Source organism: uncultured Agrobacterium sp. (assembly GCA_913777615.1).
GTDB lineage: Bacteria > Pseudomonadota > Alphaproteobacteria > Rhizobiales > Rhizobiaceae > Agrobacterium.
The window spans coordinates 1-57,671 of record CAJYTK010000002.1; the positions used below are offsets into that span (position 1 = coordinate 1).

At 56.8% G+C, this 57,671-nt stretch carries 49 protein-coding genes, 1 tRNA gene, 2 pseudogenes and 1 riboswitch (1 of these 53 running past the window's edge); of the genes and pseudogenes, 22 read left to right on the forward strand and 30 right to left on the reverse strand.

Annotated features, from left to right (window positions below):
- The first annotated feature begins 434 nt into the window (after positions 1-434).
- On the forward strand, positions 435-2,375 hold the full coding sequence (locus tag QZ862_RS01105) for a M23 family metallopeptidase (RefSeq protein ID WP_296096922.1): 1,941 nt from the start codon (positions 435-437) through the stop codon (positions 2,373-2,375).
- A 43-nt stretch (positions 2,376-2,418) separates the two neighbouring features.
- Here the strand turns inward: QZ862_RS01105 and QZ862_RS01110 are convergent, their stop codons facing one another.
- The 5 genes from QZ862_RS01110 to QZ862_RS01130 all read right to left on the reverse strand — a co-directional run bounded on the left by QZ862_RS01110 (position 2,419) and on the right by QZ862_RS01130 (position 7,492).
- Positions 2,419-3,459 carry a sulfate/molybdate ABC transporter ATP-binding protein gene (locus tag QZ862_RS01110; protein ID WP_296096923.1) on the reverse strand — a complete coding sequence of 347 codons (1,041 nt, stop codon included), beginning with the start codon at positions 3,457-3,459 and terminating at the stop codon, positions 2,419-2,421.
- A complete protein-coding gene (gene cysW, locus QZ862_RS01115; protein WP_296096926.1) occupies positions 3,456-4,349 on the reverse strand; it encodes a sulfate ABC transporter permease subunit CysW in 894 nt (297 codons plus the stop codon). The genes QZ862_RS01110 and cysW overlap by 4 nt, the downstream gene beginning before the upstream one ends.
- A 3-nt stretch (positions 4,350-4,352) precedes the next feature.
- Entirely contained in the window at positions 4,353-5,174 is an 822-nt protein-coding gene (gene cysT, locus QZ862_RS01120; RefSeq protein WP_296017779.1) for a sulfate ABC transporter permease subunit CysT, read from the reverse strand.
- Positions 5,175-5,292: 118 nt separating this feature from the next.
- A complete protein-coding gene (gene cysP / locus QZ862_RS01125; RefSeq protein WP_296083542.1) occupies positions 5,293-6,279 on the reverse strand; it encodes a thiosulfate ABC transporter substrate-binding protein CysP in 987 nt (328 codons plus the stop codon).
- Positions 6,280-6,421: 142 nt separating this feature from the next.
- Positions 6,422-7,492: an enoyl-CoA hydratase/isomerase family protein gene (locus QZ862_RS01130; protein WP_296096929.1), complete on the reverse strand. Its 1,071-nt coding sequence runs from the start codon at positions 7,490-7,492 to the stop codon at positions 6,422-6,424.
- Between the two features lie 276 nt (positions 7,493-7,768).
- Here QZ862_RS01130 and QZ862_RS01135 point away from each other — a divergent pair, with 276 nt between their 5' ends.
- Positions 7,769-8,011, forward strand: a complete 243-nt coding sequence (locus QZ862_RS01135; protein ID WP_296096932.1) for a DUF2934 domain-containing protein — start codon at positions 7,769-7,771, stop codon at positions 8,009-8,011.
- Positions 8,012-8,086: 75 nt separating this feature from the next.
- On the opposite strand, the gene QZ862_RS01140 is transcribed toward QZ862_RS01135, so the two are convergent.
- Together QZ862_RS01140 and nspC are read right to left on the reverse strand one after the other, a co-directional pair.
- Complete coding sequence (locus QZ862_RS01140) at positions 8,087-9,325, reverse strand: saccharopine dehydrogenase family protein (RefSeq protein WP_296096935.1); 1,239 nt, start codon at positions 9,323-9,325, stop codon at positions 8,087-8,089.
- A gap of 77 nt (positions 9,326-9,402) precedes the next feature.
- On the reverse strand, positions 9,403-10,500 hold the full coding sequence (gene nspC / locus QZ862_RS01145) for a carboxynorspermidine decarboxylase (protein WP_296096937.1): 1,098 nt from the start codon (positions 10,498-10,500) through the stop codon (positions 9,403-9,405).
- Between the two features lie 198 nt (positions 10,501-10,698).
- Between nspC and QZ862_RS01150 the strand changes: the two genes are divergently transcribed.
- From QZ862_RS01150 to galE, 3 genes are all read left to right on the forward strand, one after another.
- Positions 10,699-11,040, forward strand: a complete 342-nt coding sequence (locus tag QZ862_RS01150) for a DUF883 domain-containing protein (protein ID WP_296017792.1) — start codon at positions 10,699-10,701, stop codon at positions 11,038-11,040.
- A 9-nt stretch (positions 11,041-11,049) separates the two neighbouring features.
- The gene (locus tag QZ862_RS01155) at positions 11,050-11,466 is read left to right on the forward strand and encodes a hypothetical protein (protein ID WP_296017796.1); all 417 of its coding nucleotides are present in this window, start codon (positions 11,050-11,052) and stop codon (positions 11,464-11,466) included.
- 143 nt (positions 11,467-11,609) lie between these two features.
- Positions 11,610-12,593 (forward strand): UDP-glucose 4-epimerase GalE, encoded by a 984-nt coding sequence (gene galE / locus QZ862_RS01160; protein ID WP_296096942.1) that lies wholly within the window; start codon positions 11,610-11,612, stop codon positions 12,591-12,593.
- 186 nt (positions 12,594-12,779) lie between these two features.
- Here galE and QZ862_RS01165 read toward each other — a convergent pair whose 3' ends face one another.
- A complete protein-coding gene (locus QZ862_RS01165; RefSeq protein ID WP_296017802.1) occupies positions 12,780-13,343 on the reverse strand; it encodes a PRC-barrel domain-containing protein in 564 nt (187 codons plus the stop codon).
- Between the two features lie 321 nt (positions 13,344-13,664).
- On the opposite strand from QZ862_RS01165, the gene QZ862_RS01170 reads away from it, so the two are divergent.
- Positions 13,665-15,257: a sensor histidine kinase gene (locus QZ862_RS01170; RefSeq protein WP_296017804.1), complete on the forward strand. Its 1,593-nt coding sequence runs from the start codon at positions 13,665-13,667 to the stop codon at positions 15,255-15,257.
- Between the two features lie 391 nt (positions 15,258-15,648).
- Here the strand turns inward: QZ862_RS01170 and QZ862_RS01175 are convergent, their stop codons facing one another.
- Together QZ862_RS01175 and QZ862_RS01180 are read right to left on the reverse strand one after the other, a co-directional pair.
- Positions 15,649-16,641, reverse strand: a complete 993-nt coding sequence (locus tag QZ862_RS01175; protein WP_296096944.1) for a sensor histidine kinase — start codon at positions 16,639-16,641, stop codon at positions 15,649-15,651.
- 114 nt (positions 16,642-16,755) lie between these two features.
- Positions 16,756-17,550 (reverse strand): response regulator, encoded by a 795-nt coding sequence (locus QZ862_RS01180; protein ID WP_296096947.1) that lies wholly within the window; start codon positions 17,548-17,550, stop codon positions 16,756-16,758.
- 137 nt (positions 17,551-17,687) lie between these two features.
- On the opposite strand from QZ862_RS01180, the gene QZ862_RS01185 reads away from it, so the two are divergent.
- Together QZ862_RS01185 and QZ862_RS01190 are read left to right on the forward strand one after the other, a co-directional pair.
- Entirely contained in the window at positions 17,688-17,888 is a 201-nt protein-coding gene (locus QZ862_RS01185; RefSeq protein WP_296017809.1) for a NepR family anti-sigma factor, read from the forward strand.
- A complete protein-coding gene (locus QZ862_RS01190; protein WP_296017811.1) occupies positions 17,885-18,454 on the forward strand; it encodes a sigma-70 family RNA polymerase sigma factor in 570 nt (189 codons plus the stop codon). The genes QZ862_RS01185 and QZ862_RS01190 overlap by 4 nt, the downstream gene beginning before the upstream one ends.
- A 40-nt stretch (positions 18,455-18,494) precedes the next feature.
- Here QZ862_RS01190 and QZ862_RS01195 read toward each other — a convergent pair whose 3' ends face one another.
- A complete protein-coding gene (locus QZ862_RS01195; RefSeq protein WP_296035800.1) occupies positions 18,495-18,956 on the reverse strand; it encodes an Lrp/AsnC ligand binding domain-containing protein in 462 nt (153 codons plus the stop codon).
- 171 nt (positions 18,957-19,127) lie between these two features.
- On the opposite strand from QZ862_RS01195, the gene putA reads away from it, so the two are divergent.
- A complete protein-coding gene (gene putA / locus QZ862_RS01200; protein WP_296096949.1) occupies positions 19,128-22,808 on the forward strand; it encodes a trifunctional transcriptional regulator/proline dehydrogenase/L-glutamate gamma-semialdehyde dehydrogenase in 3,681 nt (1,226 codons plus the stop codon).
- Positions 22,809-22,872: 64 nt separating this feature from the next.
- On the opposite strand, the gene QZ862_RS01205 is transcribed toward putA, so the two are convergent.
- Positions 22,873-24,399 carry an aldehyde dehydrogenase family protein gene (locus QZ862_RS01205; RefSeq protein WP_296084601.1) on the reverse strand — a complete coding sequence of 509 codons (1,527 nt, stop codon included), beginning with the start codon at positions 24,397-24,399 and terminating at the stop codon, positions 22,873-22,875.
- Positions 24,400-24,568: 169 nt separating this feature from the next.
- Here QZ862_RS01205 and QZ862_RS01210 point away from each other — a divergent pair, with 169 nt between their 5' ends.
- Positions 24,569-25,471: a LysR family transcriptional regulator gene (locus tag QZ862_RS01210; protein ID WP_296017816.1), complete on the forward strand. Its 903-nt coding sequence runs from the start codon at positions 24,569-24,571 to the stop codon at positions 25,469-25,471.
- Between the two features lie 27 nt (positions 25,472-25,498).
- On the opposite strand, the gene QZ862_RS01215 is transcribed toward QZ862_RS01210, so the two are convergent.
- Both QZ862_RS01215 and QZ862_RS01220 read right to left on the reverse strand, forming a co-directional pair.
- Positions 25,499-26,386: a DMT family transporter gene (locus QZ862_RS01215; RefSeq protein ID WP_296096951.1), complete on the reverse strand. Its 888-nt coding sequence runs from the start codon at positions 26,384-26,386 to the stop codon at positions 25,499-25,501.
- Positions 26,387-26,576: 190 nt separating this feature from the next.
- Positions 26,577-27,791 (reverse strand): adenylate/guanylate cyclase domain-containing protein, encoded by a 1,215-nt coding sequence (locus QZ862_RS01220; RefSeq protein WP_296096953.1) that lies wholly within the window; start codon positions 27,789-27,791, stop codon positions 26,577-26,579.
- A 219-nt stretch (positions 27,792-28,010) separates the two neighbouring features.
- On the opposite strand from QZ862_RS01220, the gene QZ862_RS01225 reads away from it, so the two are divergent.
- Positions 28,011-29,321 (forward strand): UDP-glucose/GDP-mannose dehydrogenase family protein, encoded by a 1,311-nt coding sequence (locus QZ862_RS01225; protein ID WP_296096954.1) that lies wholly within the window; start codon positions 28,011-28,013, stop codon positions 29,319-29,321.
- Positions 29,322-29,340: 19 nt separating this feature from the next.
- The gene (locus QZ862_RS01230; RefSeq protein WP_296096956.1) at positions 29,341-30,357 is read left to right on the forward strand and encodes an NAD-dependent epimerase; all 1,017 of its coding nucleotides are present in this window, start codon (positions 29,341-29,343) and stop codon (positions 30,355-30,357) included.
- Here the strand turns inward: QZ862_RS01230 and QZ862_RS01235 are convergent.
- The 7 genes from QZ862_RS01235 to QZ862_RS01265 form a co-directional block, all read right to left on the reverse strand.
- Positions 30,354-30,665 carry a hypothetical protein gene (locus QZ862_RS01235; RefSeq protein ID WP_296096958.1) on the reverse strand — a complete coding sequence of 104 codons (312 nt, stop codon included), beginning with the start codon at positions 30,663-30,665 and terminating at the stop codon, positions 30,354-30,356. The genes QZ862_RS01230 and QZ862_RS01235 overlap by 4 nt on opposite strands.
- Before the next feature lie 154 nt (positions 30,666-30,819).
- Entirely contained in the window at positions 30,820-31,596 is a 777-nt protein-coding gene (locus QZ862_RS01240) for an ABC transporter ATP-binding protein (RefSeq protein ID WP_296097113.1), read from the reverse strand.
- Positions 31,593-32,612, reverse strand: coding sequence for an iron ABC transporter permease (locus QZ862_RS01245; protein ID WP_296017829.1), 1,020 nt, complete (start codon positions 32,610-32,612; stop codon positions 31,593-31,595). The genes QZ862_RS01240 and QZ862_RS01245 overlap by 4 nt, the downstream gene beginning before the upstream one ends.
- A 4-nt stretch (positions 32,613-32,616) precedes the next feature.
- Positions 32,617-33,585, reverse strand: a complete 969-nt coding sequence (locus tag QZ862_RS01250; protein ID WP_363315098.1) for an ABC transporter substrate-binding protein — start codon at positions 33,583-33,585, stop codon at positions 32,617-32,619.
- A 243-nt stretch (positions 33,586-33,828) separates the two neighbouring features.
- Positions 33,829-34,051: riboswitch (cobalamin riboswitch) on the reverse strand.
- Between the two features lie 135 nt (positions 34,052-34,186).
- The gene (locus tag QZ862_RS01255) at positions 34,187-36,526 is read right to left on the reverse strand and encodes a glucose/quinate/shikimate family membrane-bound PQQ-dependent dehydrogenase (protein WP_296096960.1); all 2,340 of its coding nucleotides are present in this window, start codon (positions 36,524-36,526) and stop codon (positions 34,187-34,189) included.
- Positions 36,527-36,628: 102 nt separating this feature from the next.
- A complete protein-coding gene (locus QZ862_RS01260) occupies positions 36,629-37,591 on the reverse strand; it encodes an asparaginase domain-containing protein (RefSeq protein WP_296096963.1) in 963 nt (320 codons plus the stop codon).
- The gene (locus tag QZ862_RS01265; RefSeq protein WP_296096966.1) at positions 37,588-39,090 is read right to left on the reverse strand and encodes an amino acid permease; all 1,503 of its coding nucleotides are present in this window, start codon (positions 39,088-39,090) and stop codon (positions 37,588-37,590) included. Before QZ862_RS01265 ends, QZ862_RS01260 begins: the two co-directional genes overlap by 4 nt.
- 231 nt (positions 39,091-39,321) lie before the next feature.
- Here QZ862_RS01265 and QZ862_RS01270 point away from each other — a divergent pair, with 231 nt between their 5' ends.
- A complete protein-coding gene (locus QZ862_RS01270) occupies positions 39,322-40,740 on the forward strand; it encodes an aspartate ammonia-lyase (RefSeq protein ID WP_296096968.1) in 1,419 nt (472 codons plus the stop codon).
- Positions 40,741-40,882: 142 nt separating this feature from the next.
- On the opposite strand, the gene QZ862_RS01275 is transcribed toward QZ862_RS01270, so the two are convergent.
- Positions 40,883-41,590: a FadR/GntR family transcriptional regulator gene (locus QZ862_RS01275; RefSeq protein ID WP_296096969.1), complete on the reverse strand. Its 708-nt coding sequence runs from the start codon at positions 41,588-41,590 to the stop codon at positions 40,883-40,885.
- 155 nt (positions 41,591-41,745) lie between these two features.
- Here QZ862_RS01275 and QZ862_RS01280 point away from each other — a divergent pair.
- Positions 41,746-42,087, forward strand: a pseudogene (locus QZ862_RS01280) (two-component system response regulator); the annotation flags it as partial.
- A 376-nt stretch (positions 42,088-42,463) separates the two neighbouring features.
- On the opposite strand, the gene QZ862_RS01285 reads toward QZ862_RS01280, so the two are convergent.
- Positions 42,464-43,213, reverse strand: a complete 750-nt coding sequence (locus QZ862_RS01285; protein ID WP_296096971.1) for an SDR family oxidoreductase — start codon at positions 43,211-43,213, stop codon at positions 42,464-42,466.
- A 27-nt stretch (positions 43,214-43,240) separates the two neighbouring features.
- The gene (locus QZ862_RS01290; RefSeq protein ID WP_296096973.1) at positions 43,241-43,810 is read right to left on the reverse strand and encodes a nucleoside 2-deoxyribosyltransferase; all 570 of its coding nucleotides are present in this window, start codon (positions 43,808-43,810) and stop codon (positions 43,241-43,243) included.
- Positions 43,811-44,061: 251 nt separating this feature from the next.
- Here QZ862_RS01290 and QZ862_RS01295 point away from each other — a divergent pair, with 251 nt between their 5' ends.
- Both QZ862_RS01295 and QZ862_RS01300 read left to right on the forward strand, forming a co-directional pair.
- On the forward strand, positions 44,062-44,688 hold the full coding sequence (locus tag QZ862_RS01295) for a ribonuclease D (protein ID WP_296035771.1): 627 nt from the start codon (positions 44,062-44,064) through the stop codon (positions 44,686-44,688).
- Positions 44,689-44,916: 228 nt separating this feature from the next.
- On the forward strand, positions 44,917-46,512 hold the full coding sequence (locus QZ862_RS01300) for a hypothetical protein (protein WP_296096974.1): 1,596 nt from the start codon (positions 44,917-44,919) through the stop codon (positions 46,510-46,512).
- A 118-nt stretch (positions 46,513-46,630) separates the two neighbouring features.
- Here QZ862_RS01300 and rpsA read toward each other — a convergent pair whose 3' ends face one another.
- The gene (gene rpsA / locus QZ862_RS01305; protein WP_296017851.1) at positions 46,631-48,331 is read right to left on the reverse strand and encodes a 30S ribosomal protein S1; all 1,701 of its coding nucleotides are present in this window, start codon (positions 48,329-48,331) and stop codon (positions 46,631-46,633) included.
- Between the two features lie 167 nt (positions 48,332-48,498).
- Positions 48,499-49,131 (reverse strand): (d)CMP kinase, encoded by a 633-nt coding sequence (gene cmk, locus QZ862_RS01310; protein ID WP_296096976.1) that lies wholly within the window; start codon positions 49,129-49,131, stop codon positions 48,499-48,501.
- 226 nt (positions 49,132-49,357) lie between these two features.
- Between cmk and QZ862_RS01315 the strand changes: the two genes are divergently transcribed.
- The 5 genes from QZ862_RS01315 (at position 49,358) to QZ862_RS01335 (ending at position 53,441) form a co-directional block, all read left to right on the forward strand.
- Positions 49,358-49,744 carry a TIGR02300 family protein gene (locus QZ862_RS01315; protein WP_296035780.1) on the forward strand — a complete coding sequence of 129 codons (387 nt, stop codon included), beginning with the start codon at positions 49,358-49,360 and terminating at the stop codon, positions 49,742-49,744.
- A gap of 152 nt (positions 49,745-49,896) precedes the next feature.
- Positions 49,897-49,972, forward strand: a tRNA-Ala gene (locus tag QZ862_RS01320).
- 383 nt (positions 49,973-50,355) lie between these two features.
- Positions 50,356-51,525 carry an SH3 domain-containing protein gene (locus QZ862_RS01325; protein ID WP_296096978.1) on the forward strand — a complete coding sequence of 390 codons (1,170 nt, stop codon included), beginning with the start codon at positions 50,356-50,358 and terminating at the stop codon, positions 51,523-51,525.
- Between the two features lie 447 nt (positions 51,526-51,972).
- On the forward strand, positions 51,973-52,833 hold the full coding sequence (locus QZ862_RS01330; RefSeq protein ID WP_296096980.1) for a hypothetical protein: 861 nt from the start codon (positions 51,973-51,975) through the stop codon (positions 52,831-52,833).
- A 203-nt stretch (positions 52,834-53,036) separates the two neighbouring features.
- Entirely contained in the window at positions 53,037-53,441 is a 405-nt protein-coding gene (locus tag QZ862_RS01335; RefSeq protein WP_296096982.1) for a hypothetical protein, read from the forward strand.
- 160 nt (positions 53,442-53,601) lie between these two features.
- Here the strand turns inward: QZ862_RS01335 and QZ862_RS01340 are convergent, their stop codons facing one another.
- Entirely contained in the window at positions 53,602-54,399 is a 798-nt protein-coding gene (locus QZ862_RS01340; RefSeq protein WP_296096985.1) for a hypothetical protein, read from the reverse strand.
- Between the two features lie 163 nt (positions 54,400-54,562).
- On the opposite strand from QZ862_RS01340, the gene QZ862_RS01345 reads away from it, so the two are divergent.
- Positions 54,563-55,198 carry a recombinase family protein gene (locus tag QZ862_RS01345; protein ID WP_296096987.1) on the forward strand — a complete coding sequence of 212 codons (636 nt, stop codon included), beginning with the start codon at positions 54,563-54,565 and terminating at the stop codon, positions 55,196-55,198.
- A gap of 34 nt (positions 55,199-55,232) precedes the next feature.
- Here QZ862_RS01345 and QZ862_RS01350 read toward each other — a convergent pair whose 3' ends face one another.
- The 3 genes and pseudogenes from QZ862_RS01350 to QZ862_RS01355 form a co-directional block, all read right to left on the reverse strand.
- Positions 55,233-56,156 (reverse strand): hypothetical protein, encoded by a 924-nt coding sequence (locus QZ862_RS01350; protein ID WP_296096989.1) that lies wholly within the window; start codon positions 56,154-56,156, stop codon positions 55,233-55,235.
- Positions 56,157-56,255: 99 nt separating this feature from the next.
- Positions 56,256-56,369, reverse strand: a pseudogene (locus QZ862_RS21290) (hypothetical protein); the annotation flags it as partial.
- Positions 56,370-56,418: 49 nt separating this feature from the next.
- Positions 56,419-57,671: the 3' portion of a DUF6538 domain-containing protein gene (locus QZ862_RS01355; protein WP_363315892.1), read on the reverse strand. The gene runs 127 nt beyond the window's last position; the window shows 1,253 of its 1,380 coding nt (coding positions 128-1,380); its start codon lies off the right edge, out of view; it ends in the stop codon at positions 56,419-56,421.

Genomic DNA, 57,671 nt, shown 5'->3' on the forward strand with positions numbered 1-57,671 from the left:
CTCATCTTTTCCGATTTTCTCTAGAACAAAGGACTTCGTCGCCAGCAGCGCCGCCGCCCTCGTCAGTGAGCGGACTTATAAGAGAACACCCCCAAACAAGTCAACAGACGTTTTTCAACAATTTCCAATTTCCTCGTAACATATTGGTTTTAAACGATAGTTTTGTAGAACCTGTCAGACAGGTATCAGAAACATATCAATGACGTGACGTTTCCCGCGATATTCCACCAAAAACAGTGAGAAGTCCGGCTGGCATCCCTTACGCCACGTTTTTGCCGCGAGTTGCTCCTATCTGCAGTTCTTAACGAAGAGTTACATCGGATTGGGGAAGGCGCAGCCTGCGGCCGCGCATATGTTTGACTCCTCTGTCCGAAAGTTGCACATCTTCGTCACATGACTTCTGGAGATCAAATGCAGAAACGGTCGCGACAGGTATGACGGCGGATCGAGAACTGATCCGCACGCTCGGGACCGAACCGCCTATTCTGGCGGAAGGCCGGCGAGCACCCGACCGGCGCGAGATCTCCATCCGCTGGCTGAGCGGTACGTTCCTGACGGGCATTACCTCTTCCATATTGATGGGCGTTGCTCTTTTTGCAGCCCTAGACGGACGGCAGCAGCTTGCCATTCCAGCCGAAGCCTTTGCACGCGGCGATATGGAACACTCTCTGTCAGAAACGGTGCGCCGTGGCACCCGGCTTGTCGCTCCAAATATTGCGGCGCGTCCTTCCGATCGTTCCGTCATGGAAGTCTCCACCGTTATCCATGATGGTGACAAGGAAGTGGTGCGCAAAGTTCCATTTGCCCACGTGAAGATTTCACTCGCGGCCAACTACAATACGCAGGACGACTATCCTGCATTCGATCCGCTCAACATCTTTGCGACAGAGGACGAACCGGAGGCAGCGGGCGCGAGCAGGACCGGCACGATCTACGGCTCCGAAGTGGAGTCCGAAGTCAGTTTGAAGTCCATTCAGTTCCCGACCAAAAACAGCCCATACGCTTATGCTGGCGCTATGAGCTTCGATGAGGTGGAAGAGGCCGTCCGCTCCAACGGCTCTATCCTGACCGACGGTAATGAACAGCTGGCCGCTCTCTACTATATCGATCCGCGCCGTTTCGAAGCCGATGAGGATGTGGATATCACTGCCGGTCTCTCAGCCCGTGTCGTTGAGCAGAACATGTCCGTTTCCACCCCGCAGGCGCCAACGGTCAAACTGCCTGAATATGCCGATGACGTTATTCCTGTACGGCAAAATCAGACGATGGAAGCTGCTCTTTTCGGTGCTGGCTACTCTAAAGAGCAGGCGAAGCAGACCGCTTCTGTTCTGGCATCTGCCAATGGAACAGCCGATCTCGAGGCCGGAGACGTCCTGCGCATAGGCATTTTGCAAGATGACGAGAAAAGCGACATCGTTCGTGCCAGCCTTTATCGCAAGAACCGCCATGTCGTGACGGTGGCTGCCAACGACAGAAAGACATTCGTCCAGGCGAGCGAGCCGCCCAAGCTTGATGCCGTCGCGACTGCCTTTGATAGCGGCAACGCACCGATGACCGCAAATCGCGACCTGCCCCGGGTCTATGATGGTGTCTATCGCGCCGCGTTGGCCTACGGCATGAATCAGACCATGGTGTCGCAGCTGATCAAACTCCTGGCCAGCAGCGTCGATTTCCAAGCGCAGTTGAAGCCGACGGACTCTCTTGAGGCCTTCTTCTCGGTTGAAGGTCCAGACGGCAAGGCTACCGCACAGTCTGAATTGCTTTACGTCAATGCAAAGTTCGGCGACAACCAGACGCGCTTCTATCGCTTTCAAAATCCAGAGGATGGCAGCGTCGATTACTTTGACGGCGAAGGCAAAAGTATCCGTCAGTTTCTGTTGCGTAACCCTGTTCCGAACGGACGCATGACCTCCGGTTTCGGCATGCGCCGCCACCCCGTTTTGCGCTTCAGCCGCATGCATACCGGAACGGACTGGGCAGCACCGCGAGGCACACCGATCATTGCAACGGGCAACGGCGTCGTGGAGAAGGCTGGATGGGCTTCGGGCTACGGTAATCAGACCCTGATCCGCCATGCCAATGGCTACGTATCCTCCTACAATCACCAAAGCGCTATTGCGAAGGGCGTTGCAGAAGGTGCGCGTGTTACCCAGGGCCAGGTGATCGGTTACGTCGGTTCGACGGGTCTTTCCACCGGCGCGCACCTTCATTACGAGCTGATCGTAAACGGAACGAAGGTCGACGCGATGAAAGTGCGCCTTCCAGGCGGAAAGTCATTGTCCGGCCAGGCTCTGGCGCGATTCTCAGACGAGCGCCGTCGCATCGACACGCTGTTGAATATCGACGGCAAGGGCGAACAGGTCGCCAGCAGATAAGAAGATCGATAATCAAGACTGCTTATATAGAACCAGCGCTTGCTCAGCGTGAAGCGCGCTCGCTTGCGGGAAAAATCTTGGCGCGCCGAATGACAACGTGACCTTGATCTCCGGCCTCAACCGAGGATTCCGGCGGCACGTCGAACTCCAGAAGATCGCCCTGTCGCGTGGTGGCAATGACACGGCGCTCGCCTGCCCTGTCCAGAACACGCATTACCTGCGCGGGGATGCCGTCGTGCAAATCTTCCCACTCAAGATCAGCGGGACGGGCGTAAATCTCAACTGCGCCATCAGACTGCCCATAGGCAAACTGAACCTCGGTGTTCCCAACATAAACCTTACCGTTCTTCGCCACGCCCGAAACCTTGTTCGTATCACCGAGAAAGGTCATGACGAAGGCGGTATTTGGCTGGCGGCAGACCTCTTTCGGCGTACCTTGCTGTACGATTTCACCATGGTTGAGAATGACCACGCGATCCGCGAGATCGAGCGCTTCCTCCTGATCGTGAGTGACGAAAATAGTTGTGATGCCGAGTTCATCATGGATTTCGCGAAGCCACCGACGAAGATCGCGACGGACATTGGCATCGAGCGCACCGAAAGGCTCATCGAGGAGCAGTACTTTGGGATCGACTGAAAGCGCGCGTGCCAAGGCAACCCGTTGCCTTTGACCACCGGAAATCTGCGCGGGGAACCTGTCACCTAGCCCCTCGAGCCTGACCAGCCGGAGCAATTCCAGTACACGCGCCTCGATTTCAGCGCGGCTGCGTTTGACCTTGGAAACCTTCATTCCGAAAGCGATGTTCTCATTCAGCGTCATATGCGGGAAAAGTGCATAATGCTGGAAAACAAAACCAACACCGCGATCGCGGACCGGAATGTCGGTTGCATCCGTATCGCCGAAATAGATCTGCCCGCCATCGCTATATTCCAGCCCCGCAACCATGCGCAGGATGGTCGTTTTGCCGGAGCCCGAGGGGCCAAGAAGCGCCAGAAGTTCTCCGCTTTCAATATTAAGCGAAACATCGCGCACAGCGCGAAACGTGTCGAAGGTTTTGACGACATTTTGCAGGCGGATCTTCATGAATTCGTCTCCGTGGCGGCTGCACTGGCAACACTCACCTTTTTTCGGCCGCGACCTGCGCCACGCCGCTCCAATGCGACTTTGGCGATGATAGTGACAACGGCGAGCGCCGCCAGAATAGAGGCCGAGGCAAAGGCGCCGGCGGCCTGATAGTCATGATAGAGAAGCTCGATATGCAAAGGCAGCGTATTTGTCTGTCCGCGAATATTGCCGGACACGATGGAAACCGCGCCAAACTCTCCCATCACACGAGCATTGCACAGCACCACGCCGTAGAGGAGCGCCCATTTGATGTTGGGCAGCGTGACGGAAAAGAAAGTGCGCCAGCCGGATGCGCCAAGCGAGGTCGCGGCCTCCTCCAGATCGCGCCCCTGCGCCTGCATCAGCGGAATGAGTTCGCGTGCGACAAAAGGAGCGGTGACGAACATCGATGCAATGACGATGCCCGGTAAAGCAAAGAGAATTTTGATTTCGTAGGCGTCCAGCAACGGACCGAAAAGCCCCTGCAAGCCATAAACAAAAAGATAGGCGACACCGGCCACGATCGGCGAAATGGAGAATGGGATCTCCACGACGACCAGCAGAAAGCGCTTGCCCCAGAAGTCGAACTTGGTAATCGACCAGGCGGCGGCAACTCCGAACAGCGTATTGACCGGCACTGCGATGAGCGCGGTGATCACCGTCAGCATAATTGCGTGTCGCGTGTCGGGATGATTGATGGTCGCGCCATAGGCTTTCAGCCCCTGCGAGAAAGCTTCAAAAGCGATCACGAGCAACGGAGCGACGACGAGAAAAGCACCCGTTATCAGGACAAAGCCAATCAGACTGCGGCGCACCCAGGGAGTGTCGCCCACGCGTGGCGGCTTACGACGGGAGGCGATAGTGCTCATTTTCTAGCTCCTCACCGTATAGCGAAGTGCGCGCGACTGAAGATAATTGGTGAGCGCCAGCATGATGAAGGCGGTGATCAGGAGAACGGATGCGATAGCCGCTGCCGCCTGATAATCATATTCCTCCAGTCGGATGAAAATCAGCAGCGAAGTAATTTCGGTAGAAAACGGCTGATTGCCGGCAATGAAGATGATGGCGCCGAATTCGCCCAGGCTGCGGGCAAAGGAGAGCGACAGTCCGGCTAGAAGCGCAGGCGTCAAAAGTGGCAAGATGATCTTGCGGAAAATCGCCAGGTCGGACCCGCCTAGCGACTGGGCGGCCTCCTCCAGCGCAGGGTCAAGATCTTCAAGCACGGGCTGAACCGTGCGAACGATGAAGGGAAGACTGGTAAAGGCCATGGCGACGATGATGCCGAGCGGCGTATAGGCGACCTTCACTCCTATTTGCGCAAGTGCAGAGCCAAACCATCCGTTTCCGGCAAACAGCGCTGTCAGCGCAATCCCCGCAACGGCCGTCGGCAATGCGAAGGGCAGATCGACTATGGCATCGACCAGACGCCAGCCTGGAAAACGATAGCGCGTCAGCACCCATGCGAGAGCGAGGCCGAAGATGACGTTGAAGATCGTCGCGGCGAGTGCGCAAAGCACAGTGACGCGATAGCTCGCAACGGCGCGAGGAGACGATATGATGCTCCAGTACTCCGCCGGTCCGAGGCTCGCCGCCTTGAAGACCAGTGCTGCCAGAGGAAGAACGACGATGATTCCAACATAAAGCAGCGTGACGCCAAGAGACAATTTTAGCCCCGGCAAAACATTGCGTTTCAAATCTTCCCCCTTTGCATCTGCGAAGGTCGTATTTCTCGGCGAAACATTAAGATGCTCAAGATCAAAAACGACCCGGCGAGTGTCCCGCCGGGTCGATATCAATCGTGCCTTAGAACGGTTAGCGATTGCCGTAAAGCGTATCGAGTTTGCCGCCGGACCCGAAGTGCTCTTTCTGGATCTTGTCCCAGCCGCCAAAAACATCGTTCACATTAACAAGGCGAATGCTTGGAAACTGATCTTTGAACTCACCCGCCACCTTTTCATCATGAACGCGATGACCGAACTCGGCAGCAATTCTCTGACCTTCCTCGCTATACAGAAAATCGAGATAGTTTTTCGCCAGTTCGCGCGATCCACGCTTATCGACCACCTTGTCAACGATGGCGACCGGGAATTCGGATAAGAGACTGACAGACGGAACAACACCTTCAAACTTGTCAGTGCCATACTGCTTGGCGATGCCGCGCGTTTCGGCTTCGAACGTAATCAGCACGTCGCCGATTTCGCGCTCGACGAAGGTCGTCGTTGCGGCCCGGCCTCCGGTGTCGAAGACCGGCACGTTGGCAAAAATCTTCTTGATGAACTCGTCAACCTTTGCCTGATCGCCATTGAACTTCTCATTGGCGAAGGCAACGGCTGCCAGATAGGTGTAGCGAGCGTTACCGGAGGTCTTCGGGTTCGGGAAAACGATTTTCACGTCATCACGCACCAGATCGTCCCAATCCTTGATATTCTTCGGATTGCCCTTGCGCACCAAAAACGATGGGAAAGAGTAGAAGGGTGACGCGTCGTTCGGGAAATCCTTCTTCCAATCGGCGGAAACGAAGCCCTGCTTCACCAGGAAGTCGATGTCCGTCACCTGATTGAAGGTTACGACGTCCGCCGCGAGTCCCTCGACGATCGCTCGCGCCTGCTTGGAGGTGCCTGCATGGGATTGATCGATTGTCACGCCAGGATGGATCTTGATGAAAGCGGTATTTTCAGCCGCGAACAGCTCACGCGCCACATCGTAGGACGCGTTAAGAAGTGTCTTCGGCTCTTCGGCGTAGACGTTGGTAGAAATCAGCGCAACAAGTGCGGCACCGATAAGCGCAATCCGGTTCATGTAAGCCCCCGTTTATGTCGTAAGGGCGGAAGATAGAGAAGGGCGGGCAGATCGGCGAGAAACGACGAACTGCGACCTACACCATCCGGAGAATGTTCAACTCATCAAAGCTTCATTTTGATGTAAATTTTTCAGCCTCGCGTCAAAGCCAATGCGAAGGGAAAAGTAGCGGTTGACCTGTGGGCACCAGATAGCGATCAACATCGATATTGGATATCGCTTCAAGCGAAGCCGGGCTCCATTTCGGACAGCGATCCTTATCGACCAGCACCGACCTCACTCCCTCGTAGAAGTCATGTCCACGCAGGACGTGGCATCCAGCGACAAATTCCCGCTCAAGACATTCGATCAACCCAGCGCTATCGCGTCCCAGCCTTAGCAATTTCAGTGTCAGCTTCAGGCTGGTAGGAGATCGTGTCTTCATCACCGCCATGGTTTCCTCGCCAAAACGATCGTTCATCGTCTCTAGGCTGGCAACGATGTCTTCGATCGTACCACGCGAAAAGGCAGCGTCCATAACCGAACGCTTGTCCGGGAGAATACCTCTTACCGGTTTGGTAGCAAATCGCAGGATTGCCGCCTCCAGATCGCTTTCGTCGCACACGGCAGTGAGTGCCTTCGTCAATTCGGGCAACCGTTGCGAACCGACATGGTAGTCCGCAAGACCGGCATAGATTGCATCCGCAGCACCAATCTCACTTCCCGTCAGACCCAGCCATATTCCCGTTTCCCCAGGCGCTTTTGGCAATAGCCATGTGGCGCCGACATCTGGAAAATAACCGATGGCGGTCTCCGGCATCGCAAGGCGGGTGCGTTCGGTCACGATGCGGTGGCTTCCATGGGCGGAAATACCGACACCCCCGCCCATCACGATCCCATCCATGAAAGCGACGAAGGGTTTGGGATATTGGGAGATCAGATAATTCATCGGAAATTCGTCACGCCAAAACCGGGTGCGATCCGTCTCCGACGCATGACGGGCATCGTAGATCTGCCTGACATCACCGCCGGCACAAAGCCCGCGCTCCCCTTCGCCCGAAAGAATGACGCATTTGACCGCATCGTTTTCGGCGAATGCTGTCAGGGCGTTAGTTATGGCGCGGACCATGCCTCCCGTCAGGCTGTTGAGTGCCTTGGGTCTGTTGAGTCTGATGAACCCGGCGCGCCCATCCACATGAGTAAGCACATTGGTGTCGCCAGAATTATTTTCCAAAGGTCACCTCCCAAACGGTTTTTCGAGAGTTTGGACGTAACCAATCTATCACGCAACATTTGGCGAAGGGAGGTGAACAGGGCATCTTGGCGTGCTTCGAGCTAAATTAGATAAGTCGAACATATGTTTTATTGCGTCGCAGCAAATTGACTTGACCGGTTGCCGAATCGTGGCATCTACTACCGTCATAAAAGACCGCGGCTTATCCTGTCCAGCATTGCCGCCGGACCGTGCAGACTGCCCTTATGGGTGAAGGCGTTATTCCAGGAGATAGACATGCAGGTTTCAGAACAAGAGTGGATCAGCAAGCGGGCCTACACACTTTGGGAAAGCGAGGGCCGTCCCAATGGACGGGACGCCGAGCATTGGGACCAGGCAACAAAAGAGTTTACGCTGCTGCAGAACACCAAGGCAACCAAGCCGGCGCATCGTAAAAAAGGTGAGATCAAAGTTTCGTCTTTGGCCGAGGAAAATGCCAAGACTAAAATGCGCACGAAAAAAAAAGCAGCGGCCAAGTAACCGCTCCAGGAGCCAACCCCGCATAAAAAAAGTCCCGCGCGAAGCGGGACTTTGTCGTTTAGATCGCGAGAAAGCTCAGAAGGTCAGAGCGCGATCGCCGTTCTCGTCCTTGATACGGCTTGGAAGACCGATCTTGTTGAGGATATTTAGGAATGGCTGCGGTGGCAGCTCCTCGACATTTGCCATCTGTTTCACATCCCACTCGCCAGACGCGATCAGCATCGCGGCCGCAACGGGGGGAACGCCTGCCGTATAGGAAATACCCTGTGAGCCGACTTCCTCGTAAGCGTCCTTATGATCGGCCACGTTATAGATAAAGACTTCCCGCTCTTTGCCGTCCTTCGTTCCCTTGACGATATCTCCGATGCAGGTCTTGCCGACATAATCTGGAGCCAGTGAAGACGGATCGGGCAGCACGGCCTTGACGACCTTCAGCGGCACTACTTCCAAACCTTCGGCAGTCTTGACCGGCTTTTCGGAGAGAAGGCCGAGGTTTTTCAAGACGGTGAAGACGTTGATGTAATGGTCGCCAAAGCCCATCCAGAAACGAACGTCCGCGCCGTCCATGTTCTTGGAGAGCGAATGCACTTCATCGTGACCGGTCATGTAAGCTTTTTGCTTACCGACAACGGGCAGATCGAATTCATGGCCGACTTCAAACATCTGGTTTGTCTGCCACTGGCCATTCTGCCAGGAGTAAACGACGCCGGTGAATTCGCGGAAATTGATTTCCGGATCGAAGTTGGTGGAGAACCAACGACCGTGGCTTCCGGCATTGATATCGACAATATCGACCGACGTCACTTTGTCGAAATACTCATCCTTGGCCAGGCGCGCATAGGCGTTGACGACGCCTGGATCGAAGCCCACGCCCAGAATGGCAGTGACGCCCTTTTTCTTGCATTCCGCGGCGCGCTTCCATTCGTAGTTTCCGTACCACGGTGGCGTCTCGCAGATCTTTGTCGGATCCTCGTGGATCGCGGTATCCATATAGGCAACGCCTGTATCCATGCAGGCCTGAAGAACGGACATGTTGACGAATGCCGAACCGACGTTGATGACGATCTGGACACCGGTCTTTTCTATCAAGGCCTTCGTGGCCTCAATATCCATCGCGTCCAGCGCATGGGCTTCAAGTTTTACCTCGGTCTTGAGGCTCTTCTTTTCACGTACGGATTCGACAATCTTGCGGCACTTATCGACAGTGCGTGACGCAATATGAATGTCTCCCAATACATCGCTATTCTGGGCGCACTTATGCGCCACGACCTGTGCTACGCCACCGGCGCCGATGATGAGAACGTTCTTCTTCATTTCAGGTGATGCCTCCTTTTCCCCGCAGGGATGGCTTGTTGAGTAACGGTGCTACATGCGCCTCTCAGAGCGCGCTGTTACGACAGACTTTGCTGATAGTCGACAAAGTCGAATTCGCGGACGGTGCGAATGCTGCCGTCCAGTCCCTTGATGGCGATCGCCGGCATCTTTACGCCGTTGAACCAGTTCTTCTTGACCATGGTGTATCCCGCCGCATCCTGAAAGGAGACGCGATCACCGACCTTGAGTTCGTTTGCAAACTTGAACTCGCCGAAGACATCGCCTGCGAGGCAGGATTTGCCGCATACCATATAGGAATGCTCGCCCTCGTTGGGCGCAACCTTCGCGTTTTCGCGATAGATCAGGAGATCCAGCATATGGGCTTCGATAGAGCTGTCGACAATAGCCAGGTTCTTGCCATTGTAGAGCGTATCCAGAACCGACACTTCCAGCGTCGTGCTCTTGGTGATCGAGGCTTCGCCCGGTTCAAGATAGACTTGCACGTCGTATTTTTCGGAGAACTGCTTCAGGCGTTCACAGAACTGGTCGAGTGGGTAGTTCTCGCCGGTGAAGTGAATGCCGCCACCAAGGCTGACCCATTCTGCGCGCGACAAAAGTGAACCGAACTTCTCCTCGATCTGGCCAAGCATCTTATCGAAAAGACCGAAATCGTTGTTTTCACAGTTGTTGTGGATCATGAAGCCGGAGATGCGGTCCATGACCTTCTCGACCTTAGCTACATCCCATTCGCCCAAACGGCTAAACGGGCGCGCGGGGTCTGCCAGATCGAAGGTGGAAGAACTCACTTGCGGATTGAGGCGCAGACCACGAACGATACCGGACGCCTTGTCGGCAAAGCGTTCCAGTTGCCCTATGGAATTGAAGATGATCTTGTCGGCGTGAGAGACGACCTCGTCGATCTCGTAATCGGCGTAGGCGACCGAATAAGCGTGGGTCTCGCCGCCGAATTTCTCATGTCCCAGACGCACTTCGTAAAGCGATGATGACGTCGTGCCGTCCATGTACTGCGCCATGAAATCGAAGACCGACCATGTCGCGAAACACTTGAGTGCAAGAAGCGCCTTGGCGCCGGATTTTTCGCGCACATAGGCGATCTTCTCCATGTTGCGAAGAAGCTTGGTCTTGTCGATCAGGTAGTAAGGTGTCTGCAGCATCGGCCAGTCGCATCGTCCAATTGATAGAGATCATGAGATCATTTTTCCGGCCTTATATGATGCTTGTGACAGGAAAACAAACCTGTCGGTAACAATTGCGAAGATTCACAGAACGGATTTCGCAGACAGCGGGAACAAAAGTCCAAGCGCCACGTTTGGAAGTCAGGCGAAATTTGACACTTCAGAAAAGGATTGAACATGGCAAGCGTTCGCAACGTTGAAGACAAGGTACGCGAAACCCTCAACAGCGCTGAGGCTGAGGACGTCTCTGCACAGCTCTCCCAGCTGCGCGATGACCTGTCCAACCTCGCAAGAAGCGTCAAGGCACTTGGCGTCGGCGTTTCCCATGAGGTCAAGGCGCAGGCATCGCGCGTTGCAGACGACGCCATGGCGAAGTCCGAGCAGACGGTTCACGCGGTTAGAGACGAAATCCAGACCCTCAATGACAATCTAGTCTACCAGGTTCAGCGGAACCCCCTCCAGTCTCTCGGCATCGCCGTTGCGACCGGCTTCCTTCTCGCACTCGTCACGCGTAAATAAGGCGCAGACATGCTTCAAGCATTTTTGCTCTATCTAGGCGATACACAGCGTGAAGGCACCTTCGTGACGCGGCGCATCAAAAGCGCAATCGTGCTTAGGGTTCTTGCCGCCTTCTTTTTTCTGATCGCGGTTATCGCTGGCGGTATCGGCGGATCGATCTATCTCGCGAAGGAAATCGGAGCAGGACCAGCGGCACTTGTTATCGCGGGGATTGCCTTTCTTCTAGGGGTGATCATGCTTGTTGCGCTGGCAGTATCGCGCAGACCTCGTGCCTACCGCACACCCGTGGCGTCACCGCTTGTTGCCGCTCCTCTCGCAGTGGAAGCAGTGGCGGCCGGCGCGTTGGGCAAGCGCCCCTACACTGCTCTTTTGATCGCGATGGCGCTTGGCTTCATCACTACGCGGGTTACTGTCCGCAAAAAGTGAAGATTTCGACGCTTCATCTAAACCGAGCACATGGCACTTGAAGGTGGCATGTGCTTCTTGCATTTATTTCTAGGCTACCCCCTGCCCTTCTGTCGACAAAATGATAGGCAGTTTCCAACCGTCGTTTTACGGAAGGATCTTGGATGCGCCAGAAAGTTCTTGTTGTCGGTGGGGCTGGTTATATCGGGTCCCACACCTGCCTTCTCCTTGCGGAAAGGGGTTATGAACCCGTTGTCTTCGATAATCTTTCCAACGGTCATGAAGAGTTCGTCCGCTGGGGGCCTTTCGAACAGGGCGATATTCGCGACCGAGTACGACTGGATGAGGTCTTCGCCAGGCATAAGCCCGTGGCCGTTCTTCATTTTGCCGCTCTGATAGAGGTCGGAGAATCCGTCAAGAATCCCGTGGCATTCTACGACAACAACGTGGTGGGCGCTCTTACACTTTTGTCCGCCACGATGGAGGCTGGAGTAAAGGCCTTCGTCTTTTCATCGACCTGCGCAACCTATGGACTGCCAGAACGCGTGCCACTTGATGAAAGCCACCGTCAAGCACCGATCAATCCATACGGCAGGACGAAGTGGATCGTAGAACAGGCGTTGAAAGATTTCAGCACCTACAACGAGTTGAAGTCGGTCATGCTTCGCTATTTCAATGCGGCGGGCGCGGATTTCGAAGGGCGTATCGGTGAGTGGCACAAGCCGGAAACTCATGCGATACCTTTGGCCATTGAGGCGGCACTTGGCCGTCGACAAGGCTTTAAGGTGTTCGGCACAGATTACGACACGCGCGACGGCACTTGTGTACGCGACTACATACATATCCTGGATCTTGCCGATGCCCATGTCCGTGCCGTGGATTACTTGCTGGCAGGCGGTGACACCGTGGAGCTCAATCTCGGCACCGGTACTGGAACGACAGTGAAGGAGTTGCTGAATGCGATCTCCGAAGTGTCGGGCCGACCTTTCCCAGTCGATTTTGCTGACAGGCGGGAAGGCGATTCCACTACGCTCGTTGCCAATAACGACAAGGCTAGGGACGTACTCGGCTGGGAGCCGAAGTATTCGCTCAAAGATATTATTTCTTCCGCGTGGCGCTGGCATTCTACGCACAACGCCGAACTGTAAGTTTCAGGCATTCCCGGCGATTGCGCAATCACCGGGAATGCCCTGCATCTTTATGTCTCAATATCTTCTTGGCGCGTCATCAGTTCCGCTTCAGCGGGAAGTGCCTTAAACGTAAAAACACCGGCCGTTAGGCCGGTGTTCCGAGATGAAGCGTCATGCTCCAACTCTCTCCTCTCCCGTAAAGGATCAGGGTTTGGTCGCGCCTGTCTGCGTGGTATCTGTAGCAGCCGGTGTAGCGGTGCTCGCGTTAGCGTTCTTGTCCTTCAAGGTCATGAACTCCGGCGCAGACTTCAGCGATTCCGCAGTCTCCGTGGTCGTCAGACGAACGGTGCCATTGTTGGTGTCGCGAGTGACAGTAATCTTGTCCATTGGCACCGCGACGTCTTTCGCGCCGATTCCAAGGAAGCCGCCGACGCCAACTACAGCTGCGACGATGCCGCCGTTTTCTTCCAGGATGAGGTTGGTGACGTTACCAATGCTCTCGTCTGCGGAGGTATAGACGGAGTTGCCAATGTAATCATTTGCGCTGATCTGATTGGCAGCCTGTTCGGTCAGATAGGAGCCGGATGCAGCGCCTGAGTCAGCTGTCGTCGCGCCAGGGGTTGCTGGCATGGCAGGTGTTGCATTCGGGCTCGCAGGAGCTGTCGTACCGGCTGCTGGCGGATTTGCGTCTTGGGCGATGGCTAGCGGTGCGAACGCTGTAGAACCCATAAGGGCGGCCGTCGCGATCAGGGTCAGAGTCTTCTTCATATCGTACCTTCCTTTCATCGTCTCTAAAACCGGTTGGTGACAGTCTATCTGTCTGTTTGGTCAACCTGTTCGTCTGGCAAACGGCAGGACAGCGAAGATTGTTCCGAGATTTCTGCCCGATCAACAAAGGGTGAAAATCAAAAAATATGCGGCAGATAGCGGCACACAGGATCGCAAACAGCATTGTGTGCCAAAAATAGAGGCGTATTATCGGCAAAATTTCAGCAAGCATGCACTTCTAGGGGCGTTACGATTTCAAGGTTCAGAGCATTCCTTGCCAGACTGTCTCCCACTGCATCGATAGGCACCTACATCGTCATCATGACGACGCTGGTGACACTTCCGCTGATCGTGTTTGCTGGCTACCTCATGCTGCGCCTGGAGGCGGATGAGCGTGAGGATTTGCAGCGCGAGGCTGTCGATGACGCCCGTGCCATCAGCCGCAACGTTGAGCGGCGTCTGCAGGAAATGAGCACGACACTTAATCTTCTGGCGCAATTTCCAGAATTGGAAAATGGCGATCTCGCCAGCTTCCACCAACGCGTCAGCGAGAGCCTACGAAAGAGAGAAATCTACGTCGTCGTTGCGACACGCGATGGGATGGAGAAGGTCAATACCCGCCTGCCCTATGGGCAACCACTCGGCAAAGTTCCTGAAGCAGCCGGTGTCCAAGCCGCAATCGATGCCAAGCGCGTGACGCTTTCCAACATCTTTTATGCAGAGAACAGAAAGGAATGGGTCTTTACCGTTACGCTTCCCTTGCCTCGGCAACTTTCCGCCGCTGGCGATGTGTTGATGGTCACCCAATCGGCACGGGATCTGTCGAACCTCATTTCTACGGATGCGATACCTAACGGATGGTCTGCCGCCGTTCTGGACAATGATGGGCGGGTCGTGATCTCCAGCAATTTGCAGAAAACCGGGTCCGGCGCAGCCTACGAACCGGCAGAGTTGACCTCAAACATAGCGGCTTTCAGCGGAAGTTTCACAGACGCGCACAACAACATTTATGCCTATGCACAGCTTCCCGGCTGGCCATGGAAAGCCATCGTGTCGGGAGCGATCGACCGAAGTGATTCTGCCTTGCGCAGCACATGGCGACAAATGTTGATCGGCAGCTTGGCAATCGTTTTGGTTGCGGTACTTGGCACCTATCTCGTCGGCAGGCAACTGCGTAGATCGGTCGATCAACTCGTGACGGTTGCCGAACGGATAGGCGCCGGGGAGATCGTATCTCGCGTAGAAACCAACGTCGTGGAACTCAACCAGGTTGGAATCGCGCTTTCGAATGCCTCCTTCGATCGCAGTCAAGCCGAGGATCGCAACCAGCTCATTCTACATGAACTGGTTCACCGGTCGAAAAACATGCTGACCCTCGTTCAAGCGATGATGCGCCAACTGGCGCGGGAAAACACGACGGTTGCGGAACTGCAGAAGGAAGTCGATCACAGGCTTCGCGGCCTGGCCATGTCCATTTCTGCCCTTGCCGAGGTCCAGTGGGAAGGCTTGCCAATCCATCGGCTGATTAAGGGCCATCTCGACGTTTTCGGCAAGACGGCCCAACAGGTTGAGCTTTCTGGCGAGGACTTCCTTCTTTCTCCGGAGGCCGCACAAAATCTAGGCCTGGTCTTTCATGAGCTCAGCACCAACTCCATAAAATATGGTGCGCTCTCGGTGCCGGAAGGTCGGGTTCGTCTACAATGGTCTAAAGACCCATCCGACGATGCTAAGGTCAGAATGGAATGGATCGAAACCGGTGGACCAGCAGCAAGTCCGCCTTCGAGACGTGGATTCGGCACAACCATCATACAACGCCACGCGGAAAGCGCATTTTCTGGCATCGTGTCAGTTGATTATGCACCAAGCGGCTTTAGCTGGACGATGACGGCGCCTGTCAAACGCCTGTTCAAATGAAGCGCGGCAGGGTCGAAAATCGGCCTTAAAAAAAAGTGGAACAAAGAACCGTCAGCAACGTTTTTCAACCGAGCCAAGCCATTCCCCCGTCCCCGCCTAGAGGCTTGGCATCGCAGGTTTTGCCCCTGAAAACCTGCACCTGAATAGCACGGCTCTTCCCCTAGAGCCGTGCTTTTCTTTTCTAGCGCCAGCAACGAAACTTCACCGTTTTACCGCGATCTCATCCTCTGTCGGAACGTTGAGATTCTCTGGACGTCTTCAACGACTAGATTTTTCAATCGCAATCATACTCAGTTGAAATGGCATCCTTCGAATTCGACCAGCGCTCGAGGGTGTCGGGCCTCGGAGACGCTGCTCGAAGCAGAACCTGTCCACCTGGAAGTTAGACGCTTTACGAAGCCGCAGGCGCAGGAAACCGTAGGAGGTATCCAACTTCGTCCACCGACACGTTATAGTGCGCTTCCCCTGCAAGTGCTGCAGGCACGACTTTTTCGAGAACGACACTACCGAAATTGCTTCGACGATCGGCTTCCTCGGAGACTGGAATATCCGTCCGAGTTAGCGGTTCGCTCCAACGCACCTCGAATACATCATCATCACGCCGGCATTCCAGCGTGATGGGCAGATGAAGCGCGAGATTGGGGCTGTGGCTTACGGTGTTGACGACGAGTTCGTGAAACGCAAGGCCGACATAAAGTGCGCCATTGGGGTTCAGTAGAAGATTCTCGCCCTTGACCTGAACAAGGTGAGGATATTCTGGAAGATAGAGATCCGACTGTTGCTTCAGCAAATCAAAAATTTCCGCGCCTCGCCAATCCGAATCGGTAATCAGATCTTGAGACTGGGCAAGTGCGTGCAGCCGTCCTCTAAATTTCCTTAGGAAATCTTCTTTGGTGAAGCTGAAACGCGCAGTCTGGGCGGATAGGCTTTGAATGATCGCCAGCAGATTTTTGGATCGGTGGCTGACTTCACGCAGGAGAGACCGCAGTAACTGTTCCCGACGACGCTCGACGGTCACTTCACGGATCGTGGTCTTCAATACCCGCTGACCCGCCATATTGACGGTGGAATACACATGAAACTGGAAGATCCTGTCTTTTCCAGCCATGACTTCGAGCGTGCCGCGGGTACCCGCCGCATTCAGATCTTTCTTCAACTCCGACAAGCGCTGCGCCAGTTCCTTGCCGAAAATATTGCTGTCGGTCGGACCTTCGTCATTCTCGTTCGGAAGGTTCCAGACATCCGGCAGGTTGGCGATAAAGATATAGTCGCGATCACGGTCCTGCAGCATCACAGTCTCGCCGGAGTCGAGCAAAGCCAACACCAGCGAATCGTGCAATTCACCTTCGTTCCGGTCTCTATTGTGCCACGCGAGCCGATGCAATTTGATCTCCTAGCGGGAAACGACGTCGAGCGCATACGCGCTCACGCCGACCATTCGTGCGTCAAACGCCCGGCGAACACAAGAGTTGCGGGCTATGACCACTTTCAGCATGGATTACGCGGCAACACGTGAACTTTCGTTGAAGAATAGGGCCTGACTGATCAACGCTTTGACCATATCCGGATTGAATGGCTTGGTCACGAGGAAGGTTGGTTCTGGACGCTCTCCCGTCAGCAGACGCTCAGGGAAAGCGGTGATGAAGATCACCGGCAGCGTCGTCATTTGAAGAATGTCGTTCATGGCGTCGAGACCGGAGCTGCCATCGGCCAATTGAATATCGGCAAGGATCATCTTGGGGTGGGTGCGATGGAAAAGCTCAAGTGCTTCCTTGTGGGTACGGGCAATACCGGTAACGTTGTGGCCAAGATCTGTGACCATCTGCTCGATATCCATCGCGATCAGCGGTTCGTCCTCGATGATCATGATATCGGTCGCGACCTGGCGCGCGATCTCCGAGGCGGCCTCGTCGATGAGCTTGCCAATTTCGCTTTCCGGAACCTGAAGGACTTCGGCTGCTTCGGCCGGAGAGAACTCTTCAACCGTGGTCAACAGGAAGGCTTTTCTTGGCATGGCAGGAACTGCTGAAAGATTGGCAGAAGCCCGCTTCTCCCATCCGGTCAGATTTTCGTCCGTTTTGATGTTGATCGCCACGGAACTAAAGATGGATACGAACAATTGATAAAGTGAAACGCGATCGCTGCTCGTCTTCGGGAAGATGCTGACATCAGCGATCAGAGCCTCGAGGCTAGCCGCCACGTAGGCATCGCCCGTGGACTGAGAGCCGCAAACAGCACGCGCGAACCTGCGAAGATAAGGCAGATGCGGTGCGATGCGTGTAGAAACGGACATGTAATACTCCCCTGTTCATGCGGCCTGCAGCGCAAACCTGAGAAACAAATGCATGACTGCAAAAAAAGTTCCATGCCCTTGGAACGTTTTTTTTGCAGGCGCATTTGTAATGCATCACATAAGGAATACCCGAACTCATGAGTATGTTTCAATCGGATCAGGATTCGTCTGATAACGGAGCGGGGCCAACCGTGCCCGATTCCGGACGAGCGGTCATTACACGGAAACTGAGAGAGCTTTACGACGCCGTTCAAGAAGAAGGCATCCCGGACAAGTTTCTCGATCTCCTGGAAAAGCTTGACGAGGCTGAGCGCAAATCGAAAGCGTCGGGTGAATGATGACCAAAGACGCGGAAACGAACGGCCACAACTTCAAGCGCGAGATGCTGGCGGCTTTGCCAAACCTTCGCGCCTTTGCAATTTCTTTGATACGTTCGCGCGATCGCGCTGACGATCTCGTCCAGGACACGATCATGAAGGCCTGGGCAAAGCAGGAAAGCTATCAGCCCGGAACCAACATGCGCGCCTGGCTCGTCACGATCCTACGCAACGAGTTTTACAGCCAGATCCGCAAGTCCGGTCGAGAAGTGCAAGACACCGATGGCGCCTACACTTCGCGCCTCTCCGTGCCGCCCGAACAGCACGGATCGGTCGATCTGCATGATTTTCGCCAGGCACTCGAGAAACTGCCAGATGACCAGCGTGAAGCCATTCTCCTGATCGGAGCCTCCGGCTTTGCCTACGAGGAAGCTGCGGAGATTTGCGGTTGCCCTGTCGGAACAATCAAAAGCCGTGTCAGCCGTGCGCGTATGCGTCTTCAGGAACTGCTTGGGATCGAAAGCGAAAACGAGTTTGGCCCAGACGCTCAGACGACAGCGGTCACCGCTGCTGTATCCATGCGTTAATCGGCGTTTGAATCATGGGTGCCGCTCCTGGCGGCATCCACTACATGCCCGTATCCTTGACCGATTCCATCACCACGAATGTCGAGGTGTTGGCGACACAGGGCAGGCTTGAGATCTTCTCGCCCAGAACCCTCCGGTACTTGCGGATATCGGTCGTTCGAACCTTGAGCAGATAGTCGAACGCACCGGCAATCATGTGACACTCCTCGACTTCCTTTATTTTGCGCACGGCCGCATTGAACTCGTCCAATGCCTTCTCTCGCGTATCCGAGAGCTTGACCTCCGTGAACGCGATGTGGTCGAGTCCCAGCTTTGCCGGGTTGAGCGACGCTCGGAACCCCAAAATATAGCCTTCATCAACGAGACGCTTCAGCCTTGTTTGACAGGGCGTTTTCGAAAGCCCCACGCGACGCGACAATTCCAGAACGGACAGTCGACCTTCCTCGCTCAATGCCTCGATGATCTTCACATCGAAGTGATCCAAATCACCTGTTTCTGGCATTCTAACCATTCATTTTTCCCGAATTAATGAAAAACATAAGATCATATTTCCTTTCTTATCTCGAAAATAAGACCATATCAATTTTGTCGCCGGTGATATTCTGCGGGCAGGCATAGAGAAGGCTTGAAGGCAGCCACATCTCTTTTACGAGTCCAATCGAGGGACAATCAGATGGCAGGAACTGCATCTACCGTTTCACTGAGCGAAGCATCGCCACGCGGGATTTTTGACCGGTTTGCACCGGGGATCCGCGAGCATAATGCGCTGAGGCAAGCAATCACGGCTGCCTACCGCCGTCCCGAACCGGAATGCATGGCACCGCTGCTGGAGGCGGCGACGGTCAGCGACAGAGACGCGGAAACAATTCGCGCAACGGCTCGTAGACTGATTGAAGCGTTGCGGGCAAAAGCGAAGGGCACCGGTGTAGAAGGTTTGGTGCAGGAATATTCACTGTCGAGCCAGGAAGGCGTGGCGCTGATGTGTCTTGCGGAGGCGCTTTTGCGTATTCCCGACACCGCAACGCGCGATGCGCTGATCCGCGACAAGATCGCAACTGGTGACTGGAAATCACATCTGGGCGGCGGGCGCTCCCTCTTCGTCAATGCTGCGACCTGGGGTCTGGTCATCACCGGCAAGCTCACGTCGACCGTCAACGACAAGGGTTTGTCCGCCGCGCTGACGAAGCTCATCTCCCGCGCCGGCGAGCCTGTGATCCGTCGCGGCGTCGACATGGCAATGCGCATGATGGGCGAGCAATTCGTCACAGGCCAGACCATCGAGGAAGCCATCAGCCGCTCGCGGCCGCTTGAAGCCAAGGGCTTCCAGTACTCTTACGATATGCTGGGAGAAGCCGCGACGACCGCAAAGGATGCGGAACGCTACTACCGCGACTACGAGCAGGCGATCCACGCCATCGGCAAGGCATCGGCAGGCCGGGGCGTCTATGGCGGACCGGGGATTTCCATCAAGCTTTCTGCCCTCCACCCGCGCTATTCCCGCTCTCAAGGCGAGCGGGTGATGGCGGAACTTCTACCACGCGTGAAGGCCCTGATGCTGCTGGCAAAGCGCTATGATATTGGTCTGAATATCGATGCCGAAGAGGCCGATCGCCTTGAAATTTCGCTCGATCTGCTGGAATCCCTTGCACTCGATGCCGATCTTGGAAGCTGGGCGGGCCTCGGCTTCGTCGTGCAGGCCTATGGCCGCCGTTGCCCCTTCGTCCTCGACTACATCATCGATCTTGCTCGCCGCGCCAATCGCCGCATCATGGTGCGATTGGTCAAGGGCGCCTATTGGGATGCCGAGATCAAGCGGGCGCAGCTCGATGGCCTGGAAGACTTTCCGGTCTTTACCCGCAAAGTCCACACGGATGTCTCCTACATAGCTTGCGCGAGAAAACTGCTGGCTGCGCGTGACGTCATCTTCCCGCAATTTGCCACCCACAATGCGCAATCGATGGCCACGATCTACCATCTGGCGGGTGCTGACTTCAAAATCGGTGACTACGAGTTCCAGTGCCTGCATGGCATGGGCGAACCACTTTACAGCGAAGTCGTCGGCAAGCAGAATCTCGACCGTCCGTGCCGCTTCTACGCGCCGGTCGGCACGCATGAGACACTGCTGGCTTACCTCGTTCGCCGCCTGCTGGAGAATGGTGCGAACTCCTCCTTCGTCAACCGCATCGCCGACCCGAACGTGCCTGTCGATTCGCTCCTGGAAGATCCGGTTACCGTCGTCAAGGCGATGCCGGTTCCAGGCGCACAGCATGACAAGATCGCCAAGCCTGAAGCGCTTTATGGCGCGCGCATCAATTCCAGCGGCCTGGATCTTGCCAATGAGAATACGCTCCGCGAACTCGGTGAGGCGTTTTCAAGCAGCGTCACGATGGAGTGGAAGGCTGCCGCTCTCGACGCCTCGGGAAATACGCGCCCAGTCACCAATCCCGGCGACCACGACGACATTGTGGGCTACGTGATCGAGCCAACCCAAGAGGATGTTTCAAAGGCCCTGGCGGTTGCGGCAGCTTCTTCCTGGCCGCAGTCCAGCATCGAGACCCGTGCTTATTGCCTGGAAAAAGCGGCTGACCTCATGCAGGCACGAATGCCAATATTGCTTGGGCTCATCATGCGCGAGGCGGGGAAATCGGCGCCCAATGCCATTGCGGAAGTGCGCGAAGCCATTGACTTCCTGCGCTATTACGCGGCGGAAGCGCGCCACACATTCGGGCTCCTGCAACAGCCGCTCGGACCGATCGTCTGCATCAGCCCCTGGAACTTCCCGCTGGCGATCTTCATCGGCCAGGTCGCGGCGGCGCTCGTTGCCGGCAACCCGGTTCTGGCAAAACCCGCGGAAGAGACCCCGCTGATCGCGGCTGAAGGCGTTCGGCTTCTGCATGAAGCCGGCGTTCCTGCCGATGCCGTGCAGCTCCTGCCGGGTGCAGGCCAGACGGGCGCACAGCTGGTCGCAGCCCCGCAGACGGCTGGCGTCATGTTCACCGGCTCGACCGAAGTGGCTCGTCTGATCCAGAAGCAGCTTGCCGAGCGCGTCTCAAGCGAAGGCCGTACCATTCCGCTCATTGCCGAAACCGGCGGCCAGAACGCCATGATCGTCGATTCCTCGGCGCTTGCCGAACAGGTAGTGGCTGACGTCATCGCCTCGGCCTTCGACAGTGCCGGTCAGCGCTGTTCGGCGCTTCGCGTTCTATGCCTTCAGGACGATGTAGCGGATCGGACGCTGACGATGCTGAAAGGGGCGCTGCATGAGTTGCGCATTGGCAGAACCGACCAGCTCTCGGTCGATGTCGGTCCGGTGATCAGCGCCGAAGCCAAGGACAATATCGAGAAGCACATCGAATCCATGCGCAGCCTCGGCAACACGATCGAGCAAATTTCGCTCGTCGGTGACAACAGCAATGGCACTTTCGTGCCGCCGACCATCATCGAGTTGAAGTCGCTTGCCGATCTGAAGCGCGAAGTTTTCGGCCCGGTCTTGCACGTCATCCGCTTCAAGCGTGAAAAGCTTGATCAGCTGATCGACGATATCAACGCGACTGGCTATGGCCTCACCTTCGGCCTGCATACGCGTCTTGATGCCACCATTGCGCATGTTTTGTCACGGGTGAAGGCAGGCAACCTGTACGTTAACCGCAATATCATCGGCGCAGTCGTCGGTGTTCAACCTTTCGGCGGCCGCGGTCTGTCCGGCACCGGCCCCAAGGCAGGGGGCCCGCTTTACCTCGGTAGGCTCACACGTGCGGCCCCGGCGGTGGAACGCGCTACCCAGCACAAGGACCAGGCTGTCCTCGATCTGGCACAGTGGTTGGATACCAAGAACGAAACGCAGGCCGCGGAAGTCGCAAGGACATCTGCCCAATCGTCCGCACTCGGCTTCGAGACGGAGCTTGCTGGCCCAGTTGGCGAGCGTAACGTGTATGCGCTACATCCACGCGGCAAGGTTCTGCTCGCACCTGTTTCGACGCACGGTTTATATCGACAACTTGCGGCAGCACTTGCGACTGGCAACACCATCGTCGTCGATAAGGATAGCGGTCTGGAAGAGGCGCTGGCGGGCGCACCGGTCTCGGTCAGGAACCGGCTGTCCTGGAGCGCCGATTGGCAGAGGACAGGTCCCTTCGCAGGCGCCCTTGTCGAAGGGGATTCGGATCGAATTCGCGCCGTAAACAGCCGGATTGCCACGCTGGAAGGTCCGCTTGTACTGGTTCAGGCGGCATCAATGGATGAGGTGCAGGGCGTGAGCCAGCCCTACAATCTCAACTGGTTGCTGGAAGAAGTCTCCATCAGCGTCAACACCACGGCGGCGGGCGGCAATGCCAGCCTGATGTCAATCGGCTGAACGATAAAAGGCTGGCGGGACTTCTCCTGCCAGCCTTTCTACTTTTCGAATTGATCGAGTGGCCTTACTCGATATCGAACGATACGCCTTGGGCCAAGGGAAGCGCTTTGGAGTAGTTCACCGTATTGGTCGCACGGCGCATATACGCCTTCCACGAGTCGGAACCGGACTCACGGCCACCACCCGTTTCTTTCTCACCGCCGAATGCACCGCCAATTTCCGCACCGGACGTTCCGATGTTGACATTGGCAATACCGCAATCGGAGCCATCGGCAGCCAAAAAGCGTTCCGCCTCCTGAAGGTCCTTGGTGAAGATGGAGGAGGATAGACCTGCCGCAACGGCGTTGTGTTCTTCGATCGCAGAATCCAGATCGGAATACTTCATCACATAGAGGATAGGCGCGAAGGTTTCTTCAAGAACCGGACCAACCTGCTTCGGCATCTCAACAAGCGCGGGCTTGACGTAATACCCGTTTGCAGCACCGGTATCGACGCGCTCGCCACCGGCGACCACACCATCATGTGCCTTAGCCTCTGCAAGGGCCTTCTGCATTCCATCAAACGCAGCCTTATCGACCAACGGGCCGACGAGTGCGGAGGTTTCGAGCGGATTGCCGACGGATACGGAAGCGTACGCTTTCTTCAAACGTGGCACCAGTTGGTCGTAGACGCTCTCATGAACGAAAAGGCGGCGCAGCGTCGTGCAACGCTGCCCTGCCGTTCCCATGGCGCCGAAGGCAATAGCGCGCAACGCCATGTCGAGATCAGCCGAGGGGCAGACGATGCCGGCATTGTTGCCGCCAAGCTCGAGGATGGCGCGAGCAAAGCGCTTGGCCAGGCGCGGACCAACATCGCGGCCCATGCGGGTCGAACCGGTGGCAGAGACCAGCGGCACCTTCGGGTGATCGACCAGCGCTTCGCCCACGGCACGGTCGCCGATGATGATCTGGCTCAGCCCCTCTGGCGCATCGCCGAAGCGGGCCACGGCACGCTCGAAGATGCCCTGCACGGCCAGCGCTGTCAGCGGCGTCTTCTCCGAAGGCTTCCAAACGACCGAGTTGCCGCAGACGATGGCAAGCGCTGCATTCCAGGACCAAACAGCAACTGGGAAGTTGAAGGCCGAGATAACGCCGACCACACCGAGCGGATGCCAGGTTTCCATCATGCGGTGGCCGGGGCGTTCAGTCGCAATCGTCAGGCCGTAGAGCTGGCGCGACAGGCCGACGGCGAAATCGCAGATGTCGATCATTTCCTGCACTTCGCCCAGACCTTCTGACGGGATCTTGCCGGCTTCGAGCGAAACCAGGCGACCGAGATCGGTCTTGAAGGCGCGCAGTTCTTCGCCCAGCAGCCGGATCAGTTCACCGCGCCGGGGCGCCGGCACCAGACGCCAGGCGCGGAACGCAGCGTCTGCCTTTTCGACGATCCCCGCCACGTCGGAGGGGGAAACGGTCTTGAGGCTTGCCACTTGCTCGCCGGTCACCGGGCTGAAGGAGGCCATATCGCCACCCTGATAAAGTTCGGACGAAACGCCCATCTTCGAAAGAAGCGCGGCGGCTTCCTTGACGACATCGACTTTGGCTGCGGTCATATTCTGGCTCCCTTGAGGACTTCGCCACTTCGTCTCGCAGCATGCAAGCGGTGGCTCACGGCAATTGGCGCGGATGGCAGACCACCCATTTCATTCTCTTTCCAGATCATATACGTCTGGAAGCGCCCATTTCAAATGAGGAAAGCGGGTGTGTTGATGCGAGGCAGGAATGGATACGCGCAGACGGCTGGTGCCGGACATCGTTACGTTGCAGGCTTTTGAATGTGCAGCCAGGCACGGTAATTTCACGCGCGCGGCAGAAGAACTGAACCTGACGCAAAGTGCGGTCAGCCGTCAGATCAGCGATCTCGAAGCCCAGACGGGCATGCTGCTCTTCGAGCGTATCCGGCGCCGGGTCGTACTCTCGGATGCCGGGCGCAAGTTTCTGCCGGACGTCCAGAAGCTCTTGCATCAATCCGAACAGTTGATGGTGCGTGCGGTCACTGCTGGCACCTCCAGCACCTCGCTTTCCATCGCCACCCTGCCCACCTTTGGCAGCCGCTGGCTGACGCCGCGGCTCCATAAATTTATGGCACTCTATCCGGATACGGTTCTAACGGTGGGGTCGCGATCACAACCATTCGACTTCGATGAAGAGAGCTTCGATATCGCCATCCATTACGGGCAAGCCGTTTGGGCCCGTGGCACCTGTACCTTTCTCTGCAACGAGGTCATCGTTCCGGTCGCGAGCCGATCTATGCTCACCAAATACGCGCCGAAGACTTTTGCGGATCTTATTTCAAGCCCTCTGCTTCACGTGACAACGCGACCCAAGCTATGGACGGATTGGTTCGAGATGAACGGCATTTCATCCGATGACGCCTATAGAGGCGGCCGGTTCGATCAGTTTTCGATGTTGATCGAAGCGGCAGTTAGCGGCCTCGGCTTCGCGCTCCTGCCGAAATATCTGATCGAGCCGGAACTGGCGTCAGGTCAACTCTGCGTCGTTTTCGATGTGCCGCTCAAGACCGACAAGAGCTATCATATAGCGCTCCCGGAGGGACGGCAGGACAATGTGCTGGCGGCAGCCTTTCAGGCCTGGCTTCTCGAACAGGTTGGCAAACCGCTCTAAGTTCGAACAGGGTTCACACCGGCATCGTTACAGACGGTTGCGAAAAAATGGGTTCCAACGCACCGCCCCAAGTCTGATCTTTTCGCGCATCATTGTCAGAAGCCCAGCACTGGCAATGACGATGAGACCAAAGACCGCGAGGGTATCCGGATACTCTGCAAAAAAGAATGCGCCGATGCCGACTGCCCAGAGTATCTGGGAATAATGCGACGGCGCAATCTGGCTGGCGGGCGCGATCTTCGTCGCCGTGAGAAGCGTGATCTGGCCGACAGCGGTGCAGATGCCAATGACGATGAAGGCGCCGACCTGATGAAGGGTCGGCACGTGGAAGTGCGGAATGGCCAGAAGACCGTTGAAAGTCAGGCCGTAGACAAGCAACACCCCCATGATCGAGGTGCGTTTCTCCCGTCCGGCAAGCGAACGCAGGATGACAATGGTCATCGCTGCGAGAAAAGCGACACCGACTGCCGCCAGATGTCCCAACTCAAGCGCCTTGAAGCCCGGACGCACAACGAGAAAAACGCCGATGATGCCAGCGAACACCGCAGACCAGCGCCACAAGCCAATATCCTCCTTCAGCACCACCGCCGACAGGATCGTCACGAACAAGGGTGACAGAAAGATCAGTGCATAGGCTTCCGCGAGAGGTAGCGTCGTGAAGGCATAGATGCCGAGAATACCTGCAAGCAGACCGGATAATGCACGCCCATGGACAGCAAAGGGTCTGCTCATGCGCCAGAACTCCCGCCAGCGCTCTTCCCTTGGCTTGGTAAAGAAAATGATCGCGGCAGACGATAGTATGCTGAAGAACCCGATCTCGAAAACCGTGACTTGCGCGCCGAGCGACTTGATCGTTGCGTCTCCCCAGGAAAAGCTGGCATAGGCGAGCAGGCCGAGAAGAAAACCTTTTTGCATGACGATCAAATCCAAATTCGAGCGGTGCAGGAACGGCCGAGCCGTTTTGCGCAAGCGACGGAATGCGCCTCAAATCACGAATGCGGATCGCTCCCGGTAACAAGAGCTACGCCTCGTGCTCCCCGCTCACAAGGCAGAAACACATAAAAACGGTACCCTTTGCATTTCAGCAACGGTTGGTTGCTGTTCGTCACGCCAACTCGGGATCGATGGTGAACAGCTCATGTGCGCGCGCAAATCCGCGCAATGCATAGCGCCCGAGCGACACCATGAGCGCCTGCATCTCAACCGGAGAGGTCGAGACGAAGTCTCTCGACATGACAGTGTCGCGATCCACCGAAGCACAGAGGCCCCCAATGCGGCTGACCATATTGACCGCCGGGCCGACAACGGTGAAATCCAGCCTGCTGCGGCTGCCGATATTGCCGTAAAATACTTCGCCGACATGCAGCCCGAGATAGACATCCGTCGTCGGAAGATCGCTCGACTGACGCTGATGGTTGAGGACTGAGAGACGTGTTCTCATCGTCATTTCGGCGGCCAGTGCCGCCGCGCAATCATCCTGGCGATGGCCGGTCTGAAAGATTGCCAGAACCCCGTCTCCGATCAGTTTGAGCACACTGCCGCCATGGGCATGGATCGCATCGATGACGAGGCCAGCGTAGTCGTTGAGAAAGGGAATGATCTGATCGGGCTTTGCACGGTCTGAGATGCCGGTGAAATCTCGCAAGTCGGAAAACCACAGCACGGCTTCTATCCTCTCCACCTCCCCTCTGGCTATTGTTCCACTCATGACTTTGCGGCCTGCATCGTGGCCGAGATAAACATCTGTGATCGTGCCTATGATACGCATACAGCATACCGTCTTGACAGCCAGCGCCAAGGTCGGCAGCAGCATGCGAAGCGCCGACAGTTCGTCATCATGAAAGCCTTCAGGCTGACGGGTCAGCCAGCGAGAATAGAATGCACTCATTTCTCCGATACTGCCACGCTCGGTAAACCGGTGAATGGAGGCTATATAATCGGTGTGACCCGCGTTGCGCAGTTCGTCGAGCTTGTAGAAATTCGCTTCCTCATTGAGGAACAGCCGGCGCCTGACTTCCTCGGCATTCTCTTTCAGCAGATGAAAGAAGACGGAACTTTCCCAGTCCTCCCGGGCCGTACCCTCGTCGGTAAAATCGTACACGCTGGCGGAGTCGACATTATCGCGGCTGTCCCATTGGAAAGCGTGCCCTTCGAAATCCGGGTGCAAAGTGTCCATCAGGATCAGCGCCGAGGATATGGGGATGCCTGCGGCATTGCAGCGTTCGCAAAAGCCCGCCAGTAATTCTTCTTCCGGCGTTCCCTCATATCCCTGTCGAGACAGCCAAAACGCGATTTCCTGGAGAATGTGGTGTTCGGTCATGGCGGCCCCGCGGACAAAGTGTGATTGAAGCATCAACGCTTGAATGTCTTCAAGGGTCGTTCGATCTCGTTGATTGACAGAATTTTTTTGAAATTATCGTCGAAAACTCTGTGCGCGCTTGGAGATGCGGTCGAAGGCGGATAGATAGCATCTTCAGAAACGATATCGAAATTGCACAAGGGTCGATCGCCTCGCGTCTGCGCCCCGAAAGGTTTTTCAATGCGTATTGTGATGATCGGCTCTGGCTACGTCGGCTTGGTTTCCGGCGCCTGCTTTGCGGATTTCGGCCATGACGTGATCTGCGTCGACAAGATGCCGGAAAAAATCGAGGCGCTGAAGAACGGCCATATCCCGATTTTCGAGCCCGGTCTGGATGTGATCGTTGCCAACAATGCCAAGGCCGGTCGCCTGAGTTTCACCACCGAACTGAAAAGCGCCGTTGCCGATGCGGACGTGGTCTTCATCGCCGTCGGCACCCCGTCACGTCGTGGCGATGGCCATGCCGATCTCGGTTATGTCTATGCCGCAGCCCGTGAAATCGCCGCTGCCCTGAGCGGCTTTACCGTCATCGTTACCAAGTCCACCGTGCCGGTCGGCACCGGCGACGAAGTGGAGCGGATCATCCGCGAGGAAAACCCGTCTGCGGATTTCGCGGTGGTTTCCAATCCGGAATTCCTGCGCGAAGGTGCCGCAATCGACGACTTCAAGCGTCCCGATCGCATCGTCGTCGGTCTTTCCGATGAGCGCGCGCGTCCGGTCATGACGGAGGTCTACCGTCCGCTCTACCTCAACCAGTCGCCGCTTCTTTTTACCACGCGACGCACCTCCGAACTGATCAAATATGCTGCCAACGCGTTTCTTGCGATGAAGATTACCTTCATCAACGAGATGGCCGATCTGTGCGAAAAGGTCGGGGCGGATGTTCAGGACGTGTCTCGCGGCATCGGCCTCGATGGCCGGATCGGCTCCAAGTTCCTTCATGCGGGACCCGGCTATGGCGGCTCTTGCTTTCCAAAAGATACGTTGGCGCTGGCCAAGACCGCGCAGGATTACGATAGCCCTGTCCGTCTGATTGAGACGACGATCGCCATCAACGACAATCGCAAGCGCGCCATGGGCCGCAAGGTGATCGCAGCCGTTGGCGGCGATATCCGCGGCAAGAAGGTCGGCGTGCTCGGTTTGACTTTCAAGCCCAACACTGACGACATGCGCGACAGTCCCGCGATTGCCGTCATCCAGACGCTGCAGGATGCAGGCGCGAAAGTGACGGCCTACGACCCGGAAGGTATGGCGAACGCCAAGCCTCTGATCGACGGCATCGATTATGCGCAAGGCCCATACGAAGCGGCACAGGATGCCGAGGCATTGGTGATCGTCACCGAATGGAACCAGTTTCGCGCACTCGACATGGCGCGGTTAAAGAACATCATGAAAAGCCCGATCCTTATAGACCTGCGCAACATCTACCGCGCCGACGAAGTGATGGCGCACGGCTTTTCCTATTCGAGCATTGGACGCTCGCAAGCATAATGGAAGGTCCTACGTCAGCATGCGTTATCTGATCACCGGCACGGCCGGTTTCATCGGCTTTCATCTTGCAAAGAGATTGCTGGATGATGGGCATTTCGTCGTCGGCTTCGATGGCATGACGAAGTATTACGACGTGGCGCTCAAGGAAAAAAGGCACGCGATCCTCGCGCGCTCGAACGGCTTCAAGGCTTCCATCGGCATGTTGGAAGATACCGACGCGTTGAACCGTGCAGCCGATCTTGCCGAACCGGAAGTGATCATCCACCTCGCCGCGCAGGCAGGTGTGCGTTACAGCATCGACTGCCCCAAGGATTATGTAAACTCGAACCTTATCGGCTCCTGGAATATTCTGGAGCTGGCAAAAAATCTCCAGCCGAAGCATCTGATGCTCGCCTCCACCTCCTCCATCTACGGATCGAACGAGAAGGTGCCCTTTGCCGAGAGCGACAAAGCCGACGAGCCGATGACGATCTATGCTGCGACCAAAAAGTCCATGGAGTTGATGGCGCATAGCTACGCGCATCTACACAAGGTGCCGACAACGGCCTTCCGCTTTTTCACCGTCTACGGCCCCTTCGGTCGTCCGGACATGGCACTCTTCAAGTTCGTCGATGCGATCCTGAAAGGCCAGCCGATCGATATTTACGGCGAAGGCAAGATGAGCCGCGACTTCACCTTTATCGACGATCTGGTCGAAGGGATCATCCGCCTCAGCCACATTGCGCCTGCGGAAGATAACCGCGTTTCCGACGACGGCGTGACCGATACCTTGTCGAAACACGCACCCTTTCGTGTCGTCAACATCGGCGGTGGGCAACCTGTGGAACTGATGCGTTTCGTCGAAACTGTCGAGACGGTTCTTGGCCAAAAGGCCATCCGCAACATGCTGCCGATGCAGCAGGGTGATGTGCCGCGCACCTATGCGTCGCCCGACCTCCTGCGCGCGCTGACGGGCTATGCTCCGGAAACGCCCGTCGAAACGGGCGTCAAGCATTTTGTCGATTGGTATCGCGGTTTCCGCGTTGGAGCGGCTTAAGCCTCCGTCTCCTCACCATCGCGATCCTGCAAAAGACCGACGACAGCGGCGCAGTTCGTGTCGCTTGTGTCCAGCAACTGCACCGGTGATGTCCAGCCAAAGGTAAAGCCGACCACGGTGGCAACCGCCCAGGCCGGGTCTTCACCGGCCCGGTTCAGCAGTTTCGGGCCCTGGCTTGCAACACATTGCTGCGATTGCTGGATGATCTCGGTCGAGGCATTTGCGCGTTCGAGTTGTTCGCGCATCTCCGCTTGAAGCGGATCTACGACGAAAAGCGTAATGAACCATGCGGCGATATCGGAAAGCATAAGCAAGCCTCTGAAGCCTCGGCATCGTGTCGGAAACGGTCCGACATCGTGAAAGCGCCGAGACTTTCACCAGAGGGGCCCGGACCAGCGGGTTACCCAACATGTAGGATGACGCCATCCTCCTTCAAGAATAGCAGATCAAAAAAGCGTAGGTTTACGTCGCTAGAAGCGATGGCGCACGATACCGGATGTGACATCCATCCGCAGAATTAAGCTCGACATCGACCTGAACTCCGAAGACATCGAGGATGAGAGCCGGCGTCAGCACATGGCAGGGTTTTCCCATCGCGACAAGCGTCCCCGCCTTCAGCACTGCTACCCTGTCGCAGAACATCGCCGCGTGATTAAGATCATGCAAAGCGGCTGCAACCGTCAGCTTCTGTTTGCGAACGAGATGTAGGAGCGCGATCTGATGGCCGATGTCGAGGTGGTTTGTCGGCTCGTCCAAAAGCAGGATCTTCGGCTCCTGGGCCAAGGCTCGGGCGATATGCAGGCGTTGCCGCTCTCCCCCGGAAAGCGTGTGCCACATGCGCTTGCCAAAGCCCTCCATATCCACGTCGCGGAGCGCCCTATCGACGATCTCATCATCGTGACGAGACCATGGAGACAAAGCACCCTTGTGCGGAATGCGACCAAGCTCCACGGCCTGGCGGGCGTTGATGCGTTCCTGTGTTTCAGCCTGCTGCTCGACTAGAGCGATCCGGCGCGCCACATCTCGACGCTGGAGGAGGGCCATCGACATGCCATCCAGTAAGACGTCGCCGGAACGCGGTTTTCTCAGGCCAGAGAGCATCGCCATGAGGCTGGTCTTGCCCGAACCGTTTGGGCCGACAATGCCGAGGAACTCGCCGGCATGAAGATCAAGACTGATATCCTCGACGATCTCCACGCCGCCGATCGACCAGCTCAAATTACGCGCCGAAAGCATTATGCGAGCCTCCTGCGTTGAGAAAGGATCAGCGCAAAGGCTGGAGCGCCGAACAGGGCGGTGATTACGCCGATCGGCAGGACCTGTCCTGCAATGATGGTGCGCGAGACAATGTCGGCAGCGATCATGAAGATAGCACCGATCAACGCGGAAGCCGGAAGCAGACGACCGTGGCGAACACCGACGACCAGACGCGCCGCATGGGGTATGACAAGACCGATGAAGCCAATCGAGCCGACGATGCTGACCATTACGGCCGTCATCAAGGCAGACGTGCCTGTTAAGACGACATAGACGCGGCGCACGGGGATGCCGAGGGAGCCAGCCGATTCCGCTCCAAAGGTAAAGGCGTCCAATGCCCGCGCATGCCAGAGGCAGACGACAAGCCCGAAGATGGCGATGGGAAGAGCAAGCGAGACATCCGCCCAGCGAACGCCGGAAAGGTTGCCGAGCAGCCAGAACATGATTCCGCGAGCCTGTTCGGCATTCGCGGCCTTGGTGACGATGAAGGAGGTCAGCGCGTTGAAAAGTTGCGACCCGGCGACGCCGGCCAGGATGATTGCGCTGTTACCGCGCCCTGCCCTCAGCGCCAGGAGGCTCACAAGCGCGAATGCGACGAGCGCTCCGAGAAAGGCACCGAGCGGCATGGTGAGCAAGCCTGCACCAAAGCCGAGTATCGCAACACCGACGGCGCCTGTCGATGCCCCGGCGGAGATACCAAGAATGTATGGATCCGCCAGAGGATTGCGCAGGAGCGATTGCAGCACGACGCCCGAAACGGAAAGAGCTGCCCCACAACAGGCGGCGACCACGGCGCGGCTCAGGCGATAGTTCCAGATGATCCCTTCATCGATCGCATCCAATGGATAGCCAGCGTGCCAAATACGATTGGCCACCGCCTTGGCGACAACCTCCATCGGCATGGAGGTTTCGCCGATTGAGGCTCCGAGCCACAGCGCCACCAGAAGACACGCAGCTGCAATGATGGCAGCGCGGACATACAGCAAGGGACCGGGCATCCGTTTACTTCGCCAAGCCGAGTTGACCGATCTGGTCAGCCAGCACCTCAATCCCTTCGATCGTGCGGATCGTCGGGTTCATCGCCTGAGCGTCCATGACGACGATACGGTTATCCTTCACGGACGGCATGAGGCTCGTGACAGGATCTTGCTTCAGGAACTTCTCTTTTACGGCAATGTCGTCTGCCGGGTAGCGGCGGCGGTCCATGCTCGCGGCAACGATGATGGTCGGATTGGACTTGGCAATGGTCTCCCAGCCAACAGTTGGCCATTCTTCCTGGCTCTCGATGACATTTCTGATGCCAAGCGCCGACATGATATAGCCAGGCGCACCGTTCTTGCCCGCGACGTAGGGATCGATATCGCCTTCGGCGCTGGAGAACCAGAATACAGCAGATACATTTCCATTGGTGGAAACGATCTTCTTGCGCGCGGTCTCTTCGCGGCTTTTCAGCTCGGCAATCAGTGCGTCGCCGCGATCCTTAACGTTGAAGATCTGCGAAAGCTCTCCGATTTCCTGGTAGATCTGCTCCATGGTGAAGACCGAGTGCCTGACGCCATCTCCGCCGCCAGCATTATCCTTGCCCGTGCAATCTGCAGGCGAGACGTAGACCGGAATGCCCAGTTCTTCGAACTGTTCGGGCTTGCCGACAACGCCCTCGGGGCCGACATGCCATTGGAACTGCGCGGTAACGAGATCGGGCTTCTTGCCAAGAACGCTTTCGAAACTCGGATCGTTATCGGCCAGACGCTCCACCTTGTCATTTGCCTCCTCATAGCCCTTGATCACCGGGCCAACCCAGACGGCAGTGCCGACAACCTTGTCTGCCAGTCCCAGACGATAGAGTATCTCCGTCGAACTCTGCCCTAAAGACACGGTGCGCTTGGGAGCATGGGTGAAGGTGACGTCCCTGCCGCAATTTTTCAACGTCAGTGGATAGCTGGTTTCCGCAGCCTCCGTTGCATTCGGCAAAAGAGATACAGCGGCAAGAACTGCGCCAAGAAATGCGCCTGTGAAATGAAGTGTCATGGTCCGATGGTCCCCGAAATCGTTGACGCTGCCCACACGCAAACGCCGTTATTGAGTGAAACACTCATTCGCCAACCACAGCCGTGGGACGATCGGAAACCGGGAAATAGACAGACGGATGTAAGCGCTGTTTGGCGCAGATAACAATCATGGCGTTTCCTCTCCAGGGCATCCCCGCCCGTGACTTTGGAATGAACAGACGACGGCAGGTCTCCTGGCTCACGGATGATCGTCTTGCCTGCCTTCCCACGATGAGATCGCAGTGGCCTGACGCAGGTGAATGCGCCACGAGTGCTCGACAATCCGCTTACAGTTGCGGGGGCAGCCACGGCATTGGAGACATCTCCGCACCGCGTTCCCTATTATTCCTCGCAATCTCTCGCTTGGAACCGTCGCAGGCAGATAGAACTATTTCCAGATATCCGTCAAGCGAATGTATGTAATATTATTACGTTTTAGTGCGATGGGATTTTGTCCACTGGAAATACAAAATGGCCGGAAACGGGTTTCCGGCCATCGAAGCGCTTCAAGTGATTGTCGCTGTTTATGGCAGCGTATAGGCGATGACATAGTCGCCGGGCTTGGTACCAACCGACCCATGACCGCCGGCAACCATGACGACATATTGCTTGCCGTCCTCAAGAGCGTAGGTCATGGGCGTCGCTTGCCCACCTGCCGGCAGCCGTGCCTCCCAAAGCTGGTTGCCGCTGGTTAGATCATAGGCACGCAGATAATTGTCGACGGCCGCACCGAGGAAAGCAACGCCGCCCTTGGTGATCATCGGGCCGCCGATACCCGGCACGCCGACCTTGAATGGAAGCGGCAGCGGCGTCATGTCGTAGACGGTGCCGTTCTTGTGCTTGTAGGCGATCTTGCCGGTTCTGAGATCCGCTCCGGCGACGTAGCCCCATGGCGGAGCCTGACAGGGTATACCGATCGGGCTCAGGAATGGACCCATCAAGACCGCGTAGGGCGCGCCGTCATTGCGGTTCAGCCCCTGCTCGCTGCCTTTCTCATCCTGAGCCTTGGGCGGGACTTGATCGCGCGGAACGAGCTGTGAGGTGAAGGCTAGATAGGTCGGCATTCCGAACATGATCTGTCGCTCGGGATCGACAGCGACGCTACCCCAGTTAAAGGTACCAAAATTACCTGGATAGATCAGCGAGCCCTTCAGCGATGGCGGCGTGTAGCGACCTTCATAATTCAGCTCATGGAACTTGATGCGGCAGGCGAGCTGGTCGAACAGCGATACACCCCACATGTTCTTTTCTTGTAATGGCTCCGGCTTGAAAGAGAGCGCCGAAGTAGGCTGCGTCGGTGAGGAGAAATCTTCCGGGATCGCACCGCCAGGTGCCGGCTCTTCGGTCACCGGCAAGATCGGCTCGCCGGTGCGCCGGTCCAACACATAGATATCGCCCTGCTTCGTCGGTCCGACCAGCGCTGGGACGGACTGCCCATCGGGCTTTGTGATGTCGAGCAGGACTGGCTGCGCTGGCACATCCATGTCCCAGAGATCATGATGCACCGTCTGACGGACCCAGCGGTCCTGTCCAGTGTTCACATCGAGGGCCACGATAGAGGACGAGTACTTTTCTACACTCTCGCTCCGACCCATTCCGAGCTGGTCAGGAACCTGATTTCCCAGAGGGATGTAGACGAGCCCAAGCGCTTCATCGACGCTGAATACGGACCAGCTGTTGGGAGAGTTGGTCGTATAGGTCTGACCCGGCGGAAGCGGTTGGGTCTGGGTAGGGTTTCCGGAGTCCCAATTCCAAAGCAACTCGCCGCTGTTGACGTCGAACGCACGAATGACGCCGGACTGCTCTTTGGTCGAATAGTTATCGTTGACCGCACCACCGATGATGATCTTGTTCCCTGCAATAGCCGGCGGCGAAGTTGAATAGTAGTAGCCGGCCGGATCGTACTTCATGCCAGCTTCGAGATGTAGAACACCATTGTCGGCGAAGGACGTGCAGATCTTGCCGCTTTCGGCATCCAGCGCGATCAGACGCGCATCGGATGTCGGCAGATAAACGCGAGCAGAGCATTCGGCGCCTGCCTGCGCGGCAGTATCGGCATAATAGGTTACACCGCGGCAGGTCTGGTGTTGGCGATCAGGATTCAAGCCCACGTTCGGATCGTATTTCCACTTTTCCTTGCCGGTTGCCGCATCGATGGCGATAGCCCAATTGTGTGGCGTGCAAAGGAAAAGGGTCTTGCCGACCTTTAGGGGCGTGACCTGATAGGTCGTTTCACCAACGTCGTCCGGCAATTTAACGTCACCCGTCTGATACCGCCAGGCCTCCTTCAGATCGCCAACATTGGCAGTTGTGATCTGTGTCAGCGGCGAATAGCGTTGGCCGTATGATGTGCGGCCATACTGGTGCCACTCGTTGTCCGGAACCGTATTCCCATAGGAGGGCGCGCTGTTGACGACCTCGGTCGGCAGGTTGCCCTCCTGGTCGTGGGGATCCTGCGTCATCGATACGGCGGCGACACCCATGGAGATGATCACGGCGGCCAGCAGCGGTACGGCGTTGGCGCCATACCGGATGCCTGTCGGGCTTACAAAGCCGAGCGGCTTGCGGATCCAGGGCATGAGCAACCAGATGCCGATCACAATGATCAAACCGCCGCGCGGGCCAAGCTGCCACCAGTCGAGACCGACTTCCCATACTGCCCAACCGAGCGTCGCAAGTACAAAGAGCGCATAGAAGTGGAGCGCCGCCTTGTTTCGTTTGAAAAGAAGGATCGCCGTGATCACGAAGGAAAGTCCGGCGAGCGCGTAATAGACGCTGCCGCCAAGCATCACGAGTTGAGATCCAAAACCGAAGAGCGCCAGACCCATAAGAGTCAGAGCGACAGCAGTGACAGTAACCGCCATGAAAAGTCCCCTGTTAATCTCCCTGCATGCTTAACAGGGTGGGACAGGTTCGGTTCCACGCCGGACACATTTTTGCCACTTCTGTGTTACCCGGCGTGATTTTCAACCGCGAAAGTCGTTGAAAGCACGCACCATTTCCTCGCGGCTGGCCGATGATGCAAGCAGGCTGGCGAGCAGAATTCGCGCCTGACCGGGCCTTAAGGTAGTCGAATGAAGCGCCCCAACATTGCCCATGTCATGACCTCCACCGCCACCACCGTAACCTGCCAAAAGTTGTCCGACGGGCACGCGGCTGGACACCACGACCGGAACGTTTCTTTCGCTACAGCGTCGCACGGCCTCTACAATGCGGGGATTAGCGTTGCCCGAGCCAAGCGCGGATAGGACGATGCCTCTCGCGCCTGCATTGAGGCTAGCCTCGATATGGATTGCATCGCAACCGGGATGGATGGCGACGATATCGACGCGGATGGCATTGATGGGCACCGAGAGACGGGGACTTTGAGAATGGATCGCGGGCCCCGCAAGATCGAAAGCATCCGCATCGTCTGCCGAGCGCTTGTAAAGCCCCCACACGGGAAGAAGCTTTTTGCCGAAGGAGAGCAGCACACCCTTGTCGATATTGGAGGCGTCGGTAGCAGCAGCAATCGCAGCCCGCAGATTTGCTGGGCCGTCGGATTGCGGATGGTCGGCGGTAAATTGCGCACCGGTGAAAACAACCGGTTTGCTCAAGCTGTGCTGCAGATGCACCAGCAAAGAGGTTTCTTCCATGGCATCCGTGCCATGCAGCACCACGACGCCACTAACCGACGGGTCGGCAAGCTCTTTTGCCACAGCATCGCTGATGGCCTGCATATCGGAAATCGTAAGGCTGGACGAATCCTTCGCCATCAACTCAACGGGTTTTACAGCGACCGTATGGCCCGCAAGACCAGAGAGGAGATTTTCACCCGAGAGCGATGGCTTTGCAGCACCAGTCTCATCACGCTCGCTTGCGATGGTTCCGCCGGTGGCAATGACCGCCACCAGCCCATTACTATTATCGGCCGAAACGCCCACGCTCACCGCTGGCTCCGTGAGCCAGCATCACGCAACTGCTGTGCCTTCGACAATTCCTGAATACGGCCACGCATCAAATACCATCCCCCCACCAAGGTCGGTGCGATGACGATAAGAGAGCCGACGGTATATGTGCCCGCGGGGTAATCGAATGCCATCAGCACCAGAACGCCAAACAGGAAGACAAGCGTCAACATGCCCGTGTAAGGCGCGCCAAACATGCTGAAATCCGGACGCTGCATCTTCCCCTGCCGGGACAGATGCCACAGCTTGAGTTGGCATAACACGATGACACCCCAGGCGCAAATGATGCCAAGGGCTGCAAGATTGAGCGCGATTTCAAATGCTTCCGAAGGAACGATGGCGTTGAGAATGACGCCAAGCACGGTGACGACCGCTGTGACTGCGATCCCGCCATAGGGCACGCCTGCTTTGTTCATCTTTGCAAGTGCTGCCGGTGCTGAACCGGAAACTGCCATAGAATGCAGGATCCGGCCCGTCGAATACAAGCCGGCATTCAGCGACGACAGAACCGCTGTCAGAACCACCAGATTCATCACGATATCCGCACCTTCTACTCCGATTGAACCGAAGAAGGTTACGAAGGGGCTCTCGCCTGCCTTATAGGCCGTGTAGGGCAACAGAAGCGTGAGGAGCAGAACGGAACCAACATAAAAAACCAGCAGGCGGAAAACCACAGTGCGGATTGCCTTTGGCATCACCTTGCGCGGATCTTCCGTCTCACCAGCCGTCGTGCCGATGAGTTCGATCGAGGCATAGGCGAAAAGCACGCCCTGGATGATGACGAAGGCTGGCAGAATACCATTGGGGAAGAACCCGCCATTGTCGGTAATGAGACTGAAGCCCGTGACATGTCCCTCGATCGGCGTACCGAAGATAACGAAGTACACGCCGACGATGAGGAAGGTGAAAAGCGCCAGGACCTTAATGAGGCTGAACCAGAATTCGAGTTCGCCGAACACTTTGACCGATAGCATATTCATGCCGAGCACGATGATGAGCGCGCCGAGCGCAAAGACCCATTGGTCAATGCCCTGCATCCAAGGCACATATTGCTTGAAGAAATTCATGTAGAGGGCGACGGCGGTCACATCGGCAACCGAAGTCATCGCCCAGTTCATCCAGTACATCCAGCCCACCGCAAAGGCCATCTTCTCGCCGTAGAACTCCCGCGCATAGGAAACGAAGGAGCCAGATGTGGGGCGGTGCATGATCAATTCGCCGAGTGCTCTGAGGACCAGAAAGGCGAAAAAGCCACAAATCGCATACACGAAAATGAGAGCGGGACCGGCGATTGCAAGACGTCCGCCTGCTCCAAGAAACAGGCCCGTGCCGATTGCGCCACCAATGGCGATCATCTGAATCTGACGTGGCTTGAGTGCTTTGTGATAGCCGAAATCCTCCTGGATCTCGACCTTGCGCTCATGGTTTGCTTGAGTGACCTTATCCACTGGTGTCGCTCCTCCCTCAGAGCTGTCGTCCATAGATTTTGATGAAATACCCGTTCTGCCGCTGCGCGCCAACGCCTCTGTGAGATCGAACCTCGAAAATGACAGCCTTTCTGTAAGGCTGCATGACAGATTCACCTCCCATAATTCTCCATTGCAACGCCGTCAACCCTCTCCCCTTGCATTGACCTAGCCTAAGGAGAGCGTTAAACCAAGTAAAATCTGTCTAGCAGCTTTACAGATTATCGGATCGACATGGAGGATGATATGATCACGATGCGTCAGGAGCGCGATCTTTTAGGCACGAAAGACATTCCAGCCGACGCCTATTGGGGCGTGCATACATCGCGCGCCGCAGAAAACTTTCAGATAAGCGGAACGACGATCAGCCGGTATCCCTACCTCATTCGCGGCCTGACTTTCGTGAAGGAGGCGGCGGCGCTGGCAAACCATGAACTGGGCCTTCTGGATAGCGAGCGGCTGGATGCAATTATGAAAGCATGCCGTGAAATCCGCGACGGCGCACTTCATGATCAGTTCATTGTCGATGTCATCCAGGGCGGAGCCGGAACCTCCACCAACATGAACGCTAACGAAGTGATCGCCAACCGCGCTCTCGAAATTCTGGGCTCGGAAAAAGGCGATTACAATCGTCTCCATCCAAACGACCACGTCAATCTCAGCCAGTCTACCAATGACGCCTATCCGACGGCCATCAATATTGCCTTGATCGAGTCGATCGACGAGCTGGCAGCCTCCATGCTCGTTCTCCAGCAAGCCTTCGATGCGAAGGCCCGCGAGTTCGAAGGCGTTCTGAAGGTCGGGCGAACACAGTTGCAGGACGCGGTCCCGATGACGCTCGGCCAGGAGTTCCGGACCTTCGCTGTGATGCTCGGCGAGGATCGCGCACGCTTGATTGAATCCGCGGCACTGCTTCATGAAATCAACCTCGGCGCCACGGCAATCGGCACTGGCCTCAACGCACCGGCAGGTTACGCCACGATTGCATGCAAACATCTGGTGCGTCTGACTGGACGGCCGCTTGTGACTGCGAGCGATCTGATCGAAGCCACGCAAGATCCAGGCGCCTTCGTCCATCTATCCGGCGTCTTGAAGCGGGTGGCCGTCAAGCTCTCCAAGACCTGCAACGATCTGCGGCTCCTTTCCTCCGGGCCTCGTGCGGGTATCGGCGAAATCAACCTACCCCCGGTTCAGGCCGGATCAAGCATCATGCCCGGCAAGGTCAACCCTGTCATCCCGGAGGTCGTCAACCAGGTCGCTTTCGTGGTGATCGGCAACGACATAACGGTCACAATGGCAGCCGAAGGAGGTCAGCTTCAATTGAACGCCTTCGAACCGGTGATCGTGCGAGCACTTTGCGAAAGCATTGCGCAACTCGGCGCCGCCTGCCGGACGCTGGCCGAACGCTGCGTTGTCGGCATCACCGCCAATGTCGAGATCATGGCGCGCCGATTGGAGGAATCGATCGGCATTGCCACGGCGCTGAACCCGTTGATCGGCTATTACGCCGCAACCGAGGTGGCACGCGAAGCGCTCGCAAGCGGGCGAACCGTGCCGCAGGTGGTGCTGGAAAAGGGTTACATGAGCGCCGAGCAGTTGATCGAGGCGTTGCGACCTGAGCTACTTGCCAATATCGCAGCACCGATCGTGCAGCCCGCCGCCTAACGAATGTCCGAGCCACAGCGAAACGCGATAAATCGGAGAGCCAAGTTGCAAAAGCTAATCTGAAAAATCGCGACCTTCCATCAGCCAGGCAAAACAGGCTGGAGGACGAGGACAGTCCTACAGCACGATTCCAACACCAGTCCTACCTGCCATCCTCGCCCATGATCGAGGTCACGGCCTGCTTCACTTTGCTAAGATGTGTTTCCATCGCCTGACGCGCGCCGTCTTCCGAGCCCGCCTCGATCGCTTCGGCAATCTTGCGATGCTCGATATTCGATGCGACGCGGCGATGTGCCATGAGGTTGAGAAGTCCCGATTGCTGGCTGACCGAATCGCGCGCATCCGCAATGACCTTTGCAAACAGGGAATTACCGGATGCCTCTGCAATGGCGCTGTGGAACTCGCAGTCAAGAAGCACCCATTTGGGCAGATCTTCCTGCTGATCCATTTCCGAGCAGAGCTTCATCATTCGCGCGACCTCATCGTCCGTTCGACGAAGTGCAGCCCAGCCTGCAGCAGGAACCTCGATAAAAGGACGGGCCTCCATCAGATCCCGCGCCGAATAGCCGCCGTAACGCAACTCGTGCCGGGGTGAATCGGTCAAAACAAATGTTCCGCTTCCGGTACGCGTCTGCGTCATGCCAAGTGTCTGCAGCGAACGAAGCGCTTCGCGCACGATAGGGCGGCTGACGCCATAGCGCCCCGCAAGATGCGTTTCCGACGGCAGGCGCGTGCCGACCGTCAGCCGGCCCGACACGATGGCCGACCGCAAATCCTCGAACACCGATTCAGCCGCATTCTTGCGATTGACCGGGTTCGCCTCGTAAATCCATTCAGCCCCTGCACTCATGAGAGTAACCTTTCCAAACATCAGATATTTGTCAAGAACCGCGGCTGGGCCGGAATGACCAAGGCCAAATAAACCTGTGCTCAACGGCATTTGCCCAAAATTTAGTCGTGATGAAAAAGATTTCCAATTTTGTTTCGCTGCGTCATTGATGCCGCATGATACTTCGAGACCTGACCAGTCTTGTGATCGATGAAAACGCCATCCGCGCCTCGATTACCGAGGAGGGACTGCGCGAAGCAGGCCATATGCGCGTCACCGTCATTCACGAGGTCAACGGCGTTGCCCGTACCATCGAGACGCTACAGCCGGACGTCATCGTCATCGATCTTGAAAATCCCAACAGCGGTATGATGGAGCATCTGTTCCAACTGACGCGCACCGTCAGCCGGTCGATTGCCATGTTCGTTGACCGATCGGATACGGCATCCATCGAGCCTGTCGTAGAAGCTGGCATCTCCGTCTATATCGTCTATGGGCTGAAGAAAGAGCGCGTCAAGCGTGCCGAGATGGAGTATGGCAGCCGAAGCCTGACTACCGGCAAGGCTGCAACCACGCATGAAAAGATGGTCGCGCTCTAAGCTGTCGGCAGAGAAGAATGTCAGAAGTGTATCTGAAAAAGAAAAAGCCTGCCGCGGGAGGAGGTGCGGCAGGCTTTGAACTTGATTGGCAATTGGGAGGAGGAGTATCGCCAATCCACATCGAAAGACGCTGGGAGGAGGAGTGCGTCGTTTCGATGATCAATATATACTCTCGTCCTCTCGGACTGAAAAGCGCGACGCTCGCAGGGCAGCAATGCAAGCATTGCATAACTGATGTTGCTGTGACGTTTTTTTGATCACTACCGCCTCGCGCCCTGACCTCTTGACGAATAGGTCACGTGTCGCGGTGAACCTGGAACCCTGCGAAAGACTGGTTTACCGGCATCAACTCGATGCTGTTGATGTTGATATGCTTCGGCTGTGACACCACCCAATGAATGGTGTTGGCGATATCTTCCGGCAGGATCGGATTGACGCCCTTATACAGCGTGTCGGACGCCTGCTGATTACCACCGGTGCGCACCAGGGTGAACTCGGTCTCGCACATCCCAGGCTCGATCGACGTAACGCGCACCCCCTTGCCATGCAAGTCCGAGCGAAGGCCAAGCGAAAACTGGCGCAGGAACGCTTTGGTGCCAGCGTAAACATTCCCCCCGGCATATGGCCAGCTTGCGGCGACCGATGAGAGGTTTACGACGATGCCGCGACGCTCGATCAACGTCGGCAACAGGTGGTGGGTGATGTTCAACAGCCCGGTGATATTGGTGTTGACCATCGTGTGCCAGTCCTGAAGCGGCACTTGCGGCGCAGCGGCCGTCCCGAGAGCGAGGCCGGCATTGTTGATCAGCACATCGATTGCGGCAAACTCTTGCGGTAGATCGGCGAAAGCCGAGCGCATCGCTTCCTCATCGGTGATGTCGAATGCCAGGCCATGGAAGGACGATCCGAGTTCGTCTTTCAGAGCTTGAAGGCGCTCGGCGCGACGGCCTGTACCGATCACCTTCCAACCCTCGTTCGCGAAAAGACGCGCGGTGGAAAGGCCGAAGCCGGAGGTCGCGCCGGTGATGAGGATAGTGGCTGTCATATCTGCTCTCCGCTTGATGCAGTTGTTTTAACGAAGCTTCGCCGCAGCAAGCTTCAGGCACTCTTTGAATGCCGTCAAATCGGTGTAGAGTTCGTCAGGCGTCGCGTCTCCGACGATTACGCCGCCGCCGCGGCGCAGGATCGAGCCATGCAGCATGAGATTGTCGATCATGTCGAAATTCTCCACCGAAAGCCCGTCTGGCCCTCTGTAACGCCCGTCATCGGCCAGTTCCACCGCGCCAGCATAATGATCGTGGATGCGATTAAAATGGTTCTTCGCCATGTTCGTATAGGCAAACACTGGCTTACCGAGAGCACACATGAAGCCGAGTTCGAAGCTCGTGCCAACATCGGCGGCGATCCCCCGAAAAGGCGTCAGATTGGCAATGATAGCGTCGGCCTCCAGCATCATATGCTCATCGATAGCGTTGATGTTGCAGCCGTGGCCTGTCTTGGTATCTGCCGGTGGAATTTCGAGGTCGCCAGGAGATAGGGGCGTGAAGCCAGCTTCGCGAGCGAGCTTTGCCTTCGCCTCCAGCATTTCGCGAGCATTGGAGAGAAAGACCTCAGGTCCGGCGAGGTAGATTTTCTTGGTCATGGATGAAGAGATTTCGTGATTGGCAGGAGTATGGCAGCAACCTAGACCGCGACCGGCTGATGAGGCAAGAGCTTCAAGGCCGAAAGCGGTATCGCCAGCAACCACGATGCGCTATAGAGCGCCGTGCATCCTCTGGACGCGCAAAGTATGCTTTGTATTCTTCAAGTCTACGCCTAGGTTCGAAAATCGGGTTCGGTTTTTTGGGCCGATGCTGTAGCCGAAACCGTAAAGCGCGTAATTCGGAGTACCAAATGGCTGCCAAGATCCGTTATCACGAAGGCGATATTTCTGCGAGCGATGCCGCGCGCTATACAGGCGCAATCGCCGTCGATACGGAAACGCTCGGTTTGGTACCGCGCCGCGACAGGCTGTGTGTCGTGCAGCTTTCGCCAGGTGACGGCACGGCGGACGTGGTGCGGATCGCGGCGGGACAAAAAGAGGCACCAAACCTCGTCGCCATGCTGGAGGATCCAAGCCGCGAGAAGATTTTCCATTATGGGCGCTTCGATATAGCCGTCCTCTTCTACACGTTCAACGTGACGACGACGCCCGTCTTCTGCACCAAAATAGCCTCAAGGCTTTGCCGCACCTATACGGACCGGCACGGGTTGAAGGACAATCTGAAAGAGATGCTGGAGATCGACATCTCCAAGGCACAGCAATCGTCAGACTGGGCCGCCGACACACTCTCCCCGGCGCAGCTCGAATATGCCGCATCCGACGTTCTTCACCTGCATGCACTTCGCGATAAGCTCACCCACCGGCTGATACGCGACGGACGCTACGATCACGCCACTGCGTGCTTCGCCTTCCTGCCCACGCGCGCCAAGCTCGACCTTCTCGGTTGGGACGATACCGACATCTTCGCCCATAGCTGAAGACGTCGATGAGTGCCGGGGTCCGCACTTATGGTTAGCGGTCGATTAATATTTTGTCGTCATGATTGGTCGTAGTGATTCCCTTCGCTCGCCTTGATGCGGTCGACTGAGGAGATCATATCCTGGCGGTGCGGATGAGGAGCAAAGGCTCGCGCGCACCCTTGAGCATCAAAGCTGCGACGCGATGACAGCGGATCAACGCGCTTCGGACAGAAGAAAGAGCGTGCCATGCTGCCGCCTGTCAGTGCCGTCACAGCAGGAGAGCTTTCCCCGCAGACCCCGGGGCAAAAGCCGGATGCGGTCGCGTCGCCGGCCAACCAGCCGACCACCCCACAAGCCATCTCCGACACCTCTCCTAATATCCCCGTCGTCGCTGCCCGCGCAATCTCCGGGGAAGCCGAGCTTCACCGCACCGGAACCGTGCTCGCAGAAGTTCTGGGTTCGCTTCTGGGAATGGAGCGTCTGGAAGGAGAAGACGCAGGAGCCTATGTGAACCGTCTCACCTCGGCCCTTCAATCTCTGCCGATAGCGCAGAGAGCGACACTCGAACAGCAACTGGGAACGCTGCTGAAGGGCATGACCATTGCGCTAATGCTCGACATTCTGAAGAACAACGCAGGGCCGAATGCTGCCAGGTTGGCCGCGATGCTGGAACTTGCCCGTGTCGGCCAGTCCGAGGACGGCGTGAAGGTGGCGCTGCCGCCCTATCTTCAGGATCTCCTCCCGGATAGCCCTTCCCTTAATCTTCGACCGGTCAACGGGCCGCCGCCCGCAACACTTCTATCTCGACTGCCACTCCCCGTTGGTGAAAACGATTCTCTGACACGTAAACCCGCGACCATCTCTCCGGCGCCGCCTGCAGAACAGGCGGACGCCCAGCCAGCGTCAAACACCGCTTCGCCCGCAACGCAGGCTTTTGCGAAAGCGACCACGCAGACACCGCTCCCCTCTCAAATAACCGCTCAGAACGCGGACGCTGCACTCAGCACGCCTCAAGCGTTGCCTCCTGAACAGTGCGCTCAGTCTTCTCCGCAGCCCGCACCATCAAGCAAGGCCGGTCTTTTGACCTTGCCTCCGCAGAGCGCAGACGTGCCGATGATCACGCAGGATGGTGCTGCGGATCATGCCCCGCTTACCCCGTTCCTGAAGACAGATGCCGCGACGATTGCGAGGCAGTTTCGCGGCGCGAGCCCACAGGACATGGAGACATTGTTGCTGGCCGTGCTGCTCGGCAGACTGCCCGAGCGCGCCGATCCGCTGCCAAGCACATTTTCCGCGCCGCCTATCGTGCCACATGAAGAAACCTCGGATGCTGAGGCTCCGAAGACGCAGCAATTCCTGACGTCTGGGCAGACGCAAGGCCATTCAACTGGCGCTGCAAATGAAGAGAGCCCGGCAGCGATGCTTCGCCCGGAAGCGCGGGCCGCTGCGAGCGCCTTAGCTACAGCCGACGGAAAGAGCCTCGCCTTCGAGCAGGCCGCGCTCCAATCCGCGGTTGCCTCGCTGATTACCAAGCCGGGCACACCGCTTCCTTTCGTCAACTACCCGATCGAGGAGCAGAAGCGCGACGAGGACGCACCGCCCCGCGGTCGCTGGCCTTCCTCTGATGGTGAGGGCGAAGGAGGGGCTGAAGAAGAGGCTGGGCAGCACCATCCGGACCAGAACGACGCACAGCAGAATCATCCAGACGAGCCACTCGAAGAGGAAGAGCGCGTCGCCGCCAATGATGAGCCGGTCGATCATTCGGTTTCCGAAGGTGCGCGAGAAGATGGCCGGGTGGGTGATGCTGAGTCTTATTACTTGCGAATGGGCAACTTCACCTAACCTACCGTCCCGTGTGTCCACGAGACCGCGAACTTACACGAATCCCAGGTCTGAAAAACAACAACAAAAAACCCGCCGGATCGCTCCGGCGGGCTCTTCATGTCTCATAGGCTGACGATTACTCGCCGCGGTTCTTCAGAGCCGCGCCAAGGATATCGCCGAGCGAAGCGCCGGAGTCTGACGAACCGAACTGAGCGACGGCTTCCTTCTCTTCTGCGATTTCCAGAGCCTTGATCGAAAGCATGACCTTGCGATCCTTCTTGGAGAAGTTGACGACGCGGGCGTCGAGAACCTGACCAACCGAGAAACGCTCCGGACGCTGATCGTCACGATCGCGTGCCAGGTCGTTGCGGCGGATGAAGGAGGTGATGTCTTCGTGGTTGACGAGCTTCACTTCGATGCCGCCTTCGTTAACGCCGATAACTTCAGCGGAAACGACAGCGTTCTTGCGCAGTTCGCCAGACGTTGCGGCTTCACCCACAGCGTCCTTGCCGAGCTGCTTGATACCGAGAGAGATACGCTCCTTCTCGACGTCAACGTCCAGAACGACAGCCTTGACGACATCGCCCTTGTTGAACTCTTCGATGACCTGCTCGCCCGGACGGTTCCAGTCGAGATCCGACAGGTGAACCATGCCGTCGACATCGCCTTCGAGGCCAATGAACAGGCCGAATTCGGTCTTGTTCTTGACTTCGCCTTCGACTTCAGTGCCGGCCGGATGGCTGTAGGCAAATGCCTGCCATGGATTTTCCAGCGTCTGCTTGAGGCCGAGCGAGATACGGCGCTTGGACGGATCGACTTCGAGAACGACAACGTCGACTTCCTGGCTCGTGGACAGGATCTTGCCGGGATGTACGTTCTTCTTGGTCCAAGACATTTCGGAAATGTGGATCAGGCCTTCGATGCCCGGCTCCAGCTCGACGAATGCACCGTAGTCGGTGATGTTCGTGACCGTACCGGAGATCTTCTTGCCAACCGGGTACTTGGCGGAGATGCCATCCCACGGATCGGACTCGAGCTGCTTCATGCCGAGCGAGATACGGTGGGTTTCCTGGTTGATGCGGATGATCTGAACCTTGACCTGCTGGCCAATGTTGAGGATTTCCGAAGGATGGTTGACGCGGCGCCATGCCATGTCGGTGACGTGCAGCAGGCCGTCGATGCCGCCGAGGTCAACGAACGCACCGTAATCGGTGATGTTCTTGACGACGCCGTCAACAACCTGGCCTTCTTCGAGGTTCTGAACGATTTCAGAACGCTGCTCGGCGCGGGACTCTTCGAGAACCGTACGGCGCGAAACGACGATGTTGCCGCGACGCTTGTCCATCTTGAGGATTTCGAAGGGCTGCGGGTTGTGCATCAGAGGCGTTACGTCGCGGATCGGACGAATGTCGACCTGCGAACGCGGAAGGAAGGCAACAGCGCCGTCGAGATCGACCGTGAAGCCGCCCTTGACCTGGTTGAAGATAACGCCTTCAACGCGCTCGCCAGCTTCGAACTTGGCTTCGAGCTTGACCCAGCTCTCTTCGCGGCGAGCCTTCTCGCGCGACAGAACGGCTTCGCCCAGAGCGTTTTCGATGCGCTCGACATAAACTTCGACTTCGTCGCCGACTTTCAGCGTGCCGTCCTTGGACTTGGCACCGAATTCCTTGAGCGGAACGCGGCCTTCGACCTTGAGGCCAACGTCAACAATCGCGACATCCTTTTCGATGGCCGTTACGATGCCCTTGGCAACATAGCCTTCGGCCAGGTCGTTGGAAGCAAAGGACTCTTCGAGCAGGGCTGCGAAATCGTCGCGCGTGGGGGTAGCTACAGACATTAAATCTCCTGAAGTGTCCGATTATTACAGGACACACAAGCGCCGGGGGTTTGCGTTGATCATTCCCAAAATCCATGCCCGCCTTGTCGTGCAAGGCTTTCCGGCGCAGGGCTTGCTTTCGGGACATTCCAGAACGGAAATCGGACATGCCGATTCCCGTACAATTCTTATTTCTTCATCGCGGCATCGATAATCGCCTTTGCCGCTTGAAACGCCGCCTCTATACTCATTTCCGACGTATCAAGCAAGTGCGCGTCTTGCGCTGGTTTCAAAGGACTATCAGCCCGGCCCATATCCCGCTCGTCACGTTTCTTCACATCTGCGAAAATCGCCTCGTAATCGGCAGCACCGCCGCTCGCGACAATCTCGTCATAACGACGTCTTGCCCTGATTTCGGGAGAAGCCGTCACATAAAGCTTCACCGGCACATCCGGGCAGACGACGGTGCCTATATCGCGTCCGTCCAGTACCGTACCCGGCTCGCGCAGCGAAAATGCGCGCTGCGCCGTTACCAGTGCGCGCCGCACGGCGGGCATGACCGCAATCTTCGAGGCCGCCTCCCCTACCTCATGGCGTGACAGAACAGAGCGGTCTAGCCCGGCCAGATCGAGATGGAGCGCGGTCTCTTCCGCAATCGCTTCGTCATCTAGAGGCTTGCCGGCATCGAGCAGCGCCTTGGCCGTGGCGCGATAGGTCAGGCCTGTGTCGAGGTGATGAAAGCCGTAAACCTCGGCAATCTTGCGCGAAAGCGTACCCTTGCCTGCCGCTGCCGGGCCATCGATGGCGATCGTAAAAGTCATGGGGGTAAACTCTCGAATGGACGTTTGCCTAAGGCGCGGACTTTATCATAAAGAATGGGAGCATTCACCCCGCAAGCAGCCGAAAACTTCCACCCTCGCAATCCCATGCAGTTTATCTTTGACAGGCACCACGCCAAGGATTAAGGGGACCGGCTATAAATTTACCGTCTACTGCCGAATTCACGGCGTTAAGACCGAACTCATTCAAAAATTCGAGGCTTTGACAGTGGCAAAAGCGGAACTTGGAACCAAGCGCACCGACCCGGATACCGGCAAGAAATTCTACGACTTAAACCGCGATCCGGTTGTCTCCCCTTACACCGGCAAGTCCTGGCCGCTTTCCTTCTTCGAGGAAACGACGGCGCAAGCCAAGATGGAGCAGGCTGAGGAAGACGACGTTCAAGAAGTCGATACCGAAAGCACGGACGTCGAACTCGTCTCGCTGGAAGACGCCGATGGCGACAACAACAACGACGAAGTTCCCGATGATATCGGCGATGACGATGTCGAGCTGGACGATGACGACGACACCTTCCTCGAAGCCGATGAAGATGACGACGATGACGACGTCTCCGGCATTATCGGTGTCGGCGGCGACGACGAAGAAGCCTGATTTTCCAAAGTTTTTTCGCCCGGTTACAAAAAAATGTCACCGGGCGAATTTTTCGGCTTGCCATCTTCATTCATGAGAAGTATCAAGCCGCCACCGAACGGAAACAACCGCTTCGGTTCCCGGAACCGGATCAATCATACCGGAACCCTTATGGGGCTATAGCTCAGCTGGGAGAGCGCTTGCATGGCATGCAAGAGGTCAGCGGTTCGATCCCGCTTAGCTCCACCAATTCCTTGCGTGTTTTGATTTATGTTTACAAAACAGCGACTTGTAGAGGTCGGTGATTTTCATTCTGACCAACCATTCTGACCAATGCTAGCAGTAGGTCTTGATGTTTGAATTGCGTGGCCGGTTCAACGCGCCACCTCGACATGGCGCGAAGGAAATCATAGCGTCGCGCCTTCAACTAACGAAGGCTGCTTGCTCCGGTGCTCCCGGTACCGAGAGTACCGATAGGTGCTGCACCCATTTCTGAGGGGTTTGCGGTACCTTTCAAGTGCCAACTGGTTGCCCACTGCCACCGCGTCCTTGGTGTGGGTAGAGCGGTCTTCGCCTCTAGCTGCACACTCAGATTCGGTTATAATCAAATCGCAACGGGATGGGGCACTTCGATGTTTGTAAAGCGTTTTTTGGCGGCGACGGCAGCTACTGTCGGCTTTTTCATTGCAGGGCACGCTTCAGCTTTGACTTTTTCAGTGGAGCCGCTCGACAACTCAAAGGCAGCCATACTTGTCTCGGGTGTCTTCGAGCCGACCCAAGACCTCAGCGAGTTCGTATTGCTTGCCAAAACTCTAGGCGGGAAGTTCGGCATCGTTGTGTTCAATTCCCCAGGTGGTAATCCATCGAAAGCGATTGAGATGGGCCGCCTAATTCGGTTACTGCGTCTTTCCACTTTTCAGTTCAGGGGGATGGAGTGCTCCTCGGCCTGCGCCCTGGCATTTATGGGAGGCATCACACGGGCAGCGGAAACCGGCTCGATAGGCGTCCACAAGTCGTCATTCTCAGAAGGAACCGCGATCTCAGTTGATGATGCTGTCTCCTACATTCAGCATCAGACCGCACAGACTATAAGTTACATGACGGAGATGGGCATTGACCCTGGCCTCCTGCAACTTTCATTTAGCTATGAAAAAGACGACATGCGCTATCTCTCGAAGAGCGAGATGGCGCAATACAAACTTACAAACTTGGATTTGGATACAAGCTCACCTTCTGTTCAAGCGTCCGCACCGAGTACGCCACCTACGGGAACCGAGGCAAGAGCGCTCCCAGACTACCGCATTGCCAGCGATGACCAACGGTTTCAAATTCCGTTGGCTCAAACAGGGGCGTTGCGTGTCCCGAAAGGGAAAGAGTACCTGCGGCAAGCGGAAGACCAAAAGTCTGAGAAGCTGTTGCCGCTGAAGAATGGGCAACGGGTTGAAATCGTCTCGGTAGGTGAGCGGTGGTATCGAGTGAGGGTGAAAGGGAAGGAAGGATATTTGCACCACAACTGGGTGAGGGTTGACCAGTTCCTAGATCAGCCCTTCGAAAACCGATTCATTCAAATTCGGAGCTTTGACAATTACTCCGATGCGGCGGCTTATGTGCAAAGCTCGGACTTACCCGTCACCGCGTATTTGGCCACCAACAAGTGGTATGCCGTGGCACTCACTCGAACGCTGCCGCCGAAGAGCGCTATCGAGCTGTTGAATGGGTTGAAAGCGCAGGGGGCGGTTCCCGACGATGCTTTTATGACAGTCGGGAACACATACGTTCGCAGTGTTTGCTGTTCCAACTAGCTCCAAGCGAGCAAATAGGGGTCTAGCAGTTGCCTGTGATCTTGTATGCGTGGTGCTCCTCGGTGCCTAACCAGGCTCCTTCACTGGGTCCTTTTTGTCCGCTGACTTTTCCTCAGCTTGGTGCGTGTTCGGCCTCGTGGGCGGCAGTCTTGCGCGTATCGTGTTCATCGGTTCCCGGCATGGCGACTGACGACCACCAATTGCCCCTGCTTTATGGATAGTAGGCGTTTGTCAGTTCGCTTGCCCACCTCCCGCACAGCCATTCATGGCGACCCGACCCTGGGGAGTGCGGCGTGACGAGTATTCGTCACATCACCCTCATCGTTGGTCCTTCTTGCGATCTCCTCGTTCCTTCGTGGTTCGGGGAGATCGTCTTTTGGGACAACGGCGAGGGCGGGAGGCATCCAATAACGACAACCAACCACCAACGAAATGAGGACAATCCGCATGCACGGACAACTCGACCCCGAGACCTTCGTCCATGACCTGAAGCCAGCCTATGAGGCATTGGCAGCGATGAAGGCGCGAAATGAAGACGACCCCGAGGAACCGCCTCGATTGCCGATAAAGGCAGTGGAGATGGTGCCGAACGTGTTTCAGGTTCGCGGGCTGTTGATCGATGAGAGCCACGTAAGGGCGCTGCTCGACGTTCTGGATCGTGGTGGAGACCTCGACCCGATCACCGTCTGGCGTTGCGGCCAGCATGCATTGCTGGTCGACGGCCATCATCGGCTTGAAGCCTATCGCCGCTTCGAGGTGAAGGCGAAGCAACTGGTCAGCATCCCGGTCCACTGGTTCCACGGCTCGGCCAAGGAGGCGATGACTGAAGCAGCGTCCAGCAACGTCAAGGCGCGGCTCCAGATGACCCCAGAGCAACGCTACGAGTTGGCGTGGCGTTGGACGCTTTTCGGTGAGTGGTCAAAGAAGGAGATCGCCGAACGGACCGGTGTCGGCACAAGCACCATAGCCAACATGCGCAAAGTCATCAGCGCCTTGGGGTCGGAATACCTTGAAGACGTTACCTGGAAGAAGGCGTTCCGAGAGTTCAATGGGAAGCAGATCACAATGGATGACGATCAGATCGAGGAAATGGTCGAACAACAGGTCATCTCTTACGCATCAAGGATGGCCAAGGAGTTCTCCACGAAGCTGGCTCATAACCCAACCATTGCGGCTCGTACGCTGGACCGCTACTTCGGCGCAAAAGGGCCAGACGTGCTTTACCTTTGGGCAGAGGAACTGGGGCTGACTGTGACGGGTGATCGTGATCTCGACGAGGAGGATGACCTTCCTCCGTGTCCGTTCTGACACCAGCCTGTACATCCCTTACACTGTACAATTTGTACAGCCGAGCCTTCGGCAACGCCCGAAGTTTCTGAGACGCGACTGCTTTCACCTCCGCCTTCGTCGGATGACAGCGTCGACAACCACCGAGCGGCCTACGCCGTCAACAACTTACCTATCATCATCAACGAACCTGCCTGAGTAACCCTCGGCAAGAAGGACCAACTATGATCGAGACCATTATTCAGAACACCAAGACTATCATTTTCATGTCTAGCGAAGACAAGGCTGCGAGCCTGCGCTTTAGCGAACTTGACGGTCGCATCTATGTCGCCATCGTTGATCTCTGGGCACAATTGGACACGCGTGGCGCAGACATGGACAAGTCTATTTACACCCTGGACGACGCAGCGAGCGTGTTCACCGACACTGGAGAGACGCACGTAATCGGAGAGGAGGGCTTTAGTGGCTGTTCCTCGGAATGCAAAACCAGCTACTTGTCCCGAGAAGCGGCTACGTTGCTGACCCGAATGTATCTTCCCCGCCTGGATAGCCCGCTAGCCAAAAATAATGGGAGAGACGAAATCGGTCGGGTGTTCGAACAAGTCGCATTGAGCTTTGCTGCTAAGTAGCTGTGAGGCCCCATACGTTGCGACGTATTGGCCGTGGAAGGCATTCTCGGTCGGGTGGTTCCACGGCCGGAGCGCCCCAAATATTTGTCGAGAAAATTTCTAACCCCAGATTAGATAAGTGGAACCCCCGATGTCCCCCGGTGCCCCCTCGCTGGGAGCATCATACTAGCAGTTTCTCCATCATCATGTCGGGAACCACAGCGAACTCGCCGCCTATCCAACATCCATTCTTGCGCAAGGCTTCGAGGTGTTGTCCTTCCAATTCCCATGCCGCCCGAGCAGCATCGAATTTACGGGTTCGCATAGCTGCCCATCGGACCTTGGAACCTGGTGGGAAGCCTGCGTTCAACTCGGCAATACGACGCTCAATGTTTCCCGACATGCCAATTTTGATGACACTGTGATCAGGCGGCAGATCGACAAGCGCATCTACCGGGCCTTCTAGGCGAAGTAGATAGACGTACGTTTCGCCGCTCGGGCGCACGACAATTGCCTCACCCGAAACAGGCGGAGGGCCTCGCCGCCACGTTGGTGAAGACTGGGGTACCGCGAGTGCCACGGCTGGCTCATTCCGCTCAAAGCTCCACGTCACCTGGACGGGTGTGTCTTCAGTGGCTGCAATTGCTGTACCTAGACCCGCATAAGTGAAGGGTGAACGATCAGCCCCTCGCCAGAAGACGTGGACATCAATGGCGTTGGATATAAAGCGGTCAATCTGAGGCTGCCCACGTCTGGCGTTTGTCTTGCCAAACCAGACCAGGTTCTTGCCCTCCCACCTGTTGCCGTAGTCGTGCCCGGTGCGTCCCGCTACTCCTACGTTGGCAAAGATGAATGCCCGCCCGTTCCATTCGTCGTAGCCGGTATCCCAAGCCCCTCCACGCCGCTCGACAGGCATATCGATCTGAGTAGCCACCTCCTCCCTAGTGTACTGCTTTCCAACCTTGAAGACCTCAACCATGCCGCCCCTCCTGACCAAGGGCAACTTCTACCATGCCACCTGTCCGTTTGGGTATACCTCAGCGGACACTCTCAAACCGCGCTCCCGTCTGTCCCTTAGGGTTGACATACTGCTTACGGACATGCATCTATATGGACGCTACCCTATCGGACAGGAATTCGAAATGGCAACGTTCCTCTATGCCCGCGTCTCAACAACCGAACAGTCTCTTGATCACCAGCGAGCGCAAGCCGAGAAGGCCGGCTTCACCTTCGACCACGTGATTGCCGACCATGGCGTGTCGGGTGTCTCTGTCCTGATGAAGGATCGTCCAGAAGGAAGACGCCTATTCGACATGCTCCGGGATGGTGACGTGCTGGTCGTCCGCTGGATAGATCGCCTTGGCCGAAACTACGCTGATGTGACAGACACGATCCGCGAGTTCATCCGCCGGGGTGTGGTCATCCGCACGATCATCAACAACATGATCTTTGACGGCTCCACGACAGACCCCGTTCAAATGGCCGTCAGAGACTCACTGATCGCCTTCATGGCCGCGACAGCACAGGCACAAGCCGAGGCCACGAAGGAAGCTCAGCGGGTCGCTATTGCCCAACTGAAGTCCAAAGACGATGGCAGCTACAAGGGGCGCAAGCCAAGCTACACCCGCGACCAGTTCTCTCAGGTAGTGGACATGGAGAGCAAAGGAGCGCCTGTCTCCGAGATCGCTAAGGCCACCGGCCTGTCACGCCAGACGATCTACCGCATAAAGGAAGACCCGGCAGCGGCTGAGAAGACATTGGCATTGTGGGGCGCATGACCACGAGGGGGAGAGATAATGTGTTTTGCACGGATCATGGAGTCGGGGCTTGCGTCACTCTACCGCCCTTGGCCGACTTCTGCTGCAATCGCTGCCTGAACGCAGAGGCGTAGTAGCCACTCGCCTCATCCTGTATCCGCTGGAATTCAGCATTCATGAGCTGGGTCCCATCGATGATCTTCGATACGCGCGGCTGCTGCAAGCGAGGGATCGTGACGCCCAATTCGGTCTCGCAATCTCGAGCTGAATTGTTGGTCGCCACCTCGAAAAACTCTTCGCTCTCAAAGTTGAAGGTCAGTCGGTTGGTTCGGCATCGGTTCACCGTGAAGGGCGTTGCGTCGATCTGCTTTCCTTCCCACCTCGTGATCTTGTAAAACTCATCGGCAACCTCCATCACGCTGTACGTCTGTGCCCATGAATTCCGGTCCGGCAACGTGAGCGCGACCTGATTGTAGCTGCAGTACCCTTCGGCCTTGTGGCACTTCACTGTGACGTAGTTGACTGGATACGCAATCTTCTCATCGATGATTTGAACAGTACCGCGCAAAGCTGCGTAGTTCTCGTTTATGGAATGCGAGTAGCCGTACGAGAAAAAGTTGACGGGCTGCAACTTGATCCGCTCGGATCGATAGCTCAACTCGTTGATCTGACCAACCGTCAGGTCGCCTGTCACTACTTGTCCCAAGTCAGTCTGAAATGCTCGCTTAGCTCCTTCGAAGTCGGCCAAGCCATCATACAAGAGCGAGTTAAGCTGCGCCTGGAGAACATCGGAACCGAACTCTGATAGCGCCAAGTTCGTAGCCATGAGGTAAGCCATTGGAACCGACTGCTTTCTCTCGTCTTCGCTCATGCTGGCGATCTGAGCAGGGAGAAAGTCTCTGAACTTCAGCAGCGCAGCGTCATCTGCGAATACGCCCCCCGGCCAGCTCAGCACCAGCGCACAAAGCCACTTCCTCATCTCTCCCCCTGCCCAAACTACCCTTGCCAGCTTTAGGCACAGCCTATGGCAGCCTCGCAGTTTAGTCCATCAGTTGTGGTATGCGCTTGCTTGGCTGTTCTAGGTTCCACTCGCACTCGCTGCCTTGTGAAGGCTACTATGGCAGTTTGTGCAACACGCGATCACGTTGTCGATAGGGGTCCAGCCCCGCTTTGCAGGAGGCTGCACACGATGGCTCTCAAGGTATAATAATCCGTCATTCTTCTCGAATGGCGGATCGACACTACAGCTTCACAGACTGCACCTCAGCCGCAGCTTCCGTTGGCTCCGGCAGCCTGACCGCCTCAACGCAGGCCTTCATCTGGGCCGCCGAAGCACCGGTCGTATAGACGCCAAAGGTGATGTCCTTCTTCTTGTTGGCCTTGTGTCCGATCACATCCCTGATCGTCTCAGCCGGTTGATCTGCATGGCGGGCTTGGGTCGTGAACCACTTGCGGGCCGAGTGGAAGTTTACGAGGCTTCGTCTTTTGCCGGGCGGGAGTTCATGGACCCCCAGCTTCTTACGGAACGGGTTGAACCGCTTGCCGAAGGTGTCACCGGGATCACGCAGGTCGGCCACTTCATGGAAGAACCAATCCTTGGGTTGCTTGCCTTCGGTGCGGCGCTGAACGATTTCGGCAAGGGCTGGGTGGATTGGCACCTTGCGAGCGGCGGCTTCTGTCTTGCCCTGCTGGATGTCGAAAACCCCGTCATGGACCTCTTCGACCCATAGCGTCAGTATCTCCGCTTGCCGCATTCCCGATAAGCAAGAGATCGTCAGCGCATCTCGTAAGAGCGGCTCCCAATCGGGGTCCATGTTGCTGGGATAAGGCGCATATAGCAGCCGCTTCAGTTCGTCCTCTGTGTAGGGCCGCTCATCGTCACCGTCCCCCCGTTCAACGCGGCGTTTCTTGCTGGCACCCAGCTGACCCTGCCACGGGTTGTCCTTCAACTCGCCGGGGACGTGTCCGCGTACTAGGAGGTAATCCCAATATCCGCGAAGCCCGGTCATGTGTTTCTTTGCCGTGCTACGGTCCATCGGCTCGATAACTTCGGTGACATAGCGGCCAGCGTTCTTGCGGGTGATGTCAGGTAGCCTGAACTTCTCGGCAAAGCACCATCGGGCAAAACGGTTGAGAACGCCCCGTCGTTCAGCGGTGGTCTTTGGGGCTAGCTTGATGAAGCTCAGATATGCATCGAAGTGGTGGTCAATGGGATTGTCACCCGCGAAGGCGCGGACGAAACGTTCTCGGGCCTTCTCCTTCAGTGCATCCTGTTCGGCCTCAGCGGCCCATACGAGGTCCTGCAACGCCTCGCTATCGCGGCCTTGCTGAGTGGCTGCCAGAGCTTCCCGATAAAGCTGTCCTCGCTGCTCAGCTAGCTCTTCAGCCGAGCTGACCACCTCCCCCGCCTTCACGCGAGCGAAAAGCGTTCGAACCTCCCGCTCAAGGATGTCGCGCTGGGCCATAGCTTGTTTGATGTCGCCGGTGTTCAGGC

Excerpts from the sequence above, each read along its gene's own strand:
- QZ862_RS01105 (WP_296096922.1), top strand. The coding sequence starts at position 435 with ATGACGGCGGATCGAGAACTGATCCGCACGCTCGGGACCGAACCGCCT.
- QZ862_RS01110 (WP_296096923.1), bottom strand. The coding sequence starts at position 3,459 with ATGAAGATCCGCCTGCAAAATGTCGTCAAAACCTTCGACACGTTTCGC.
- cysW (WP_296096926.1), bottom strand. The coding sequence starts at position 4,349 with ATGAGCACTATCGCCTCCCGTCGTAAGCCGCCACGCGTGGGCGACACT.
- cysP (WP_296083542.1), bottom strand. The coding sequence starts at position 6,279 with ATGAACCGGATTGCGCTTATCGGTGCCGCACTTGTTGCGCTGATTTCT.
- QZ862_RS01135 (WP_296096932.1), top strand. The coding sequence starts at position 7,769 with ATGCAGGTTTCAGAACAAGAGTGGATCAGCAAGCGGGCCTACACACTT.
- QZ862_RS01140 (WP_296096935.1), bottom strand. The coding sequence starts at position 9,325 with ATGAAGAAGAACGTTCTCATCATCGGCGCCGGTGGCGTAGCACAGGTC.
- nspC (WP_296096937.1), bottom strand. The coding sequence starts at position 10,500 with ATGCTGCAGACACCTTACTACCTGATCGACAAGACCAAGCTTCTTCGC.
- QZ862_RS01150 (WP_296017792.1), top strand. The coding sequence starts at position 10,699 with ATGGCAAGCGTTCGCAACGTTGAAGACAAGGTACGCGAAACCCTCAAC.
- QZ862_RS01155 (WP_296017796.1), top strand. The coding sequence starts at position 11,050 with ATGCTTCAAGCATTTTTGCTCTATCTAGGCGATACACAGCGTGAAGGC.
- galE (WP_296096942.1), top strand. The coding sequence starts at position 11,610 with ATGCGCCAGAAAGTTCTTGTTGTCGGTGGGGCTGGTTATATCGGGTCC.
- QZ862_RS01165 (WP_296017802.1), bottom strand. The coding sequence starts at position 13,343 with ATGAAGAAGACTCTGACCCTGATCGCGACGGCCGCCCTTATGGGTTCT.
- QZ862_RS01170 (WP_296017804.1), top strand. The coding sequence starts at position 13,665 with ATGACGACGCTGGTGACACTTCCGCTGATCGTGTTTGCTGGCTACCTC.
- QZ862_RS01180 (WP_296096947.1), bottom strand. The coding sequence starts at position 17,550 with ATGTCCGTTTCTACACGCATCGCACCGCATCTGCCTTATCTTCGCAGG.
- QZ862_RS01185 (WP_296017809.1), top strand. The coding sequence starts at position 17,688 with ATGAGTATGTTTCAATCGGATCAGGATTCGTCTGATAACGGAGCGGGG.
- QZ862_RS01190 (WP_296017811.1), top strand. The coding sequence starts at position 17,885 with ATGATGACCAAAGACGCGGAAACGAACGGCCACAACTTCAAGCGCGAG.
- QZ862_RS01195 (WP_296035800.1), bottom strand. The coding sequence starts at position 18,956 with ATGCCAGAAACAGGTGATTTGGATCACTTCGATGTGAAGATCATCGAG.
- putA (WP_296096949.1), top strand. The coding sequence starts at position 19,128 with ATGGCAGGAACTGCATCTACCGTTTCACTGAGCGAAGCATCGCCACGC.
- QZ862_RS01205 (WP_296084601.1), bottom strand. The coding sequence starts at position 24,399 with ATGACCGCAGCCAAAGTCGATGTCGTCAAGGAAGCCGCCGCGCTTCTT.
- QZ862_RS01210 (WP_296017816.1), top strand. The coding sequence starts at position 24,569 with ATGGATACGCGCAGACGGCTGGTGCCGGACATCGTTACGTTGCAGGCT.
- QZ862_RS01215 (WP_296096951.1), bottom strand. The coding sequence starts at position 26,386 with ATGCAAAAAGGTTTTCTTCTCGGCCTGCTCGCCTATGCCAGCTTTTCC.
- QZ862_RS01220 (WP_296096953.1), bottom strand. The coding sequence starts at position 27,791 with ATGACCGAACACCACATTCTCCAGGAAATCGCGTTTTGGCTGTCTCGA.
- QZ862_RS01225 (WP_296096954.1), top strand. The coding sequence starts at position 28,011 with ATGCGTATTGTGATGATCGGCTCTGGCTACGTCGGCTTGGTTTCCGGC.
- QZ862_RS01230 (WP_296096956.1), top strand. The coding sequence starts at position 29,341 with ATGCGTTATCTGATCACCGGCACGGCCGGTTTCATCGGCTTTCATCTT.
- QZ862_RS01235 (WP_296096958.1), bottom strand. The coding sequence starts at position 30,665 with ATGCTTTCCGATATCGCCGCATGGTTCATTACGCTTTTCGTCGTAGAT.
- QZ862_RS01245 (WP_296017829.1), bottom strand. The coding sequence starts at position 32,612 with ATGCCCGGTCCCTTGCTGTATGTCCGCGCTGCCATCATTGCAGCTGCG.
- QZ862_RS01255 (WP_296096960.1), bottom strand. The coding sequence starts at position 36,526 with ATGGCGGTTACTGTCACTGCTGTCGCTCTGACTCTTATGGGTCTGGCG.
- QZ862_RS01265 (WP_296096966.1), bottom strand. The coding sequence starts at position 39,090 with ATGGACGACAGCTCTGAGGGAGGAGCGACACCAGTGGATAAGGTCACT.
- QZ862_RS01270 (WP_296096968.1), top strand. The coding sequence starts at position 39,322 with ATGATCACGATGCGTCAGGAGCGCGATCTTTTAGGCACGAAAGACATT.
- QZ862_RS01275 (WP_296096969.1), bottom strand. The coding sequence starts at position 41,590 with ATGAGTGCAGGGGCTGAATGGATTTACGAGGCGAACCCGGTCAATCGC.
- QZ862_RS01285 (WP_296096971.1), bottom strand. The coding sequence starts at position 43,213 with ATGACAGCCACTATCCTCATCACCGGCGCGACCTCCGGCTTCGGCCTT.
- QZ862_RS01290 (WP_296096973.1), bottom strand. The coding sequence starts at position 43,810 with ATGACCAAGAAAATCTACCTCGCCGGACCTGAGGTCTTTCTCTCCAAT.
- QZ862_RS01295 (WP_296035771.1), top strand. The coding sequence starts at position 44,062 with ATGGCTGCCAAGATCCGTTATCACGAAGGCGATATTTCTGCGAGCGAT.
- QZ862_RS01300 (WP_296096974.1), top strand. The coding sequence starts at position 44,917 with ATGCTGCCGCCTGTCAGTGCCGTCACAGCAGGAGAGCTTTCCCCGCAG.
- rpsA (WP_296017851.1), bottom strand. The coding sequence starts at position 48,331 with ATGTCTGTAGCTACCCCCACGCGCGACGATTTCGCAGCCCTGCTCGAA.
- cmk (WP_296096976.1), bottom strand. The coding sequence starts at position 49,131 with ATGACTTTTACGATCGCCATCGATGGCCCGGCAGCGGCAGGCAAGGGT.
- QZ862_RS01325 (WP_296096978.1), top strand. The coding sequence starts at position 50,356 with ATGTTTGTAAAGCGTTTTTTGGCGGCGACGGCAGCTACTGTCGGCTTT.
- QZ862_RS01330 (WP_296096980.1), top strand. The coding sequence starts at position 51,973 with ATGCACGGACAACTCGACCCCGAGACCTTCGTCCATGACCTGAAGCCA.
- QZ862_RS01335 (WP_296096982.1), top strand. The coding sequence starts at position 53,037 with ATGATCGAGACCATTATTCAGAACACCAAGACTATCATTTTCATGTCT.
- QZ862_RS01340 (WP_296096985.1), bottom strand. The coding sequence starts at position 54,399 with ATGGTTGAGGTCTTCAAGGTTGGAAAGCAGTACACTAGGGAGGAGGTG.
- QZ862_RS01345 (WP_296096987.1), top strand. The coding sequence starts at position 54,563 with ATGGCAACGTTCCTCTATGCCCGCGTCTCAACAACCGAACAGTCTCTT.
- QZ862_RS01350 (WP_296096989.1), bottom strand. The coding sequence starts at position 56,156 with ATGAGGAAGTGGCTTTGTGCGCTGGTGCTGAGCTGGCCGGGGGGCGTA.